The sequence below is a fragment of the Cryobacterium sp. N21 genome (genome assembly GCF_002929575.1).
Classification (GTDB): Bacteria; Actinomycetota; Actinomycetes; order Actinomycetales; family Microbacteriaceae; genus Cryobacterium; species Cryobacterium flavum.
The window spans coordinates 1-57671 of the sequence record NZ_PJJQ01000030.1; the positions used below are offsets into that span (position 1 = coordinate 1).

At 62.3% G+C, this 57671-nt stretch carries 54 protein-coding genes and 3 tRNA genes (1 of these 57 running past the window's edge); 34 read left to right on the forward strand and 23 right to left on the reverse strand.

All coding sequences use genetic code 11. From position 1 onward, the window contains the following. Positions 1–527: 527 nt before the first annotated feature. Positions 528–2198, reverse strand: coding sequence for a mycofactocin system GMC family oxidoreductase MftG (gene mftG / locus CXY77_RS05920; protein WP_104089943.1), 1671 nt, complete (start codon positions 2196–2198; stop codon positions 528–530). Next, on the reverse strand, positions 2195–2827 hold the full coding sequence (gene mftR, locus CXY77_RS05925) for a mycofactocin system transcriptional regulator (RefSeq protein ID WP_104089945.1): 633 nt from the start codon (positions 2825–2827) through the stop codon (positions 2195–2197). Before mftR ends, mftG begins: the two co-directional genes overlap by 4 nt. 99 nt (positions 2828–2926) lie before the next feature. Between mftR and mftA the strand changes: the two genes are divergently transcribed. The 11 genes from mftA (at position 2927) to mftF (ending at position 13013) form a co-directional block, all read left to right on the forward strand. Continuing rightward, positions 2927–3058: a mycofactocin precursor MftA gene (gene mftA / locus CXY77_RS05930; RefSeq protein WP_104090186.1), complete on the forward strand. Its 132-nt coding sequence runs from the start codon at positions 2927–2929 to the stop codon at positions 3056–3058. Between the two features lie 9 nt (positions 3059–3067). Continuing rightward, positions 3068–3343 carry a mycofactocin biosynthesis chaperone MftB gene (gene mftB, locus CXY77_RS20915; protein ID WP_104089947.1) on the forward strand — a complete coding sequence of 92 codons (276 nt, stop codon included), beginning with the start codon at positions 3068–3070 and terminating at the stop codon, positions 3341–3343. Continuing rightward, positions 3340–4740, forward strand: coding sequence for a mycofactocin radical SAM maturase (gene mftC / locus CXY77_RS05940; RefSeq protein ID WP_104089949.1), 1401 nt, complete (start codon positions 3340–3342; stop codon positions 4738–4740). Before mftB ends, mftC begins: the two co-directional genes overlap by 4 nt. 252 nt (positions 4741–4992) lie before the next feature. Further along, positions 4993–5826 (forward strand): mycofactocin-coupled SDR family oxidoreductase, encoded by an 834-nt coding sequence (locus CXY77_RS05945; protein ID WP_092338442.1) that lies wholly within the window; start codon positions 4993–4995, stop codon positions 5824–5826. A 38-nt stretch (positions 5827–5864) separates the two neighbouring features. Then, positions 5865–6698: a mycofactocin-coupled SDR family oxidoreductase gene (locus CXY77_RS05950; RefSeq protein WP_140424909.1), complete on the forward strand. Its 834-nt coding sequence runs from the start codon at positions 5865–5867 to the stop codon at positions 6696–6698. Between the two features lie 58 nt (positions 6699–6756). After that, entirely contained in the window at positions 6757–7596 is an 840-nt protein-coding gene (locus CXY77_RS05955; protein WP_092338437.1) for a mycofactocin-coupled SDR family oxidoreductase, read from the forward strand. A 30-nt stretch (positions 7597–7626) separates the two neighbouring features. After that, entirely contained in the window at positions 7627–8541 is a 915-nt protein-coding gene (locus CXY77_RS05960; RefSeq protein ID WP_092338435.1) for a MoxR family ATPase, read from the forward strand. A 231-nt stretch (positions 8542–8772) separates the two neighbouring features. Beyond that, positions 8773–9525 (forward strand): VWA domain-containing protein, encoded by a 753-nt coding sequence (locus tag CXY77_RS05965; RefSeq protein WP_198412763.1) that lies wholly within the window; start codon positions 8773–8775, stop codon positions 9523–9525. 27 nt (positions 9526–9552) lie between these two features. Next, complete coding sequence (gene mftD / locus CXY77_RS05970) at positions 9553–10761, forward strand: pre-mycofactocin synthase MftD (protein ID WP_092338431.1); 1209 nt, start codon at positions 9553–9555, stop codon at positions 10759–10761. A gap of 99 nt (positions 10762–10860) precedes the next feature. Continuing rightward, a complete protein-coding gene (gene mftE / locus CXY77_RS05975; protein WP_233197265.1) occupies positions 10861–11607 on the forward strand; it encodes a mycofactocin biosynthesis peptidyl-dipeptidase MftE in 747 nt (248 codons plus the stop codon). Then, positions 11604–13013 (forward strand): mycofactocin biosynthesis glycosyltransferase MftF, encoded by a 1410-nt coding sequence (mftF, locus tag CXY77_RS05980; protein WP_104089957.1) that lies wholly within the window; start codon positions 11604–11606, stop codon positions 13011–13013. The genes mftE and mftF overlap by 4 nt, the downstream gene beginning before the upstream one ends. A 142-nt stretch (positions 13014–13155) precedes the next feature. Here mftF and CXY77_RS21050 read toward each other — a convergent pair whose 3' ends face one another. Further along, positions 13156–13653, reverse strand: a complete 498-nt coding sequence (locus CXY77_RS21050) for a GMC oxidoreductase (protein ID WP_199181898.1) — start codon at positions 13651–13653, stop codon at positions 13156–13158. Between the two features lie 277 nt (positions 13654–13930). Between CXY77_RS21050 and CXY77_RS05990 the strand changes: the two genes are divergently transcribed. The 5 genes from CXY77_RS05990 (at position 13931) to CXY77_RS21055 (ending at position 18343) form a co-directional block, all read left to right on the forward strand. Beyond that, on the forward strand, positions 13931–14572 hold the full coding sequence (locus tag CXY77_RS05990) for an ABC transporter permease (RefSeq protein WP_104089959.1): 642 nt from the start codon (positions 13931–13933) through the stop codon (positions 14570–14572). A gap of 55 nt (positions 14573–14627) precedes the next feature. Beyond that, a complete protein-coding gene (locus CXY77_RS05995; RefSeq protein ID WP_167552408.1) occupies positions 14628–15875 on the forward strand; it encodes an ATP-binding cassette domain-containing protein in 1248 nt (415 codons plus the stop codon). Further along, positions 15872–16708, forward strand: coding sequence for an ABC transporter permease (locus CXY77_RS06000; RefSeq protein ID WP_104089961.1), 837 nt, complete (start codon positions 15872–15874; stop codon positions 16706–16708). The genes CXY77_RS05995 and CXY77_RS06000 overlap by 4 nt, the downstream gene beginning before the upstream one ends. Then, positions 16709–17734 carry a glycine betaine ABC transporter substrate-binding protein gene (locus CXY77_RS06005; RefSeq protein ID WP_104129813.1) on the forward strand — a complete coding sequence of 342 codons (1026 nt, stop codon included), beginning with the start codon at positions 16709–16711 and terminating at the stop codon, positions 17732–17734. Positions 17735–17902: 168 nt separating this feature from the next. Next, complete coding sequence (locus CXY77_RS21055) at positions 17903–18343, forward strand: recombinase family protein (protein WP_369831294.1); 441 nt, start codon at positions 17903–17905, stop codon at positions 18341–18343. Between the two features lie 25 nt (positions 18344–18368). On the opposite strand, the gene CXY77_RS06015 is transcribed toward CXY77_RS21055, so the two are convergent. From CXY77_RS06015 to CXY77_RS06025, 3 genes are all read right to left on the reverse strand, one after another. Next, the gene (locus CXY77_RS06015; RefSeq protein ID WP_104129814.1) at positions 18369–19235 is read right to left on the reverse strand and encodes a DNA/RNA non-specific endonuclease; all 867 of its coding nucleotides are present in this window, start codon (positions 19233–19235) and stop codon (positions 18369–18371) included. 144 nt (positions 19236–19379) lie between these two features. After that, positions 19380–19970, reverse strand: coding sequence for a hypothetical protein (locus CXY77_RS06020; RefSeq protein ID WP_104129815.1), 591 nt, complete (start codon positions 19968–19970; stop codon positions 19380–19382). Continuing rightward, entirely contained in the window at positions 19967–21505 is a 1539-nt protein-coding gene (locus CXY77_RS06025; RefSeq protein ID WP_104089968.1) for a sodium/proline symporter, read from the reverse strand. Before CXY77_RS06025 ends, CXY77_RS06020 begins: the two co-directional genes overlap by 4 nt. 826 nt (positions 21506–22331) lie before the next feature. Between CXY77_RS06025 and CXY77_RS06035 the strand changes: the two genes are divergently transcribed. Beyond that, positions 22332–24086, forward strand: a complete 1755-nt coding sequence (locus CXY77_RS06035) for a hypothetical protein (protein WP_104129817.1) — start codon at positions 22332–22334, stop codon at positions 24084–24086. 224 nt (positions 24087–24310) lie between these two features. On the opposite strand, the gene CXY77_RS06040 is transcribed toward CXY77_RS06035, so the two are convergent. Next, positions 24311–24394, reverse strand: a tRNA-Leu gene (locus CXY77_RS06040). A 441-nt stretch (positions 24395–24835) separates the two neighbouring features. Between CXY77_RS06040 and CXY77_RS06045 the strand changes: the two genes are divergently transcribed. The 7 genes from CXY77_RS06045 to pknB all read left to right on the forward strand — a co-directional run bounded on the left by CXY77_RS06045 (position 24836) and on the right by pknB (position 33725). Next, entirely contained in the window at positions 24836–25594 is a 759-nt protein-coding gene (locus tag CXY77_RS06045; RefSeq protein ID WP_092338403.1) for a DUF3662 and FHA domain-containing protein, read from the forward strand. Then, positions 25591–26178, forward strand: coding sequence for an FHA domain-containing protein (locus CXY77_RS06050; protein ID WP_104089975.1), 588 nt, complete (start codon positions 25591–25593; stop codon positions 26176–26178). The genes CXY77_RS06045 and CXY77_RS06050 overlap by 4 nt, the downstream gene beginning before the upstream one ends. A gap of 3 nt (positions 26179–26181) precedes the next feature. Further along, on the forward strand, positions 26182–27417 hold the full coding sequence (locus tag CXY77_RS06055; protein WP_092338400.1) for a PP2C family serine/threonine-protein phosphatase: 1236 nt from the start codon (positions 26182–26184) through the stop codon (positions 27415–27417). Further along, on the forward strand, positions 27410–28798 hold the full coding sequence (locus CXY77_RS06060; RefSeq protein ID WP_092338398.1) for an FtsW/RodA/SpoVE family cell cycle protein: 1389 nt from the start codon (positions 27410–27412) through the stop codon (positions 28796–28798). The genes CXY77_RS06055 and CXY77_RS06060 overlap by 8 nt, the downstream gene beginning before the upstream one ends. Beyond that, the gene (locus CXY77_RS06065; RefSeq protein WP_092338396.1) at positions 28799–30250 is read left to right on the forward strand and encodes a penicillin-binding protein 2; all 1452 of its coding nucleotides are present in this window, start codon (positions 28799–28801) and stop codon (positions 30248–30250) included. After that, the gene (locus tag CXY77_RS06070) at positions 30247–31953 is read left to right on the forward strand and encodes a protein kinase (RefSeq protein WP_104129818.1); all 1707 of its coding nucleotides are present in this window, start codon (positions 30247–30249) and stop codon (positions 31951–31953) included. Before CXY77_RS06065 ends, CXY77_RS06070 begins: the two co-directional genes overlap by 4 nt. Before the next feature lie 77 nt (positions 31954–32030). Continuing rightward, a complete protein-coding gene (gene pknB / locus CXY77_RS06075; protein WP_092338392.1) occupies positions 32031–33725 on the forward strand; it encodes a Stk1 family PASTA domain-containing Ser/Thr kinase in 1695 nt (564 codons plus the stop codon). A 51-nt stretch (positions 33726–33776) separates the two neighbouring features. Here the strand turns inward: pknB and CXY77_RS06080 are convergent, their stop codons facing one another. After that, the gene (locus CXY77_RS06080; protein ID WP_092338390.1) at positions 33777–34415 is read right to left on the reverse strand and encodes an aminodeoxychorismate/anthranilate synthase component II; all 639 of its coding nucleotides are present in this window, start codon (positions 34413–34415) and stop codon (positions 33777–33779) included. A gap of 167 nt (positions 34416–34582) precedes the next feature. After that, on the reverse strand, positions 34583–35401 hold the full coding sequence (locus CXY77_RS06085) for a class E sortase (RefSeq protein ID WP_233197266.1): 819 nt from the start codon (positions 35399–35401) through the stop codon (positions 34583–34585). Positions 35402–35481: 80 nt separating this feature from the next. On the opposite strand from CXY77_RS06085, the gene CXY77_RS06090 reads away from it, so the two are divergent. Then, the gene (locus CXY77_RS06090; protein WP_092338388.1) at positions 35482–35727 is read left to right on the forward strand and encodes a cell division protein CrgA; all 246 of its coding nucleotides are present in this window, start codon (positions 35482–35484) and stop codon (positions 35725–35727) included. A 152-nt stretch (positions 35728–35879) separates the two neighbouring features. On the opposite strand, the gene CXY77_RS06095 is transcribed toward CXY77_RS06090, so the two are convergent. Both CXY77_RS06095 and CXY77_RS06100 read right to left on the reverse strand, forming a co-directional pair. Further along, the gene (locus CXY77_RS06095) at positions 35880–36569 is read right to left on the reverse strand and encodes a rhomboid family intramembrane serine protease (RefSeq protein WP_233197267.1); all 690 of its coding nucleotides are present in this window, start codon (positions 36567–36569) and stop codon (positions 35880–35882) included. 164 nt (positions 36570–36733) lie between these two features. Then, positions 36734–37273 (reverse strand): peptidylprolyl isomerase, encoded by a 540-nt coding sequence (locus tag CXY77_RS06100; protein WP_092338384.1) that lies wholly within the window; start codon positions 37271–37273, stop codon positions 36734–36736. Positions 37274–37425: 152 nt separating this feature from the next. On the opposite strand from CXY77_RS06100, the gene CXY77_RS06105 reads away from it, so the two are divergent. Then, a complete protein-coding gene (locus CXY77_RS06105) occupies positions 37426–37953 on the forward strand; it encodes a hypothetical protein (protein ID WP_092338382.1) in 528 nt (175 codons plus the stop codon). 223 nt (positions 37954–38176) lie between these two features. On the opposite strand, the gene CXY77_RS06110 is transcribed toward CXY77_RS06105, so the two are convergent. From CXY77_RS06110 to dnaA, 9 genes are all read right to left on the reverse strand, one after another. After that, a tRNA-Ala gene (locus tag CXY77_RS06110) sits at positions 38177–38249 on the reverse strand. A 68-nt stretch (positions 38250–38317) separates the two neighbouring features. Next, positions 38318–38391: transfer RNA gene (locus CXY77_RS06115), tRNA-Ile, on the reverse strand. A gap of 135 nt (positions 38392–38526) precedes the next feature. Then, the gene (locus tag CXY77_RS06120) at positions 38527–38931 is read right to left on the reverse strand and encodes a DUF3566 domain-containing protein (RefSeq protein ID WP_104129820.1); all 405 of its coding nucleotides are present in this window, start codon (positions 38929–38931) and stop codon (positions 38527–38529) included. Next, the gene (gene gyrA / locus CXY77_RS06125; RefSeq protein WP_233197288.1) at positions 38924–41488 is read right to left on the reverse strand and encodes a DNA gyrase subunit A; all 2565 of its coding nucleotides are present in this window, start codon (positions 41486–41488) and stop codon (positions 38924–38926) included. Before gyrA ends, CXY77_RS06120 begins: the two co-directional genes overlap by 8 nt. 67 nt (positions 41489–41555) lie before the next feature. After that, positions 41556–43574 carry a DNA topoisomerase (ATP-hydrolyzing) subunit B gene (gene gyrB, locus CXY77_RS06130; protein WP_104089982.1) on the reverse strand — a complete coding sequence of 673 codons (2019 nt, stop codon included), beginning with the start codon at positions 43572–43574 and terminating at the stop codon, positions 41556–41558. Between the two features lie 122 nt (positions 43575–43696). Next, positions 43697–44236, reverse strand: a complete 540-nt coding sequence (locus CXY77_RS06135) for a DUF721 domain-containing protein (protein WP_092338374.1) — start codon at positions 44234–44236, stop codon at positions 43697–43699. Then, positions 44229–45395, reverse strand: coding sequence for a DNA replication/repair protein RecF (gene recF / locus CXY77_RS06140; protein ID WP_104129821.1), 1167 nt, complete (start codon positions 45393–45395; stop codon positions 44229–44231). The genes CXY77_RS06135 and recF overlap by 8 nt, the downstream gene beginning before the upstream one ends. A 5-nt stretch (positions 45396–45400) precedes the next feature. Further along, positions 45401–46558: a DNA polymerase III subunit beta gene (dnaN, locus tag CXY77_RS06145; RefSeq protein WP_092338370.1), complete on the reverse strand. Its 1158-nt coding sequence runs from the start codon at positions 46556–46558 to the stop codon at positions 45401–45403. A 492-nt stretch (positions 46559–47050) separates the two neighbouring features. After that, positions 47051–48469, reverse strand: a complete 1419-nt coding sequence (dnaA, locus tag CXY77_RS06150; protein ID WP_092338368.1) for a chromosomal replication initiator protein DnaA — start codon at positions 48467–48469, stop codon at positions 47051–47053. A 474-nt stretch (positions 48470–48943) separates the two neighbouring features. Between dnaA and rpmH the strand changes: the two genes are divergently transcribed. The 8 genes from rpmH to CXY77_RS06190 all read left to right on the forward strand — a co-directional run bounded on the left by rpmH (position 48944) and on the right by CXY77_RS06190 (position 54151). Continuing rightward, the gene (gene rpmH, locus CXY77_RS06155; protein ID WP_010204566.1) at positions 48944–49081 is read left to right on the forward strand and encodes a 50S ribosomal protein L34; all 138 of its coding nucleotides are present in this window, start codon (positions 48944–48946) and stop codon (positions 49079–49081) included. 40 nt (positions 49082–49121) lie between these two features. Further along, positions 49122–49499, forward strand: a complete 378-nt coding sequence (gene rnpA, locus CXY77_RS06160) for a ribonuclease P protein component (RefSeq protein WP_092338366.1) — start codon at positions 49122–49124, stop codon at positions 49497–49499. Then, positions 49496–49807, forward strand: coding sequence for a membrane protein insertion efficiency factor YidD (yidD, locus tag CXY77_RS06165; RefSeq protein WP_092338364.1), 312 nt, complete (start codon positions 49496–49498; stop codon positions 49805–49807). Before rnpA ends, yidD begins: the two co-directional genes overlap by 4 nt. An 8-nt stretch (positions 49808–49815) precedes the next feature. Next, complete coding sequence (gene yidC / locus CXY77_RS06170; RefSeq protein ID WP_104089985.1) at positions 49816–50799, forward strand: membrane protein insertase YidC; 984 nt, start codon at positions 49816–49818, stop codon at positions 50797–50799. Between the two features lie 11 nt (positions 50800–50810). Beyond that, positions 50811–51419 (forward strand): R3H domain-containing nucleic acid-binding protein, encoded by a 609-nt coding sequence (locus CXY77_RS06175; protein WP_104129888.1) that lies wholly within the window; start codon positions 50811–50813, stop codon positions 51417–51419. A 119-nt stretch (positions 51420–51538) separates the two neighbouring features. Next, positions 51539–52171, forward strand: coding sequence for a 16S rRNA (guanine(527)-N(7))-methyltransferase RsmG (rsmG, locus tag CXY77_RS06180; RefSeq protein ID WP_233197289.1), 633 nt, complete (start codon positions 51539–51541; stop codon positions 52169–52171). A gap of 76 nt (positions 52172–52247) precedes the next feature. Next, a complete protein-coding gene (locus CXY77_RS06185; protein WP_092338358.1) occupies positions 52248–53201 on the forward strand; it encodes a ParA family protein in 954 nt (317 codons plus the stop codon). Beyond that, complete coding sequence (locus CXY77_RS06190; RefSeq protein WP_104129822.1) at positions 53201–54151, forward strand: ParB/RepB/Spo0J family partition protein; 951 nt, start codon at positions 53201–53203, stop codon at positions 54149–54151. The genes CXY77_RS06185 and CXY77_RS06190 overlap by 1 nt, the downstream gene beginning before the upstream one ends. 751 nt (positions 54152–54902) lie before the next feature. On the opposite strand, the gene CXY77_RS06195 is transcribed toward CXY77_RS06190, so the two are convergent. From CXY77_RS06195 to trxA, 3 genes are all read right to left on the reverse strand, one after another. Next, positions 54903–55859 (reverse strand): D-alanine--D-alanine ligase, encoded by a 957-nt coding sequence (locus tag CXY77_RS06195; protein WP_104129823.1) that lies wholly within the window; start codon positions 55857–55859, stop codon positions 54903–54905. A 42-nt stretch (positions 55860–55901) separates the two neighbouring features. Then, positions 55902–57233 carry a PLP-dependent aminotransferase family protein gene (locus tag CXY77_RS06200; protein WP_233197268.1) on the reverse strand — a complete coding sequence of 444 codons (1332 nt, stop codon included), beginning with the start codon at positions 57231–57233 and terminating at the stop codon, positions 55902–55904. Positions 57234–57379: 146 nt separating this feature from the next. Next, positions 57380–57671: the 3' portion of a thioredoxin gene (gene trxA / locus CXY77_RS06205; RefSeq protein WP_092338350.1), read on the reverse strand. It continues 32 nt past the right edge of the window; only the last 292 of its 324 coding nucleotides appear in the window; its start codon lies off the right edge, out of view — the gene reads right to left on this strand; it ends in the stop codon at positions 57380–57382.

The window sequence follows — 57671 nt, forward strand, 5'->3', positions numbered from 1 at the left end:
GGCCATGACTGGGCAGTTTTCATGGCCACCAGCGGGCATTACTAGTGGCCGCCAGTGGGCCGTTCCTCATGGCCCTTGACAAGCACATGCAGCGCCAACCAATCGCCGTCATCGGGGACAGCGCTGCGCAAAGTCCGAACCGACTTCACGCAGACGGTGTGTCGGCGGCCATGACAGGCTGGGCGTTTTCCAGCCAACGTCGCAACACCTGAGTTTTAGGAGTAGCGATGACAGACGGTTCCCGAAGCCGCAAGAAGGTGACCGGCGCTGCCGATGGCCGAGACGCGCGTTGAATATGCTCGGCTAATGAGGCAAGGAATCAGTAACGCCTAGGCGTGCCGAATGTTGAAGATCAACCGGCGTACGGGGATGCGTTGGCGTCACGGCCGGACTGTGAAGAACGCCCAGGGGCGTTGATTGTGGGCGCTAGATCCTGTGCAGGGCTTGTGAACGATCTTCCCTTCTATCGGCGTTGGAATCGTCCTCCGGGCGATAATCATCGGGGTACAGGCCGTAAGAAGTACGCCTTACATTCCGCGGCGAATAAAGTCGGCCACGCGCTCCCCGACGAGAACGGCGGTCGCGGCCGGTCCGCGCACGGGCGTGGTCGGCAGGATCGAGGTGTCGGCGACGCGCAACCCCTCGACACCGTGCACGCGCCCGTATTGATCGACGACGGCCCCAGGATCATCTGCTGGCCCAAACCGTGCGCTGCCGCAGAGGTGAATGGCGGTGCCCAAGTGGGAGCGCAGCCAATCATCGAGCAGTTCATCGCTCTTGAGCACGGTGTCGGTCAGTTCGGTCAATCGCTTAAACAGGTGCCTGTAGGCATCTGTTCGCAGCAAATGTACCGCCACCCGCACAACTTCGCGCATGCGTTTGAGGTCGTGTTCGGTCGAGAGGTAGTTGTAGTCGATGCGCGGTTGCACGTCTGGATCGCCCGACTCGAGGCTGATACGTCCGCGCGAAGTCTCTGACTGCACGGCGACGAGCAGCGCGAGGTCCCCCCGATAGGCGATCTGGTTCGCGAAGCGCCGCATCGACACCCCGCGCATCGCCCGAAGTGATCGAAGCGGACGCCTCGCTGCGGCGCGTACCCCGACCATGATGCCGCGCGCGCTGCCGGTCAACAGATACCCCATCGGTTTAAGCATCGGGAGAATCTCCAGATCCCCGGGCGCAGTAGAACCGGTCGCCGTGAAGTTCAGGCACGCCGCCATCGACTGCGACGTGCGGTAGTCAACGATCTGTCGGCGCGGCTGCCACAGCACGGCGATATCCGGGTGATCACTGAAATTCGCCCCGACCCCGGGCAAGTCGCGCACGACTGGAATGTTGAATTGTTCCAGTTGCTCCCGGGGGCCCACCCCTGAGACCAGCAGCAGGTGAGGTGATTTGATCGCGCCTGCCGAGAGCACAATCTCTCGGCCTCGCAGCTGAACCATCCCGCCGCCCCGCGTGACCTCGACACCGATGGCTCTTGTTCCCTCGAACAGTACACGGCGCACGTAGCTGTCACCCGACACCGTGAGGTTTCTGCGGTGCCGCACCGGATTCAGGTAGGCGATCCCGGTGTTCTGACGCACGCCGTCGAGCGTGTTCATCGGGAGCGGTCCGTGTCCCGGAATACCCTGATCGTTCTTGTCAGGTTCGTCGGCGAAACCCAGCTCCAAGGCCGCCGCGCGAAAAGCGACGGTCACTGGATGGTCCTGCGGAGGCCGACCGACGACCATCGGCCCCGCACCACCGTGAACGGCGGACTCGCCATACTGCAGGTCGGTTTCGATCCGGCGATAGAACGGCAATACCTTTTCCCAGGCCCATTCGGGTGACCCGATAGACCAGGAATCGAAGTCGGCTTTTCTTGCACGAATGAAGTACGAGCCGTTGATCGTCGATGATCCACCGAGGACCCGGCCGCGCGCGATTGAGTAGGGCAGTTTCGGTGTGAGATTACCTGTGAACGACCAATTCTGCGGATGTCCCGGCGTCGCTCCCTGCACGGTTCCAGCATCGAGTAACTCGGGCGGGAATTCGGCGGCGGACCGCGGCACCGGTCCTGCCTCAAGGAGCAGCACCCGTCTCTCGGGATCTTCACTCAGTCGGGCTGCGAGTGGGGCTCCGGCTGCGCCGGCACCGACCACGATCACGTCATAGTTCACGTCCGTCAAGTTCGACACCGGTACCCGTGGGTTCATGCCTGTCCTCCGGGTCCAACTATTGATAATTCACCCGACGTGAAACCCTCCTTAAGCAGAAGCAAGGCCGAGTCGAGCAGCTCAATGAGGTTGGAGCCGTCAGTTCTGAGCCACTGCTCGTACGCGGCGAGCGATGCACCGAGGAATACCCAGCCGATCACTGTCGGTTCGATCGCGTCGACGGCGACTCCCAAGCGGCCAGCCGCGAAATCCGACACCACCAGGCGCCACTCGGCATATCGCAGCGTGGAGTGCGCCACGAGCGCAGGAACGTTCAGCAGCAGGTTCATCCGCTCGCGATGAAAGGGGACCTCTTCTGACGGAAATCGATTGAATTCGACGACCGCCCGGGCGAGCGCATCGACGAGAGACACGGTCGTGTCCGTAGCAGCGAGGAGCGCGCGCATACGCGCGAGTTCAGCGTCAAAGTCACCCCAGGGCAGATCGTTCTTGGAGGGAAAGTAGCGAAACAGGGTTCGACGCCCAATTCCGGCGGCGGTGGCAATGTCGTCGACGGTCGTCTGGTCGAAACCGTGCTCGAGAAAAAGCCGAAGTGCTACGTGGCTCAGGGCGGCGCGGGTCGTCAGCGGCTGTCGGCCCATCCGCGGTGCCACAGAGCATTCATTCATTTGTTTTCATCCCTGTACTTTCGGCACTGAGTGCCACTAGTCTGGTGCATGCACGAGATTTTCGCCACTGATGTCGATTTCTATCGCAAGGAGAACCGCATGGTTTCCGCAAAAAAGACCAGCCCCACCGAATCCGCAACCGCCGACGCTGAACATTCTGCGGCGTTGGATCTCGAATCCGATACCCTGGTCGAGGAGATCTCGATCGACGGCATGTGCGGCGTCTACTAAATCGCTGACATGGCCGGCCTGGATCTTGACCGGGGATGGGATCTCCATCCCCAGGTATCTGTTCGCCCGGAGCCGTTCGGTGCGCTGCTCTACCATTTCGGTACCCGCCAGCTCTCATTCCTAAAAGATACGACGCTTCTCGCCGTCGTGAGGACTCTCGCCGACGGACCTTCTGCCCGCGCAGCGTGCACGGCCGCGGGCATCGCTGAGAGTGATCTGCCCCGCTATCAGCGTGCTCTCGGCATCCTCGCGAAATCCTCCATGGTCGTTGAAAGGACCTCATGACGCTCCTCGATGCACCCCGAACGTCCCCGTTCGTTCTCGCCCCGAAAGATATTCCCCGAAAGACCGAGCGTCTCGTCGATCTCTTCGAATACGGCCTTGACGCCCCCATCTGTCTCACCTGGGAACTGACCTACGCCTGCAACCTGTCCTGTGTTCACTGCCTCTCGAGTTCCGGGCGCCGCGATCCTCGCGAGCTGACGACGGCAGAGGCGAAGGCCGTCATTGACGAGTTCGAGCGGATGCAGGTCTTCTACGTCAACATCGGCGGCGGCGAGCCGACCGTGCGTCCCGATTTCTGGGAACTCGTCGACTACGCATCAGAGCACCACGTCGGAGTCAAATTCTCCACCAACGGCGTGAAAATCTCCCCGGAGATTGCCCAGCGTCTCGTCAGAAGCGACTACGTCGACGTGCAGATCTCGCTCGACGGCGCAACAGCGGAAGTCAACGATCATGTGCGCGGCCCCGGCTCCTACGCCACGGCTATGAACGCCATGCAGAACATGTATGAGGCCGGCTTCAAGGGATTCAAGATCTCGGTCGTCTGTACGAGCCAGAACATCAGCCAGCTCGACGACTTCAAGGCCATCGCCGACAAGTTTGACGCCCAATTGCGGCTCACCCGCCTGCGCCCCTCCGGTCGCGGAGCGGACGTCTGGGACGAACTGCACCCGACCCAAACGCAGCAGCGCGAACTCTACGACTGGCTCGTCGCACACGGAGATGGTGTGCTCACCGGAGACTCGTTCTTCCATCTCTCTGCTTTTGGAGACGCACTGCCCGGCCTTAACCTGTGCGGCGCAGGTCGTGTTGTCTGCCTCATAGACCCCGTCGGGGACGTCTACGCGTGCCCCTTCGCCATTCACGAAGAGTTCCTCGCCGGCAATGTGCGCTCAGAGGGCGGCTTCCAGGAGGTCTGGCAGCACTCGGAACTCTTTCTCAAACTGCGCGAACCGCAGTCGGGTGGAGCGTGCACCTCATGCGCGTTTTTCGACACTTGCAAGGGCGGCTGCATGGCCGCCAAATTCTTCACTGGATTACCGCTGGATGGTCCCGACCCGGAATGCGTCCAGGGCTACGGCGAAGAGTTGCTAAAGAACCGCAAGGGCAAAGCGGTAGAGCTTCCAAAATCGTCAATCGTCGACCACTCCCACCGCACTACCCGAGCCGGACGCGAAGGAATGGGCTCGGTACAGCTCACACTGAGCCGTCGCGCCGGGATGGTTCCAGTGAACGCCAGCGACTGCGAAGTCAGTCCTCTCGTCGGGTTCACGCCCGAACAACCACCGGCAGGAGCTTGTGACGAGAGCCCACTGGCCGGGATGAACCTGCTCGCAACTTCGCAATCCAGCTGCGCCGGGGAGAGCTGCGGAGAAGGAACGTGCGGCTGTAGTTAGAGTTCGCAACCCAGAGAGACGTGACAAGCGCCCGGTGCGCTTGCGACAGAGAGTCGGTGGTCTCCAGCCAAAAAATGCGTTATCAAGGATCGGAACGCGCGACTGCTTCGGCGAACGGGGACTCTGAGCCGTGAGGTGCAGCACGACGCAGTCGCGGAGTACGCCTTCCGATCGGATGCCGCGCCGCCGCAACTACCGCGCCGGTCTCAGTCGACTGTATAGAACCTGAACATCAAAAATGAGGAGGAAACCATGGGAAGAGTAGAAGGCAAAGTCGCATTCATCACGGGTGCAGCCAGAGGCCAGGGGCGTAGTCACGCTATCCGACTGGCACAAGAAGGCGCAGATATCATCGCGATCGATGTCTGTGAGGACATTCCCGGAGCGCCGTACGCCGGGGCCACGGAAGAAGATCTGGCCGAGACCGTTCGTCAGGTCGAGGCACTCGATCGTCGCATCATCGCTACTAAGGCGGATGTGCGCGATTTTGACGCCCTGAAATCCGCAGTGGATGAGGGTGTAGCGCAGCTCGGACGCCTCGACATCGTGTCGGCCAACGCCGGCATCGTAACCGACATGGCACCCACCGAGGAGCTATCGGAGGAGATTTGGACAGACATGATCAACGTGAACCTGTCCGGTGTCTGGCGCACCACAAAAGCAGCAATCCCGCACATCAAGGCCGGCGGGCGCGGTGGATCCATCATCCTGACCAGTTCCAACGCCGCTCTGATGGTCTACCAGAACCTCGCCCACTACACCGCAGCTAAGCACGGTGTCGTGGGACTCATGCGAACGCTGGCCCTTGAACTGGCACCACACATGATCCGTGTGAACAGTATCCACCCGACGCAGGTTAACACCGACATGATCCAGAACGAGGCAATCTACAAGCTATTCCGCCCTGACCTGAAGAACCCCACCCGCGAAGACTTCAAGACTGCATCGGTTGCTATGCAGGCGCTGCCGATTCCGTGGCTGGAAGCAATTGATATTTCCAATGCGTTACTGTTCCTGGCCTCCGACGAGGCTAGATACATCACCGGCGTTACCCTGCCTGTCGACGCGGGCGGCAGCATCAAGTAAGAATATTCGTTTCACAACTCGACGAGGAGAAGAAGATCATGGGAAGAGTAGAAGGCAAGGTAGCGTTCATCACCGGTGCCGCTAGAAGTCAGGGGCGCAGTCATGCGCTGCGACTGGCCCAGGAGGGCGCGGACATCATTGCGGTCGACATCGTCGGTCCTGTTGAGTCGGTGCATGCATACCCAATGGCCACCGCAGAGGATCTGGCCGAGACCGTGCGTCAGGTGGAAGCATTGGATCGCCGCATCATCGCTACACAGGCCGATGTACGTGACTCAGCAGCGCTAAAAGCGGTGATGGACGATGGAGTCGCTCAGCTCGGACGGCTCGATATCGTGTCGGCCAACGCGGGAATCTTTCAGATGTCCCCGGCGCTCGAGCTTGACGATGCCGCATGGCAGGAAACCATCGACATTAATCTGACCGGCGTCTGGAACACCTGCAAGGCGGCCCTACCGCACCTCATCAAAGGCGGACGAGGCGGGTCGATCATTCTTACCAGTTCGACTGCGGGGCTCAAAGGACTCGCTAACACCGTCCACTACACAGCAGCCAAGCACGGGGTCGTCGGCATCATGCGGACGCTTGCCAACGAGTTCGCCCAATACTCAATTCGAGTGAACTCGGTGCATCCAACAACGGTCAACACAATCATGATCCAGAACGAAGACGTTTGGGGGTTGTTCGATCCGGCCAATGCGAACCCCACTCAGGATTCGGCAGTCGAGGCTTTCAAGAGTATCAACGCCCTGCCAGTGCCTTGGGTGGAGCCGGTCGATATCAGCAACGCGGTATTGTTCCTGGCCTCCGACGAGGCGAGATTCATCACCGGCGTTACCCTCCCCGTGGACGCGGGCAACCTCGTCAAGTAACCAATTGACGCGGGGCGACGCGAAGCGCACCGCCACATATGGAAGAAAAGAGACAGACATGGGAAACCTCGACGGCAAAGTCGCCTTCATCACCGGCGCAGCGAGAGGGCAGGGCAGAAGCCACGCCATTCGTCTGGCGCAGGAGGGCGCCGACATCATCGCGATCGACCTCTGCGAGGGCGTCGACAGCGTCACCACATTCTATGAGCCAGCAACCGCCGAGGACCTGGCGGAGACCGTACGGCAGGTCGAAGCTCTCGACCGGCGTATCGTGGCGAAACAGGCGGATGTGCGCGATATCGACGCGCTGACCAAGGCCGTGGATGAGGGCGTCGCAGAACTGGGACGGCTCGACATCATCGTCGCCAACGCCGGAATCTTCACCTTCGGATCGGACACCCAGAAGATCGAAGAGCAGTCCTGGAAAGACCTCATGGACATTAACCTGACCGGGGTATGGCACACCTACAAAGCCGCTGCCGACCATCTGATCGCATCCGGTGCCGGTGGATCGGTCATTATTATCTCCTCACTGGCGGGATTCAAGGGACTCGCCAACGTCGCCGCCTATACGACTACCAAGCACGGCATCGTCGGCCTGATGAAGGTACTCGCCAATGAACTCGGTCCTCACGGAATTCGGGTTAACACGATCCACCCGAACTCGATCGACACGAAGATGGTGAAGAACAGCAACACCTACAAGCTGTTCCGCCCAGACCTTGACGATCCTCAGGCCGAGGATGCCGAACCCGCCTTCGCCGGGCTGAACCCCATGGGCAAGGCTTGGATCGAGCCAATCCACGTATCGAACGCGGTCGCCTGGCTCGCCTCCGACCAGTCATACTACGTCAGCGGAGGCCAGATCCCGGTCGACGGTGGAGCATCCATCAAGTAAACCAGCCCTGTTCCAGATGAAGGAGAACACGTGGCACCCACCAGTACCATCGTCGACACCCAGAAACGGGTAGCCGCGCACCTTGTCGGCCGGGAGCGTGAGCTCGAACTGACGCTCGCGGCCATCGCAGCTAGCCGCGACATCCTGCTTGAGGGGCCACCGGGGACTAGCAAAACCACCATACTGAAAGCCATCACCGAAGAATGGGGTATCCCCTTGCACTTCGTCGAGGGCAATGCCGACCTCACCCCAGCCAAACTCGTTGGCCACCACAATCCCGCGCGGGTGCTGCGGGAGGACTACAGCGCCGACAACTTCGTGGCTGGGCCCCTCATCGAAGCGATGCAACGCGGCGGGTTCCTCTATATAGAGGAGTTCAACCGGGCACCGGAAGACACCCTCAACACACTGCTCACCGCAATGGCCGATCGCGCCATCGCGGTGCCCCGGGTCGGCACCATCATCGCGGCGCCGACCTTCCGAGTAGTTGCGTCGATGAACCCCTATGACAACGTCGGCACGACGCGGTTGTCGACGAGCGTGCACGACCGGTTGAACCGACTCGCGATCGGCTATCAGGACGAGCCAGCCGAACGCGGAATCGTCACGCTTCGCACCCAGGCCGACGGTGATCTCGCCAATCGCCTCGTTATCGACGCGGTATCCGTCACCCGGGCAACGAGGCGTCACCCGGATGTACGCCAGGGAAGCAGCGTGCGCGGCGCAATTGACTGCGTCCTCGTCGCGCTGCAACTCGCACTGCTTCGACACCTCAGGTCACCGCACGACGACGGCTACAAAGAACTCGTCTACGATGCCATGACCGTCTCCCTGTCCGGCCGCATCCACCTCGACGAGGCCGCGGAAAGCACGCCCGAGCGCGTGTTGCGACAGATCTGGGAAGACCATTTCATTCTGGAACCGGCCATTGCCGAGCCGGGTTGAAGGGAGATCGAAGCGGATACACCCCTTTCGAGGCCGGACCGCCAGAAACGGGCCAGAACCGCGTTGGGTCGCAAGCCGAAACAGCTCACGGAGGATCCGGTGGTCTTTGAGCCCGGCGGCGCGGGGAGCGCAGGCATGGTGTTGCGCGCGCAGACAATTGGGCGCGGTCCCGCGCCCAAATCGTCTCCGGGCACCACTGAAGCGGGAAACACCGACGAAATAGGTGAAATAGTGCTCGGTGGCACCGATGTGGTCGACATCGATCCCAGCGTGCGCGCCCGAGCCCGGCAGATAGCTGCGAGGCTGGCTATCCCCCAACCAAGAACAGACTCGCTGGCGCACCGCGGGTCGGGCAAGCTCACGAGTTTGCCCTATCGGGCCGGGTCGGACGAAATCGATCTCGATCGCACAATCGAGATGCTCGCCGAACACCCAATTCCGGAAGACGAAGACATCATCGTGCGGGAGCGCATTCGCACCCGCCGGTCGGTGGTGCTGCTCGTTGATGTGTCCGGATCAATGAAAGGCGAGCGAGTGCAGACCGCCGCCGCGACGGTCGGTGCCCTCGCGGGTGAACTCCAGCACGACTCCCTGGCCGTCATCGCGTTCTGGTCGGACGCAGCCATCCTGCTCGGTCTCGGCCGGGAGGTGAAGCCGATGGATCTGCTCGATTCCATCTTGCAGATGCCCGCCCGCGGACTCACGAACATCGCCTTCCCACTCGAACTCGCGGCGCGTCAGCTGGCGCAGGTACCAACACGGGAGGCGCGCGTGATCCTATTGTCGGACTGTGTGCATAATGCGGGTCCGGATCCACGGGAAAGCGCGGCCTGGCTGGGGCGACTCGACGTGCTCATCGACGTGAGCGGTGAGAAAGACATCGAACTCGGCCGGCAGCTCGCGACTGCCGGGCATGGAACCGCCCATCTCGTGCGCACCCACCGCGATGTCGCTCCGGCTATCAGTCGACTCTTTAGAACCTAAAACGACAACTAGAAAGCAGGAACTCCCATGGCAAAAAACGCATGGTTCGAAACCGTTGCCGAGGCACAGCGACGAGCCAAGAGTGCACTTCCCTCCTCCGTCTACGGTGCCCTCGTTGCGGGGTCTGAGCGCGGGCTGACCATCGACGACAACATGGCAGCGTTTGGCGAGCTCGGCTTCTCACCGCATGTCGCCGGGCACCATGCGGTGCGCGACCTAACGACAACCGTGATGGGCATCCCCATTTCTTTGCCAGTCATCATTTCCCCCACAGGTGTGCAGGCCGTGCACCCCGACGGTGAAGTGGCCGTTGCCCGGGCATCCGCTAACCGCGGCACCATCATGGGCCTGAGTTCGTTCGCCAGCAAACCCGTTGAAGACGTAATTGCTGCCAACCCAAACACGTTCTTCCAAATGTACTGGTCGGGATCGCGGGAATCGATGGTGCAGCGAATGGACCGGGCCCGGACCGCCGGCGCCAAGGGACTCATCGCCACCCTTGATTGGTCCTTCTCCAACGGTCGCGACTGGGGCAGCCCGCAGATTCCGGAAAAGATGAGCCTGAAGACAATGATCAACTTCGCGCCCAACGTGCTCCCCCACCCACAATGGCTCCTGCGCTTCGCGAAGTCCGGCCGTATCCCCGACCTCACCGCTCCCAATCTCACTCCGCCGGGCGGCACTGCACCGACATTCTTCGGCGCCTATTACGAGTGGATGCAGACGCCGCCACCCTCCTGGGAAGACGTCGCCTGGATGCGCGAAACCTGGGGAGGACCCTTCATGCTCAAGGGCGTCACCCGCATCGACGACGCCCACCGAGCCGTCGACACGGGTGTAACCGCCATCTCCGTGTCCAACCACGGCGGCAACAACCTCGACGGAACACCGGCGACAATTCGTATGCTCGCGTCGGTCGTCGAAGCCGTTGGCGGCGACGTGGAAATTGTGCTGGACGGCGGAATCCGTCGAGGCAGCGACGTCGCCAAGGCCCTCGCGCTCGGCGCACGCGCGGTCATGATCGGCCGCGCCTACCTGTGGGGCCTCGCCGCAAACGGCCAGGCCGGAGTCGAAAACGTACTCGACATTCTGCGTGGCGGACTCGACTCGGCCGTTCTCGGCCTTGGCCATGATTCAATCCACGAGCTCTCACCCGCAGACTTTTACATCCCGCCAACGTTCTCGCGCACCCTTGGAGCGACACTGAGCAACGTCGACGCTACGACCCGGCAATAATCACGTCACTATCAACCACGTCACCGCCATGGCGGCGGCGCACGGTACTTTTTGGGGCCAGACTTGAAGTCGAACGAGGGGGCACAAGTGGATGGTGAATTGGCGTATAGCACCTGGCCATCGCTGCCGCCGGCCCCAGTCGTGCTCGTACCCCTTGGCTCGACGGAGCAGCATGGACCACACCTGCCGTTCTCCACCGACACCATAATCGCCTCGGCGGTGGCAGAGCGAGTCGCCACGGATCTGACCATCAGGAGGCATTCGGTCGTCGTCGCCCCCGCCCTGCAGTACGGGGCGAGTGGTGAGCATCAGAATTTTCCGGGAACCGTGTCGATCGGCACCGAAGCGCTCACGATAGTCGTGATCGAGCTGGTGCGCTCGCTGTCGACCTGGGCTGGCCGCATTGTGCTCGTCAACGGCCATGGCGGAAACCTTGCTGCGCTCACCACATCCGTTTCTCTGCTCCGGGGCGAAGGTCACACTGTCGCCTGGGCTCCCTGCACGGTTGCCCGGGGAGATGCCCACGCCGGAATCACCGAGACATCGATTCTGCTGCATCTCGACGCCAAGTTGGTCGACCTGGCATCGGTTGTGCCTGGCGCGATGACGCCGATGTCTGCCCTTTTTAGCCGGCTCGCGTCGGAGGGCGTGCGAGCGGTGTCGCCGACCGGGATTTTGGGCGACCCGACCGGAGCCACCGCCACGACTGGCGCTGCCCTCATGGCTGAGATGTGCGACGGTGTGCAGCGCCGGATCCTCGGCGAGTCCATCGACCCCCGCGGTTGCCTCCGCGACCCCGCCCGGTGCACAGTCCCGGCACCCGTCGCCACGGAAGATCGAGCATGAAGCCGCCCGCTGCTCTGCTCCCACCCGGTTTCACGGTCGAACTCAACCGCACGGTCACGGTCCGTGACCAAGGCCGATCCTTGGTCGGAGGCTCCCCGACCCGCGCAATCTATCTCTCCCGGGCCGCCGTCAGAATGTTCGCCGGGCGCCTCCTGGCCGTCGACCGTGCCGGCTCGGGCGCCCTCGTTGACAAGCTGCTCGAAATTGGCATGGCCGATCCGGTACTCGACACGCTCCCGGCAGCGGATGAGAGCGACGTCACCTACGTGATTCCAACGTACGGTCGGCCGGAATCGCTCGACCGCCTCCTAACGAGTATTGGGCCACGCAAATCGGTCATCGTGGTCGATGATGCTTCGCCCGACCCCAGCGATGCGAAACGAATCGCCGCCGCAGCGGGAGCCCGTTTCATCGCTCTGCCCGAGAATCTGGGTCCGGCCGGCGCCCGCAATGCGGGGCTGCGATTGGTGCACACGACCTATGTAGTGTTCGTCGACAACGACATGGTCGTCACCGACGGTGCTGTAGCAATATTGCTCCGACACTTCGTTGATCCAAGGGTTGCCCTCGTCGCCCCGCGAGTGATCGGACTCCAGCTGTCGACCCGAGTCAACTGGATCTCTCGTTACGAAGATGCCCGGTCATCGCTCGACCTCGGACCGACTCCCGCCACGGTGCGGCCTCGCGCGCGGGTGTCGTGGGTGTCAACGGCTTTCGTCGTAGCCCGTGTCGAAGCCCTCGGCGCCGGGTTCAGCGACGGTATGCGAGTCGGCGAAGACGTCGACCTCGTTTGGACACTCGTCGAACAGGGCTGGAGGGTGCGCTACGAACCGGCCGCGACGAGCGCCCATGAACACCGAGTCACGTTTCCCGACTGGGCCAAGCGCAAAGCGTTCTATGGCACGGGCGGCCACGCACTGGCACTCCGACATCCAGGCAACATCGCCCCGGCGATCCTCGCGCCCTGGAGCGTCGGCGTCATCGTGGCGTTGCTCGCCCAGCGGGCCTGGTCGGTTCCTCTCGCCCTCGGAATTTCGGCCGTTGCCGCAGTGCGCATCTCGCGCAAGCTATCCCGCCACGAGCATCCGCTGCGTATCGGTATCGAGCTGACGGCCACCGGCGTCGCCGCATCGGTTTCGCAGACGATGGCCCTGCTCACGCGGCACTGGTGGCCGATCGCGGTGCTCGGCAGCATCATCTCCCGACGGGTACGCCGGGCAACGATCGCCGCAGCCATACTCGACGTCGTCCTCGACTACCGACGAACCAGACCGCAACTCGACATCGTGCGCTTCGGGATCGCACGCCGAGCCGACGACCTCGCCTACGGGGCAGGTCTCTGGCTCGGAGCGCTCCGCGGGCACTCAACGGCGGCGCTCCGCCCCGACATCCGCGGACGTCGCTAGTTATTCGATCATGCCGGAGCGCCGGAACTCGTCGACGAACGCCGTGGTCCTTTTCGACCCCGATCCTGCCTATACCGACCGCCTCGCACTGCTGCTTGAATAACTCGCTCGCAGAGCAGAGCTGCTGCCCTCTCTGTCAACCTTAGATAAGGCACCGGGATCGTCCCGAATAGTGTCGTAGAGGGCGGGGAAGGAGTTCCCCTTGACGAACGCAGTAATGACAGAACGTAGCTCGACCGGGCAGGCTGTAGGGATGGAAGATGTTCCCGATCCCCAGGTTCCCGAGCGTGCTCGGAGGCGAACCTATACCGCCAAGTACAAACGCGACATTCTGACCGAGTACGACAGCCTGAACCGGCAGGCCCGCGCACGAGCGTGGTTGGCAGTTCGAGGTGTCGGGGACGCGCAACCCTTCGATACCGTGCACGTGCCCGTATTGGTTGATGACGGCGCCCGGACCGTCCGCCGGCCCGAACCGCGCGTTGTCGCACAGATGAATCGCGGTGCTGCGGGAGTTCAGGAGTGCGGTTTTCTTTCTGCCAGGCCAGCCTGTCCGAGCAGGTACCGGGATTAGCGGGGTGATAGAGTCTGCGTGTCCTTTTCCGTGGCAGACCGCGCGGGCTGGCCAGGACAGCTGCAGGTCGGCTCAGGTCAAGGCCGTGGCTTCGGAGACGCGCAGCCCGGTGCTGATCAGCGTCATGCAAGTGTCCTCGTCCTCATTCGCGGGGGCGCAGGCGCACGTGATTAGACCGTAGCGTCTCGCTGCGTCCACAAGGCAGTAGCCGTGCAAGACTGGAGAATCATCTCTGCCTACGGCTCTCAGCCTGCGTCCCCATCCAGCTCCGCATCGGCGCCTCCAGTTGCCCCCGTGCCGGTGGCGGTGAATCCATGTGTGATCGAAGCGAAGGGGTTTTGATGTGTGGGATTTTGTAAGGAATCAGTATGAGCAGATCCTGTTCAGCAGTTGGCAGCACTTTAGCCTCGTCGTGCAATGCCTGATCCTGGCGACTGTCATCGCCGTCGTGCTGGCCGCCGTCGTCTACCGCAGTTCCGCGCTCACCGGGATCGTCAACTCCGTGTCTGCCATAGGCCTGACCATCCCATCGTTCGCGCTCATCGGGCTGCTCATCGCGCCACTCGGCTTCGGCGTCGTTCCTGCCGTCATCGTCGTAGCGTTCTTCGCTACCCTCCCCATTCTGCGCAACGCGGTCGTGGGCCTATCGGGTATCGCACCGTCGATCGTGGAATCCGCCCGCGGCATTGGCATGAGCCGGTTCCGCACGCTCCTGCAGGTAGAACTGCCCATGGCGTGGCCAATCATCCTCACAGGCATTCGGGTATCCGCTCAAATGGTCATGGGAATCGCCGCGATCGCCGCATATTCCCTCGGCCCAGGCCTGGGCGGATTCATCTTCTCCGGCCTGTCCCGCCTCGGCGGCGCCAACTCCCTCGAGTCGGTGATGACGGGCGTCATCGGCGTTGTCGTGCTCGCCCTTATTCTTGACCTCCTTCTCGTCGGCCTCGGCCGCCTGACCACACCCCGAGGTATCCGTGTCTGAACTCATTGCATCCAACAGCGCAGAATCCACCAGCACCGAAGATTCCCCGACAGGCATCACCGGTGCGAACATCCTGCTGGACCACGTCACTAAGCGTTTCCCCGGCCAGGCGCGCCCCGCGGTCGACGGTCTGACCATGGAGATCCCGGCCGGCAAGATCGTCATGCTCGTCGGCCCCTCGGGCTGCGGCAAGACCACCACCCTGAAAATGATCAACCGACTCATCGAACCGACCGAGGGCCGCATCGTCGTCGACGGTGACGACGTCACCAACATGAACGGCGATACCCTGCGCCGAGGCATCGGCTATGTCATTCAGGCCGGGGGGCTCTTTCCCCATATGACGGTGGCCACCAACATCGGCCTCGTGCCGAAAATGCTCGGCTGGGACAAGGCCCGTATCGCGGCGCGGGTCGACGAACTCCTCGAGCTCGTCTCCCTCGACCCGGTGCTCTACCGAAACCGGTACCCCAAGGAACTCTCTGGCGGCCAGCAGCAACGCGTCGGCGTGGCGCGCGCCCTCGCGGCCGACCCACCCGTGCTACTCATGGACGAGCCCTTCGGCGCCGTCGACCCGATCACCCGCCTACGCCTGCAAGACGAACTACTCAACATCCAAGAAGAACTGCAGAAGACCATCGTCTGCGTCACCCACGACTTCGACGAAGCCGTCAAGCTCGGCGACTGGATCGCCATCTTCAACGAGGGCGCCCAGCTCGAACAGTACGACACCCCGGAACGCATCCTCGGCGACCCGGCCAACGAATTCGTCGAAAACTTTATCGGGTCAGGCGCCGGCCTCAAACAGCTCACCCTCACCCGGGTGGCAGAGGTCGGGTTCGGCGACGCCGTCGTGGGAAGCCCCGGCGAACGGGCAGCGGATGTCCTAGCCCGCCTCATCGACGCCGGCCACGGCCACGCGGTCATCGTCGATGAGCGTCACCGTCCCATCCAGTGGCTCTCCCGCCGGAAGCTCGGCCGCCTCGAGCTCATTAGCAACGTTCCCGATCCGAAACTTCCGGTCGTCGGCTACCGTGCCACGCTCAATGACGCACTCGACACAATGCTCGTCTCCAGCGCCGGAGCCGCGCTCGTCACCGGCCGCCGCGACATGTTCAAGGGCGTCATCGACGTGCAGACCGTCATGGACGCCATTACCCGGTCACAGACCGCTGCCGTGCTCGAGTCGGACCAAGCGCCCGTCGGACTAAACACCGGCGTGTTCCAAGCGCAGGCGCCTGCCACCGACGCCGACCTGAACGAGACCGAGAGCAACGGCGCCGACGCGCGGGCCGGTCAATGAGCACCCGCCGCCGAACTACAGAAGCCGGCATTTCCGGCGGCGACTCCGCCGTCGAAACACCCGGCGACCCGGCCGCGCCGGCAGTACCGGTCAGTCGTGCCCGCGCGGTATGGCAATCCTGGCGGGGACTGGTCTACCAGCTGGCCGGTATTCTGCTCGCATTCCTCGCGCTCGTCATCTGGCTACTGACGGCCAACCTGTCGCCGATCGAACTGACCACACTCGCCCCGGACGCGCTCTGGGTTTACACCGTGCAGCATATCCAGCTCACCCTCCTCGCCGCGGTGATCGTGTTGGTCATCGCGATTCCCTTGGGAATCGCCCTGACCCGACGATCCCTGCGGTTTCTGACCGCTCCGGTGCTCGCGATCGCCAATGTTGGTCAAGCCGCCCCTGCGATCGGCGTCGTCGTCCTCCTCGCATTCTGGGTTGGTTTCGGCTTCTGGGCAGCGACGCTGAGCCTCGTGCTTTACGCGGTGCTCCCGGTGCTGCGCAACACCATGGTCGGCCTGCAGCAGGTCGACGCCCGCCTCATCGAAGCCGGACGTGGCATGGGCATGAGCTCCACAGCCGTGCTCTTTCGCGTGGAACTCCCTCTTGCCGTGCCGGTCATGCTGTCAGGCGTGCGTACCGCCCTCGTTCTGCTGGTCGGCACCGCCGCCCTGGCCACGTTCGTCAACGGCGGCGGACTCGGCATCCTCATCACCACCGGCGTCAATCTCAGCCTCACCCCCGTGCTCGTCACTGGAGCCCTATTGGTGGCTCTGCTGGCCCTCCTCATCGACTGGATCGGCCGCGTAGCAGAACACGTCGCCCGCCCGAAGGGACTCTAGATGCACCCCCCCTCTTTTCACACCCGCCGCGGACACGTCGGCCACTGGGCTCAAGCAACGAGCGTCCTCGCCCTGTCCGCCGTCGCCCTGACCGGCTGCGGCCTGCAACCGGCGACCTCATACGTTCCCGCGGTTGGACCCGGGTCGATCACCCCGCTCGACGGTGCCGACGGTGTCGACCTCACCGTCACGTCCAAGAACTTCACTGAGCAGCTACTGCTCGGCAAGATCGCGGTGCTCGCCGGGACCGCCGCTGGATTCGACGTCACTGACCTCAGTAACGTGCCCGGCAGCCAGCCGGCCCGCGAGCTGCTTCTCTCTGGCCAGGCCGACGTGCTCTGGGATTACACCGGAACCGCATGGTTGACCTACCTCGGTCAGGCCGAGGCGATCACTGACCAGAACGAAATGTGGCAGGCCGTGTACGACCTCGACCTCACCAACGGTGTCACCTGGGGCGCGCCGGCACCGATGAACAACACCTACGCCCTCGCTGTGCGCAGTGAGGCAGTCGCCGACCTCGGCGGCATCACGGCCATGTCCGAACTTGCCGCGTTGCCGGTCGAGGATCGCACCTTCTGCGTCGAGTCCGAATTCAACTCCCGGCCAGACGGCCTGAACCCCATGCTCGCCCATTACGGACTGGAACGTGGCACCGCCAACGGCGTGCCCGACAGCAACATCGGCATCTACGACACCGGTGCCATCTACAGCGCAACCGACACCGGCGCCTGCAACTTCGGCGAAGTCTTCACAACTGACGGTCGCCTCGACGCGCTCGACCTCACAGTCCTGACCGATGACCTCGCATTTTTCCCGGCATACAACGTGGCACCGATCTTCTTCACCGACACAATCAAGGCCCACCCCGGCCTGGAAAAGGTCTTCGCCAAGATATCACCGAAACTCACCGACGAGGTCCTGCGCGGCATGAACCGTCAAGTTGACGTCGACGGTGCCGAACCCGCCGATGTGGCCTATGAGTGGATGATCGAGGAGGGTTTCATCACCGACCCAGCCAGCTAACCAGACACGGGCGACGGATGCCGCGAACAGCACGATCGTCCGGGCCAGCATCGCAGAGGCAGGCCAGGCGTGCAGATGCTCGAACAGCTCCTCATCGAGCCCAGTACGGCCAGCTTCGACGCCCCGGAGTGCCGACCCGACACGGTGGTAAGTAGGCCGACAGCGATGATGATACGACGAACAGGCTCGTGGCGTGGGTCACGCCGTCCAACCAAACAGAAACGACTCGCATGCTTGCTCCGACGGGGCAGCACACGCGATACACGAATACCGCGACGACATACTCACCCCGCTGCGGGCCGACCTGGACCAGTCACGCACAAGTGCACGCGAGCAGCGCACCCGTTCCGACCGCGCCGAAGCACCCTTGTGAACGTCATGGGAGCTTTCGCTGAGTTCGAGCGGTCGCTGATTCGTGAGCGTCAGCGCGAGGGTATTGCTTTGGCTAAGACGCGTGGCCTATACCGCGGTCGCACCCCGTCACTGGACACGGCCCGTGCGGCCGAGCTGCGCGAGAAGGCTGCCGCTGGCGTGCCGAAATCTGTTCTTGCTCGACAGTTTGGGATCAGCCGCGAAACCGTCTATGTCTACCTCGGCGCCGGGGACTGAGCTGGCTATAGACGATTCGGTGTGGTTAGAGGTGGATTCCTGCGGTGTCGACCAGTTCGACCCAGCGCGTTCGACGGTCGATGTCTTCTCGGATAGCTGGGGCCGGGGCGTATACGTCTGCGTCAGATAGGGCGGCCAGGTTGAGGCCGGTGAGGTCGGTGATGTCCACGATGGGTACTTGGTAGGTGCGGTACGGCCCCAGCGGCGGGGGATTACCGTACATGAGGGCTGGAGCGAGGTCCGTGTCGAGGTCGATGTCTTCTAACTGTGGACTTTGGTCGAGGACGAATCCGGCAGCGTGAAGAGCGGTGGAGCCTCTTGTGGTCGTGGTCCATGCCGCGATCTTCCAGAACGCTTGTGGAATCTTCACGCCGCGGTATATCGGGTCCTGGGTTGAGAGCACGGGGGCGGTGAAGACGCTGATGCGATTACCGTTTGTGCGTGCGTAGGTGAGGACGTGGTCCTCGAGGCCAAGCCGGAGTTCTTTCGATTGGTTAAAGGCTCCGGCTTGCGGGGCGGCGTTGGTGTAGGCGAAGGTATCGTAATTCGCACGCCTGGCTGTCGTTGTGTCGCCCCAGACCGGGTCCTGTCGCCGGACGAGGTGTCCGCGGTCGAGATCGTTTCTGGCGTAGACGCCCTCCCCGGCCTGTTCGTAGACCGGGACACGCGAGTCGAGGTGCCAGTCGTCGCCCCGGTCAACAGTAATGAGCTGATCCCCGTCGATGTTGACGCCGATCGCGATCGCGAGGCGCCGCGCGGGGTCGAGGAGCACGGTGAAATGTGTGTAAAGCAGTTCACGAATCAGGGTGCCCGCAGGAGGGACGGGGAGCGGCAGAGGAATTTCAAGGAAATCGGCGTTGTATCCAGCAGGATAAAGTAAGGGGGCGTTCATGGTGATAGTCAAGCAGCCAGAGCCGACAGTTGGGGCCTTCGGATATACATGGCGGAGTTGATGGGGACGATCCTCTAACGTGGTGCCGTTTCTTACCGATGGATTCTGCGAAGCCAAGTAATCGAGAACAGGCGCAATTAGTCCTTACCCGGCGGCGGTTGGTTCGATCTGAACGACTCCACCGGGCACCAGATGATAGGCGCCGGTCAAGGCGTCGACCAAGACTTTCACTGTGCCGCCATCCGCGGGCAATTGCAAGTCGAGTAGCCAATTCGGCTTATACAACAACGGGTCTCTGCTGACGCTTGTGACCTCGATCGGGATCACGGCGCGACGTCGGTGCAGAGCGGTGCGTACCGCGCATTGCCGGGCATCGTTCTCGGCGTGTTCTTTACTGATCGTTGCGGGAGCAGCATCCAGTGTTTCGCACGGTTCAATCAGAACCGGATCGGGCCAAGGATCGCTCGTGCTCGTGCCGCCGCTGCACCGGTCGACCAAGATATGGGCGACTCCGTAGATGCTTCGGCCGAAAGCTCGCTGTTGAACGGCGTAGACATAGCCGGCATAGGGATGGTGCACTAAGCGGGCGTTCGTGCAGACGAGATCGGGAGCGCGGTTCAGCACGAGCCGGATAGCCCGATTGCGACTGATACCGGCGGGAATACGACGGGCCGGCTGGTCGGCAGTGGTGGGCGGAGCTGGTTGTGGCCCGACGACCGGTATCGCGGCGCTCAACGGACCGACGCTTCCGTCGCCATGATCACATCTTGGCCCTTAAGTAGTTGGGCTGGGATCGGGCCGAGACGCTCCGTTTCGCCGAGGGCCGCCTGAATGTGTGCCGGGACGGGGCAGCTCGTCTGCGTCAGCAGGCTGCCTACAATCATTGCCGTGACGGAGCTGACGATGCCTACGAGCATCGAATCCAATCCCGTGCGCGAAACCAGGCTGAAGATCTCCCAGACCACTGGGACGGCGGTTCCCACGATCATCGAGGAGATCGCCCCAACGGTGTTCGCCTTCTTCCACCACACGGCAGCCACGTAACAAGGCACAAAGGCGCTGCCCAGAATCGTCGTCGCGAAGATTACGAGAGCGAAGACCGCTGGAGGCTGAAAAACGGCGATGAAGAATCCGACGATGGCCAGGGCGAGCACCATACCGCGGGAAACCCACACCATGTTCTTCTCGTTCATCTTCTTATTGATGAAGCGATGGTAGATGTCCCGACTCGCAATGGTACCGGCTTGCAGCAGGATCGAATCCGCCGTGGACATGATGGCAGCCATAATGCCGGCCATGACGATGCCTACCACGGCGGGGGGAAGCAACAACTGAGCGGTGGCGAAGATGGCCATCTCCGGGTCCGTGCCGATCGGAACGATCAGGAGAGCAACGATGCCGACGAGGTACGGGGCCGGAACGAAAAGAATATTGAAGAGCATTGAGTAACCGCCGGCTTTGCGCGCGACACTCGGGCGCTTCATGGCCATGTGCCGGGTCACCACGTGCGGCCAGCCCAGGTAGCCGATCGAGAACACCAACAGCGCCCCGATAATCAGCCCCCACTGGCCGTAATTTGCGAGGTCTTTTCCCCACATCGTCAGCAGAGAGGAATCGATCTCACCGATTCGCGCATTGGCAGCACCAAGGCCGCCGAGGGTGGCCAGCGCTGCGAAGAGAACCCACAGAACCCCGATCAACATGATGATCGCCTGAAAGAAATCCGTGTATGCCACAGCGAGATAGCCGCCCAGGAACGTGTATAGAACGATGACACCGATGGCAATGCCGAGGGCGAGCGGATAGGAGAAGCCGGTAACCAGCGCCAAGCCCTTTCCGCCAGCAATGAACTGCGCCAGAACATAGAAGAACAGGCATATCAGTGCGAGCGGAGCGGCGATTATGCGAGTAAGCGCCGACGGATAGCGACGTTCCAGGTATTCGATTGAGGTGACGGCCCCGAGGATTTGGGACAGCTTGCGCATGCGCCGCCCCAGCACGGACATGTTGAGCACGCCGCCGCCGAGGTCGCCGAGCGCGTACCAGAGGCTCCAATAACCCTGGGTGTAGGCCAGCGAGCCAGCGCCAAGAAACATATACCCGCTCATGGATGTGCTTTGCAAGGTCAAGGCAGTGACAGCGGGCCCCATGCTTCGACCCCCGAGCAGGTAGTTATCCAGGCCCTTACCCGCGCCCCGGCGCATGGCCCAGATGCCAATGCCAATGAGAATCAAAAAGTAGAAAAGTAGGAAGTTGATCTCGGTAGTCATTCCGGACCCCCTTCGTCTTCGCGCGCCCAATGCCGGGACACCCACATAAACCCGACGGTATAGAGAATCCAGAACACGGGAACTCCGATCAACACTGATGAAGTAAAAATGGGCAGGTTTAACAACGGTTCTCCTGGCGGGTTGGCCGTCTAAGCATTCATTTGCTCGGGCGGGATTTAGCAGGGCTGCCCTGCCGCGTGCTCGGTTCGGCCGGCGAGGTCATCAAAGACTTTTGGCGTGGCTTCGAGCTGACAAGGGTACCTGGTTCGGTACGTTGTGGGCTGCAATCCCCCTCTCAAGCCGTAGCAATCGGCTACCCACAGTTGGGTCGAGAGCGATCAGAACGAAGGTATTCCTCCGGAAAGATTCGGCACAATCATGCACGTCTGCGCGATATTTTTGCACAAAAACAGCTATCCACCAGCTATTTAAAGAATATAATTTGGTCCGAGGGTGCTGCGTTGCGACCTCGGTCTATATGTGATCTAAGCTGTCACCCCGACTTTTGGAGCTTATAGGCATTGTCAGTCAGGCACAAGGCAGCGAGCCAGTATCACCGCCGCAAGTGTCTCCGATGCTGTGAGACACAGTGTCCACGATGCCGAATTTGTCAAGGCGAATGAGACCAGTGACAAATTCCGCCCCCGCAGTGACCGGCTGCGCGCGACCTGGATTGTTGCCCACCTTCGGGCCGGCACCCGCATCAAGGAGCTCACTCGCGCTCTCGGTGTGGAAAAGTTTGAAAACTTGCCGCGCTACCTGGAGCATGTCCAAGCCCTCGATGGCGCGTCCTATCGCGCACAGAGCTGCGCGGGACGGTCACCCCATGAGCGCGGTCTCCTCCGATGCCGCTCTGCTGGAAGAACGGATGCAGTCCAGGTTCGGCATGACCCGACTGGACTACAAACGCGAACGCGCCTGCGGCCCCGTCTCACGCGCCTACCTCAACAACGCCATCCGCATCGTCGACAACTCCGGCGTCGTGACCAAACTTATCGAGTGGCGATACGCGCGCTTGAAATCAAACGCCGGCGTCAAACCAACCATCCCTTTTCGCGCTGTACTCGTGCTCTTTCTCCTGCACGTGCAACTGGGGTACGGCATCAACTATCACCGCATCGCGGAAACCCTCGACGTGCACTTCCACGACGAAGAATTCGCCCTGCTCGGAATACAAAACCACGCCGGCGACCACGATGACTGGTACCAACGTCTGTGGCGCTCAGCGAATCGTATGATGGCTCTCATCGACCCCTACCCCGGTCCCCGCAATAAGCGGTTGAAGCCGAAGGCCTATGCGAAATTGCTCACGAAGCAAGCAACGCCGAAGGCCACACGAAAGTCTGCGCGCAATCTTGAGCGCCTGGACTGGCTCTGCGAACAACTCCTCCACACCAGCGTGCGCATGCTCCCCGCAGACATCTGGGCCAAGTACCACGGCAACATCGCCATTGACGCAACCCTGATTCCGGGAACCGGGCGGCCCAACCCGACAGACCCAACCATGCGACGAGGCAATGCAGACTCGCACTCCGGCCGTTACCGCCGCGAAGGCAGCCACGGCGGCCTCGGAGCCAAAACCGACAAGGCCGGCTACGAACTCGAAATCAGCGTCATGGTGTGGGACAAACCCGGCCAGAACATGGTGTTCCCCTCGCTCATTACCTCTGTTGGTTTCCACCGCCCGGGAGAAATTATCGGCCACGGCGCCAAACTCCTCGACTCCCACCAACGGCTGGGCTTCGCCGGCGGCCTCGTCATCGCGGACCGCGCCTACAACGGCGAAAAAGCCCGCAACTTTCAGATTCCCGTGCGGCTTCGCGGCTGCGAACTCGTCATCGACTACAAGAAGAACGACCTCGGCCTCCAAAACCAATGGAAGGACCTCATCCTCGTCGACGGCAACTGGTACGTCACCTATATGCCGCAGAACCTCATCGACGCCACCAAGAACTACAACACCCGCGAGACCAACCCCCTCGACCCAAAGAAGCCCCGGCGCCTCGTCGACAAGAAGACCTACAAGACCTACCTCGAGAACCGCACGGCCTACCGGATGAAGCCCAAAGGCCTCCCCGACAAGGACGGCTTTCAACGTTTTCTCTACCCGGCCCCCGGCAGCTATATGGCCATCGACCGGGCCAGCGGCAAACGCGTCGCCAAACCGTCAACACCGGTCAGTGTCACCATTCCGCTCGACGCGGGAGCCCCCGCCGAACGCAACCGCGACCCCCGCCTCGCCGTCAAGCACCTGCAGAAGTTCGCCTACAAGTCCGAAGAGCACCAAAAACACTTTGGCATGCGCAGCCTGGTCGAATCCGCCAACAAGACCCTTAAGGCCAAGAACTTCGAAGACCTCGCCAACGTCAGCAAACGCTCCGGCCGCGGCTTCGCCTTTAACTACCTCGCCGCGACCCTCGCCGCCGTCTCAGCGAACCTCCGCAAAACCTACGACTTCTTCGTAAAGGCCGCCGAACTCGACCTCGGCGAGAAGCTTTCCCGCGAACGACGCCGCAAAGAAGCCACCGGAACACCACTGAGCGCCCACAGCGCCTTACCGGCCCTGGCCCCACCGCAGTAACAACGGCCACAACCCACTCCAGCACCAACCACCCGCGCACCGAAAGCTTCAGCCTGCCCACCCGCAGGCCTTTTCCTATTTATAAGGTCAACTCCGCCTCAACAGGCCAGATCGGCCCCGTCAAAACCCTTAAAAACCGAAGGCCGGTCGAGTATTTCTACTCAACCGGCCTGTTCGCTTGGATTTCATGAAAACGTAACGTCAATTTCCTGAAACACCCAGAGTGCGCGAGAGGGGACTTGAACCCCTACGTCCTTTCGAACACTGGCACCTGAAGCCAGCGCGTCTGCCAATTCCGCCACTCGCGCGAACTTAGGAATGCTAACACTGCGAGGGGGGTCAGCGCCATTCGACGGCGCGCCGCGCGGGTCCGGGGGCTGAATCGGCCCAATCTCGGCCCCCGCAGCCATGACTGCGCCCGAAATTGGTAGCCGCGCCGGTAATTACTGCAGCGCCCACCGGTATCGGGCGCGACCATCAGGAGAGCCCGCCTATCGGGCGCGGGCACAACGGATGCCCGCCTCGGCCAGCCTCGGAGAGAACGGATGCCACCGCCCGAAACGGCCGCGCAGCATCCGCTCCCCGCCACCTATCGAAAAATACCCACGGAATGCCCATAATGGGCCCCGAATTCGGTCCGGGACCCTCCGCGGGTAGTATGGCTGTTCGTGCCGTTTGCGCCCTGAAGGTGGGTTGTCGCCCGAGACAAGTAACATGCTCATAGCCAAACGGACCGGATCGGGAGACCTGTGGGCATACTGGATAACTTTGAAAAAGGCTTGGAGCGCGCCGTCAACGGAGCGTTCGCCAAGACCTTTCGATCGGGCTTGCAGCCGGTGGAAATAACCTCCGCGCTGCGTCGTGAGCTCGACACCAAGGCCGCTGTCGTCGCGCGGGATCGCATCCTCGCGCCCAATCGCTTTACCGTGCGCATGTCCCACGCCGACTACACCCGCATGAGCGCGCTCGGCGTCACCCTCATTGACGAGCTCACCGCCCTCATGCAAAAGCACGGCACCGAGCAGCGCTACCAGTTCACCGGCGGCATCGATATCACCCTGCAAGACGACCGCAGCCTCAGCGAGGGCATGGTGCAGATCGACTCCAGCTCGGTCAAGAGCAACGTCGCCTGGAGCCCGGTGCTCGACATCAACGGCACCCGGCACCCCCTGGTCAAGGCCCGCACCGTGATCGGCCGTGGCTCCGACGCCGACATCACCGTCGACGACACCGGCACCTCGCGTCGCCACGTCGAAATCCTCTGGGACGGCTCGCGCGCCCAGGTGCGTGACCTCGGCTCCACCAACGGCTCCCAGCTCAATGGCGCCCCGGTCAGCCAGGCCATCCTCGAGCCCGACTCGGTCGTCACCATCGGTCGCACCCGCATCGTGTTCCGCGTGCTCGCCCAGGCCTCACCAGACTCCCGCGAGTACCCGCGCGCCGCGCCGCCGGCCGACCCGCCCACCGAACGCCACGATATGGGCGGATTCTGGGGGCCGAACACATGAACGTCAGCGAACTGACCCTGCTGGTGCTGCGCATCGGCTTTCTGCTCTTGCTTTGGATGTTCATCTTCGGCATCGTCTACGCCCTGCGCAGTGACCTGTTCGGCCAGCGCGTGCGCAAGATGAAAACGGATGCCGCCGCCCCCGCCGCCGCATTCCCGGCATCCGCTGTTCCCGCCGTCGTCCCCGGCCCCGTCGCTGCCCCCGCTGCCGCTGACGCCTTCACGCCGCCGGTCGCGCGCGCCAGCCCGGCGGGCGGGAATTCAGGGGCAGACGGGGGAAGGGCGACTGCCCAGAACACCACCCGCCTGGTCATCACGAGCGGCCCGAAGGCCGGCACGGAGTTTCCGCTCGGCGCCGAAACCATCACCATCGGTCGTTCGAGCGACTCCAGCCTGGTCATCCGCGACGATTACACCTCCACGCACCACGCGCGTCTCATGCTCTGGAACGACGAGTGGATGCTGCAAGACCTGGATTCCACTAACGGCACCTTCCTGGCCGGCTCCCGCGTCACCGTGCCGACCAAAATTCCCCTGAACGCCACCGTGAAGATCGGCGCCACCAGCTTCGAGCTTCGGCGGTAGGTCATGGCGACGGTCAGTCATAGCGCAGCCGCGTCTCACGTCGGCAAGATTCGCTCCAACAACCAGGACTCCGGGTACGCCGGTCGCAGCCTGTTTGTGGTCGCCGACGGCATGGGTGGCCACGCCGGCGGCGACGTCGCGTCGTCGATCGCCACCAAACGCATCATCGAGGCCGACAAGCACTATGCGAGCGCGCAGGACGCCGAATTCGCTCTGCAGGCCGCCCTGATCGGTGCCAACGCCCAGCTGGCCGAGACGGTCTTCGAACACGCCGAACTCACCGGCATGGGCACGACGGTCAGTGCCATCGTGGTGCTCGAGAACGAGGTGGCAATCGCCCACATCGGCGACTCGCGCATCTACCTGCTGCGCGAGCGTGAACTCTCCCAGATCACCATCGACCACACCTTCGTGCAGCGCCTCGTTGACAGCGGGCGCATCACCGAGGCCGAGGCCATGGTGCATCCGCGCCGCTCTGTGCTCATGCGCGTACTCGGCGATGTCGAGGCGAGTCCCGAAATCGACACTTCGATTCTGGCCACGATCGACGGCGACCGCTGGCTGCTTTGCTCCGACGGCCTCACCGGCGTCGTCTCGCACACCGCCATAGCCTCCGCTCTGGCGAGCGGTGCCAGCGCGCAGGATGTCGCCGACCTGCTGGTCAAGGAGAGCCTCGACGGCGGCGCCCCCGACAACGTCACCGTGGTCATCGTCGACATCGGCGCGGGCGACGGCTCCGCGCGCACAGACAGCCCGGTCATCGTCGGTTCCGCCGCGAATCCGCTCGCCTTCGGTGAGGAACCGGGCCGCAACCGTGCCCTGCGCATCCCGGCCCTGCGCCTGCACCCGGTGCGGGAAACCCACTTCGAGCCCGATTCGCAGGATTACCTGTCCGAACTGATCGAAGAGGATGCCCGCCGCGCGCGCCGCCGCAAGGTCACCTGGCTGGTCGGTGTCATTCTGCTGGTGCTCAGCATCGTCACGACCACGATCATCGGCTACCAGTGGACCCAGACCCGCTACTACGTGGGCGTCGACGGTTCGAACGTCGCCATCTATCAGGGCGTGCAGCAGGACATTGGTCCGATCAAACTGTCCAGCGTCTACGAAGACACCGAGCTGAGCCTGTCCGACCTGCGCGTCTATGACCGCCAGCAGGTGGAGCAGACCATCAATGCCGGTTCACTGGACGACGCCCTGGCCATCATCGAGCGACTGAAGGGGGCCATCGTTGAGTAAGGCATCCGCTCAAACGGCGCGTCCGACGGCAACCGAGCCGGTGCGTCGCCTGCGCCTCCCGCAGAAACTGCGCAACCTCGAACTGTTCCTGCTGCTGATCGCGTGCTTCATCAACGCCAGCGCGGTCGTGCTCGTACAACTCGGTGCCCTCGGCGAGCTGGACCCGACCCTCGTGCTGCTCGGCGCCGGCCTGTCGGCCCTGGTGATCACCCTGCACATTGTGCTGCGCTTTGTCGCCCGCGATGCCGACCCGTTCATCCTGCCGATCGCCACGGTGCTCAATGGCATCGGTATCGCCATGATCTACCGCATCGATATCGCCGACAAACAGGGCGGTTGGGAGAGCGCGGCCGTGCGCCAGACGGTCTGGAGTGCCCTGGCTATTTTCAGTGCCATCGTCGTGCTGCTGGTCATCCGCAACCACCGTGTGCTGTTTCGGTACACCTACATTGCCGGTCTCGTCGGTGTGCTCCTGCTCTTTCTTCCGCTCGTTCCGGGCCTCGGCAAGGAGATCAGCGGCGCCAGGGTGTGGATCAGCTTCGGCAATTTCGGCACCTTCCAGCCCGGTGAGATCGCCAAGATCGCCCTCGCCGTGTTCTTCGCCGGCTATCTCGTGCGCAACCGAGACAGTCTCTCCATGGTCGGCAAAAAGTTTCTCGGCGCCCGGTTTCCCCGCTTTCGCGACCTCGGACCGATTCTCATCGTCTGGGCCCTGTCGATGTCAGTCATCATCTTTCAGCGCGACCTCGGCACCGCCCTGCTCTACTTCGGCCTGTTCCTGGTCATGCTCTACCTCGCCACCGGTCGACTGAGCTGGGTCATCCTGGGCATGGGTCTCTTTCTCGGCGGCGCGCTACTGGCCAGCCAGACCCTGGACTACGTCAACGGCCGGTTCACCAACTGGCTGGATGCTCTGAATCCAGACGTCTACGAGGCGAAGGGGGGCAGCTTTCAGCTGGTGCAGGGCCTGTTCGGCCTCGCCAAGGGTGGGCTGCTCGGCACCGGCTGGGGCCAGGGCCGCCCGGAAATCACTCCGGTACCGCAGAGTGACTACATCATCGCGAGCCTCGGCGAGGAACTCGGGCTCGCCGGGCTGTTCGGCATCCTCGCCCTCTACCTACTGTTCGTGGCTCGGGGCTTCCGCATCGGCTTCGCCGGACAGGATGACTTCGGCAAGCTCCTCGCTGTCGGCCTCGCCTTTGTCGTTGCACTGCAGTGCTTCATCGTCATCGGCGGTGTCACCCGGGTCATTCCGCTGACCGGTCTGACCACGCCGTTCCTGGCCGCCGGCGGCTCATCGCTCGTGGCCAACTGGATCATCGCGGCCCTGCTGCTGCGGCTCTCCGACACCGTGCGCAACCAACCCAGGCTGGTGGTCTAAGTGAACCGCGAACTCAAGCGCGTCAGCATCGTCGTGATGCTGATGTTCGTCGCCCTGCTCAGCTCGACCTCGGTCGTGCAGGCCTTCCAGGCCGACAATCTGTCGGCCGACCCGCGCAATACCCGCACGCTCTACGACAGCTACCAGGTTGAGCGCGGCGCCATCCTCGTCGCCGGGGAACCGATCGCGCAGTCGATGCCGGCCGACGACGACTACAAATTCTTGCGCACCTATACCAATCCAGAGCTGTACGCACCGATCACCGGGTATATCCCGATCAACGGCGAACCGACCGGCCTCGAGTTCGCCCTCAACGCCGAACTCACCGGGACCTCCAACTCGCAGTTCTTTGACAAGATCAGCGCCCTGGTCACCGGCCAGGACCCGAAGGGCGCAGCCGTCGAGGTCACAATCGATCCGATAGCCCAGCAGGCCGCCTGGGATGCCCTCGGCGATTACACCGGATCGGTCGTCGTCACCGAGCCGGCCACCGGCCGTATCCTGGCCATGGTGTCCAAGCCGAGTTTCAACCCGAACCTGCTCACCGTGCACAACAATGCCGAGGTCACGGCCAGCTACGAAGCGTTGCTGGCCGATCCGAGCGACCCACTGATCGACCGGGCGATCAATTCGCTCAACCCTCCCGGGTCGGTGTTCAAGCTCGTCGTCACCACAGCGGCCCTGGAATCGGGCGACTACACCCCGGAAAGCACCTTTCCCAACGTGGCCGTCTACACGGCGCCCGGCACCACGAGCAAGATCGAAAACTCCAGCGGGGGCACCTGCGGCGCAGGTGACACGGTCACCCTGGCCACAGCGCTCCGGTTGTCCTGCAATATTCCGTTCGCCGAACTCGGCGTCGAACTCGGTGACACCGCTATTCGTGAGACAGCCGAGAAATTCGGCTTCAACAGCAGCTACAGCATTCCCATGAACGTCGCCGGGAGCGTGTATCCGCGTGGGCTCGACGATCCGCAGACCGCGCAGTCGGCGTTCGGCCAGTTCGACGTGCAGGTAACGCCGCTGCAGATGGCCATGGTCAGCGGCGCCATCGCCAACGGCGGCGTCGTAATGGCCCCTAACCTCGTGCAGGAAATTCTCGCGCCCAACCTCAGCGCCATCGAAACCTTCAAACCGGTCGAACTCGGACGGGTGATGAGCGAAGAAACTGCCGCGACGATCACCGCGATGATGATCAACGGCGTTCAGGATGGCGCTGCAAGCAATGCAAGAATAGACGGGGTCGACGTGGCGGGAAAAACAGGCACGGCTCAGAACGGATCAACCGATCCATTCACGTTGTGGTTCACCGGTTTCGCACCGGCGAACGACCCGCAGTATGCCATCACCGTTCTCGTCGAGAACGGCGGGGGAGAAGGACAAACCGGGTTCGGCAACAAACTTGCCGCACCTGTCGCACAGAAAGTACTAGAGGCGGTGCTTAACAAATGAGACCCACAGCAGGCCTCACCTTCGGGGGACGATACGAGCTGCAATCGCGCATTGCGATTGGCGGCATGGGCGAGGTGTGGAAGTCCACCGACCTCGTCATCGGACGCAGCGTCGCCATCAAGATTTTGAAGGACGAGTACCTCGGCGACCCGGGCTTTCTCGAGCGCTTCCGCGCCGAAGCCCGCCACGCCGCTCTCGTCAACCACGAAGGCATCGCGAATGTCTTCGACTACGGCGAAGAAGACGGCAGTGCTTTCCTGGTCATGGAACTCGTGCCCGGCGAAGCCCTGTCCACCATCCTCGAGCGCGAGCACGTGCTGCCGACCGACAAGGTGCTCGACATCGTCGCGCAGACTTCGGCCGCGCTGCACGCTGCCCACGCCGCCGGTCTCGTACACCGCGACATCAAGCCCGGTAACCTGCTGATCACGCCGGAGGGCCGGGTCAAGATCACCGACTTCGGTATCGCCCGCATCGCCGACCAGGTTCCGCTCACCGCGACCGGCCAGGTCATGGGCACCGTGCAGTACCTCTCACCCGAGCAGGCCAGCGGACACCCGGCGTCACCGACCACCGACATCTACTCCATCGGCATCGTCGCGTACGAGTCCCTCGCCGGCCGACGTCCTTTCACGGGCGAGTCGCAGGTCGCCATCGCCATGGCACAGATCAATGAGATCGCTCCTGACCTCCCGGTGACCGTCTCCGAGCCGGTGCGCAACCTGGTGTTCGCCTGCCTGGCCAAGAACCCGGCCGACCGGCCGGCGTCGGCTGCCCACCTGGCGCGCGCTGCATCCGCTCTGCGTCGTGGTGACGTGGCCGCGGCTGCCGTGGCCGTGCCATCCGTTCTGGGCGGGCTCAGTGCCACCAGCGCCACGATGCTCATGCCCGGCGCCGGAAACGACCAAGCCACGACCATCCTTCCGGCCACCGGTTCCCCCATCACCCGGGCATCCGCTGCAGCAGCCGCCGAAGCGGAGAAGAAGAAACGCAGCAAGTGGACCTGGCCACTCATCGCCCTCGTCGCCCTGCTCGTAATCGTACTCACCGGCACGCTCATCGCGCTGTTCACCCAGAACAACGAGACGCCGGTGCCGGCAGCGACGTCGGCGACACCCTCGACCACGCCCAAGCCGTCTCCCACACCGACTCCGAGCCCGACACCCACTCCGACCCCCACCAACACCTCGGTCAATCCCGACGACTTCGTCGGCAAGCCAAGCGCCGAAGCCGCAGCTTTGCTCGTCGACATGGGCTTCGTGGCTGACATCGCCACGGGCAATGCCGCCGAGACCAGTGACAACGTCGACAAGGTCTACCGGGTGAACCCCACCGGTCCGGTTCCGGCTGGTACCACCGTGGTCCTCACCGTTTATGGCCCGGTGGCAACGCCGAGCACGCCGACGTCGGCCCCGACGGCGACTCCCTCGCCCGCGGCCCCCGCCGGTACGGTCACGGTCAGCTGGAACGTGCAGACCTGCCCGGCCGGCCAGACCCTGGCCGGTTACGAAATCGCCACCGAGGGCGGTGCCGCCGTCATCACGTCGGCGAACCCGACCAACGCGGAAACGACGACGGGCACCATCACCGCTGGAACCGAGAATTTCAAGGTCAAGTTCCGCTACTTCTGTGGTCAGGTCAGCTCCGAGTTCTCGCCCACGGTCGATGTGAAAGTCACGGGCGACCCAGCTGTCACGGAGTAACTCCCTCATGCCGTGCGGTAAAGTAGCGCTCACTGTGTCCGTCCCGAATACAGTGTCTGATTGTGGGGAGTGCTGTAGTGCCTGACTCTGGTCGTTTGATCGCGGGTCGCTATCGCGTCGGCGCCCTGCTCGGCCGTGGCGGTATGTCCGACGTGCACATCGGCACCGATTCCCGGCTCGGCCGCACGGTGGCGATCAAGCTGCTGAAGTCGACCCTTGCGGCTGACCCGGCCTTTCGCACCCGCTTCCGTCAGGAGGCCCAGGCCGCAGCCCGCATGGCTCACCCGACGATCGTGCGCGTGTTCGACGCCGGCGAAGAGACCGTCACCGATGAGTCCGGCCACGACTCGCAGATTCCGTTCATCGTCATGGAACACGTCGACGGTCGGCTGCTCAAGGACATCATTGGGGAAGGTCCGATCGATTCCATCGAGGCCGTGCGCATCATCGACGGGGTACTGACCGCCCTAGAGTACTCACACCGGGCTGGAGTCGTACACCGCGACATCAAGCCGGGCAACATCATGATCACCAAGTCCGGCCAGGTGAAGGTGATGGACTTCGGTATCGCCCGAGCTATCTCCGACTCCGCCACGACCGTGGCCCAAACCACCGCGATCCTCGGAACCGCCGCCTATTTCTCCCCCGAGCAGGCCAAGGGCGAGTCCGTCGATGCACGCACCGACCTGTACTCGACCGGTGTGGTGCTGTTCGAAATGCTCACCGGCCGCCCGCCGTTCCGCGGTGATACGCCCGTGGCCGTCGCCTACCAGCACGTCAGTGAGACGCCGGTCAAGCCGTCCGCGATCAACCCCCGCGTGTCTCCGGCCCTCGATTCGGTCGTGCTGCACGCCCTGGCCAAGGACCGTTTTGCTCGCTACCAGAGCGCCGTCGAGTTCCGCAACGATGTCGAGACCGCCGGGTCCGGCCAGATCCCCATCCATCATGCCGGCGAAGAGGTCGGCGCCGGACTGTTCGGCGCAGCACCCACCGCCATCACCGGCTCGGCCCTGGCCCTCAAACAGCTCTCCGAAGACCAGACCATGGTGCGCACGCAGCGTCGCCCTCCCGTGATCTGGGTCTGGGCCGGAATCGTCTGCGTCGTCGTTATTGTCGTGGCTGTCATGATCTGGGTGGCGAATCTGCAACCCTCGGTGGAACTGCCCGACAGCTCACGCGAGGTGCCCTCGCTCACCGGCGAGACCTACGATGATGCCCAGAACACCCTCCTCGACCTGGATCTCGCGGCCACCCGTGCCGAAGAGTCGAGCACCACGGTACCCGCCGATCAGGTCATTCGCACAGACCCGCCAGCCGGCACCATCGTCAACCCGTCCGACGTGATCAAGGTCTTCGTTTCGACCGGTCCGGTGCCCGTCGTCGTCCCCGATGTCACCAACCAGACGATAACGGATGCCCAGGCCGCGATCGAAGCGCTCGGTTTCGTCTCCGGGTCGGTTACCGCTGAGAACTCGCCGACCGTGGCCACCGACGTCGTCCTGCGCACCGACCCGGCAGCGGCATCCGCGCAATTCGCCGGGGACACGATCAACTACATCGTGTCGAGCGGACTGGTCACGTTGACGGATCTCACCGGTCAGTCACTCGTCGCCGCGATCGATCTGGTCAGCAGCAATGGCCTCGCGCCCGTCTCCAAGCCCGATCCCACCTGCGCCCAAGAGTCCGGTTCCCCGATCAAGGCGCAGTCCCTGGCGCCGGGCGATGTCCCCCAGCGCTCGGACATCACGCTCACCTATTGCTCCGGCTCCTAGCCCCTTCCCGCTCCTGCTGGACGGGGCCTGGGCCCCGTGCAGAAGGAGACGTCAGGTGAGGCGCAGCAGGGGATGCAGGGACTTTGCGGTCTCCTGGGCGCCCGCGAGGCCGGTCAGGGCCAGCCAGTTGCCGAGCATGCGGTATCCGCCCTCGGTCAGCACCGATTCCGGGTGAAATTGCACACCGAGAATGGGAGCGGATGCGTGGCGTAACCCCATGATGACGCCGCCCTGCGTGCGTGACGTCACCACGAGGTCGCTCGGAACGGTCGACGCGACGACGGCGAGCGAGTGGTACCGGGTGGCCGTGAACGGCTGGGGCACACCCTCATAGAAGTCGCTGCCGTCGTGCGTGATGAGCGACGTCTTGCCGTGCATGAGCTCTTCAGCGTTGGTCACCGTAGCTCCGAAGGCCTCAGCGATGGCCTGGTGCCCGAGGCACACGCCAAAAAGCGGAAGTTCGGCCTCGAGTGCCGCCTCGACCACGGCAATGGACACACCAGCATCTGACGGCTTACCCGGACCAGGTGAGATCAGAACGCCGTCGTAGTCGGAAATGCGGGAGGCGGCATCCGCTTTGTCGAAAGAGTCGTTGCGCACGACATCGGTCTCAGCGCCGAGCTCCATGAGGTACCCATTGAGGGTGTACACAAAGCTGTCGTAGTTGTCGATCACGAGAATACGGGTCATGGGCCGCCCACCGTCGCTTCCTGGTTGTTGAGAATGCCGTCGATCCAGGGATACACCCAGGTGGCCAGCACGGCGAGTACCGCCAGTAACAGGATCAGAACCAAAATGATGCGCACCCAGATTGGCCCGGGAAGAATGCGCCACAGTGCTGCGTAGATGGGAGCCTCCTAGCCCTGGGCTGCGATGATCGGTGCGAGTTCGGCCGGTGCGCCGGCCGAAAGCGGCTGCCACGACTCGAACACGCCGTAGGCGATGATGCGTTCCGCGGTGGAATACAACGGATTACAGCTGGTCAGGGTGATGATCCGGTCGACAGCAGTGGCGTCGGGATTATTCGGAACGGATGCCAGCACCTGCACCTGAGAGGGCGCCACGTACTCGGTATCGCGATACCGGTAGGTGTAATAGCCGTCGGCGGTCTGCACATAGATGGCGTCACCGAGCTGAAGTTCGTTGATCAGGTGCATGCCGCCGCCGAAGGCGCTGCGGTGGGCGGCGATGGCGAAATTGCCCACCCCACCGGGCATCTGAGTGCCGTCGTAGTGCCCGATTCCCAGGCGGTTGCTGTTTAGAACGTCGTGGCCAGTGCCCTCAGCAATGGTGCGGTGATAGTCAGCGCCGAACCGTGGCACATACAACACGGCGAATGCCTGGGCATTGGCCGGAGCGGTAGCCACCATTGGTGCTCCGTAGTCAACCGGTGCAGGTTCTGCACTCGGTTCTGCCGGGTCAGTCGTTGGCACCGGTTCGGGCGTCGACGTGTCCTGTTGGATCCAGTCCTGGCTGATCTGACTGGCAGCATCGGACTGCGAGTTGGCCATGATCATGTCATTCCACCAAAGCTGCCAGCCCAAAAACAGCAACACGAGTGCGCCCGCAGTGATGAGCAGTTCGCCGAGCACGCCGATCACGCTAATTTTGCCTGATTTCGCCCGGCGCGGGCGCTTGGTGACGATCTCGGTGGGATCGTCGGCCTGGGGACACATAGTGCGAGTCTACCGACCTGAACGTGTACCAGACCTCGCGTCAAATCCACTCAAACAGGCGAAGACGCTAGGATCGCAGAATGGCACGTAAGAATCCCCGCACCCGGCCCGCCCGCACCGACGTTGCCCGCTCGAACGAGGACGCGCCCAATGCCGTCTGGTTCAAGCCGGTCATGTTCGGTTTCATGCTCCTCGGCCTGGCCTGGATCATCGTGTTCTACGTCAGCGGCAGCCAGCTTCCCATTGCGGGGCTTGGCGCCATGAACATTCTGGTCGGCTTCGGGATCGCCTTCATCGGCTTCCTGATGACCACGCGCTGGCGTTAGTCTGGCGGCCCTGCACCAACTGTTCGGCCAATGAACGTTGATCCGTTACCGCTGCGTCACCACGGCGTAATAACAAGGGTAATGACACGGGTGTAATTATCCCCATGTGGATAGACCTGTGGATAACTCGCCCTCGCGCAGCGCTCGGTCGGTTAACTCACGAAGAAGCGCGCGAAGCTCAGCAGCACCAACAGGGCGGCGAACGCGCCGATCAGCCCCACCTGCAGGGGCTTCTGACGGATGCGCCGGGTCTGCACGAAGATGAGGCCGAGCACCGCACCGCCGATGATTCCGCCGACGTGCGCCTGCCAGGCAATATTCAGGCCTGGAATGAACCCGATCACGAGGTTGATACCGACCAGCACGAGCAACTGGGTGGCATTGCCGCCGAGTCGGCGTTGAATCACCAGGAACGCGCCCATCAGGCCGAAGATCGCACCGGATGCCCCCACCACGGGAGTGAATGGATCCGCCAAAAACAGCACCCCGAGTGAACCGGCCAGCGCACTCAGCAGATACAGCGCCAAGTAGCGGCCCCGGCCGAGCAGAGGTTCCAGGAGCTGCCCGAAGATCCACAGCGTGTACATATTCAGCAGCACGTGGAAGATAGAGCCGTGTGCGAGGGCGGTGGTGAGCATGCGCCAGGGTTCAAAACTGCCGGGCTGGGAGAAGAAGCCTGCGTAGATCAGCAGGTTGGTGATCTGATTGCCGAAAACGAACTGCAGAAGGTACACGACGAGCGTTATTCCAATTATGGAATACGTCACGGCAGGCTTCCCGGCGGTCAGTCGGGTGAGCACCGCCGGTTTGGTGCGGGGTGCGTTCTTGCGCTGTTCCTTCATGCACTCGGGGCAGATGACCCCGACAGCGGCCTGGGTTTGGCATTCGGCGCAGATGGTGCGGCCGCAACGCTGGCACAGAATGAAGCTCTGCCGCCCCGGATGGCGGTAACAAAAATTCGCCGCCGAGGCCGGCAGAGCACTCATTTTCTGTGCAGAGGTACTGGTTAGACGTTCTCGACGGAGACGGTCAGAATCTTGACGTCTTCGAGGGGCCGGTCCCGACCGTCGGTAGCGACCGTGGCAAGCTTGGCGACGATCGCGCGGCTGTCTTCGTCTTCAACGGCACCAAAGATGGTGTGCTTGCCCTGCAGCCAGGTGGTCGGAACGACGGTGATGAAGAACTGTGACCCGTTCGTGCCGTGGCCGCCCTGGATTCCCGCGTTGGCCATGGCGAGCACGTACGGCTGGGTGAAGTCGAGGTCGGGGCTGATTTCGTCATCGAACTGGTAGCCGGGGCCACCGGTGCCCTGGCCGAGCGGGTCGCCGGCCTGAATCATGAAGTCTTTGATGATGCGGTGAAAGATCGTGCCGTCGTAGAGCGGCGTGGTGGAGGCGACGCCGGTGGCGGGGTGCTTCCACTCGAGTTCGCCGGTCGCGAGGCCGACGAAGTTCTTGACCGTCTTCGGCGCGTGATTGCCGAAGAGGTTGACCTTGATCGGTCCGAGGGTGGTGTTCAGGGTGGCGACAGCAGTGTGCTTAGACATACACCGATTCTTGCACAGCTACCTCGACCGAATCTGATTGCCGCCGTGCGCTCCCAGTGCATTCGCTGGCAACTCCGCGATTGAGTGGCAAGATGGGCACTCAGTGGCAAGATAGAGACACATTCGCCACACGACATCGATGGAGGGTCCAGATGAGCCTGTCACGCAAGCGCCGCAAGGAACTCACTCGGCTGCGCAAAAGCGCAGACGAACTATGGAGCCACCAGCAAGAAGTACTGGAGCGAGCAAACGTTCTCGCTCGTCAGGCCGGTCACCAGGCCGGTATTCTTGCTCGCGAAGAAGTAGCTCCGCGCGTACGCGAGAGCTATGACCACTACGTTCGCCCGAGCGTGAACGCCACCCAGGAAGCCGCCGACGGCGTGCGCCGGCGCGTCGTCAACGACGTTCTCCCCGGAATCGGTACCGCCATCGGCACGGTCATGTCCGTCGGTGACGTCGCCCGCGACGCCCGAGTGCGCGCTGCATTAGGTCGCCTCCGCCTGCAGAAGCCGGTTGTGGTCGAACCCAAGGGCCCCGGAGCCGGAACCTACTTCGCCCTCGGCCTGGCCGTGGTCGCCGCCGTAGGCGTCGCCTACGCCGTCTGGCAGACCTTCCGTGCCGACGACGAGCTCTGGGTCGCCGACGACGAGGTTGAACCAGCCGCTAGGCAGGAAGACTAGAGCAGACGCTCGTCCGCTCGTGCAGGGCCCGCATCCACCGGATGCGGGCCCTGCCTCGTTAACGGCGGCTGCGGCCGACACGGCCCTGCTGGGAGCCGTACACACGACATCCCAGCGGATGCCCGGCGCCGGCCGATCACGCAGGCAACAGATTCGCGAGCTAAGACATCACGCTCGGGCAAAAAAGAAGGGCCCGTCCAAAGACGGGCCCTTCACCTGCGTGTGGAGCCACGGGGAATCGAACCCCGGACCTCCTGCTTGCAAAGCAGGCGCTCTACCAATTGAGCTATGGCCCCAATTACCCGACCGGCACGGATGGATAAGCCAGCAGAAGCGGGTGAGAAGTGGTGAATCTGGTGCTGCGTGGGGATACCGGGATTTGAACCTGGGACCTCTTCATTATCAGTGAAGCGCTCTAACCAACTGAGCTATATCCCCCTCTTGGGCAGATTAGAGACTACCGGAATCTGGCCGGAACCTGAAATCGAGCCACCCTTCCAGGCGGAAGAATTACCCAAATCGGGCTGCGAGGGCTGTTTTTGGGGAGAAACAGCCCTCGATTGTGCGGAAAAACTAGTTATTCGTGAAGCCGACGAGCAAGCCGCCGGTTATTTTAACGCTCAGGTTGTAGAGCACCGCGTAGATGGCACCGAGGGCGGTGATCACAACCATGTTCAGAATCGCCACGACGACCGCGAAGCCCATGACGTTGCCGATGGAAAGGATGGCGGCCAGGTCGGCCGATTCTCCCGCGACGGTCGCGTACAGCTCGTCCACCTTGGTCAGCACCTCGGTCTGCACCAGCACGGTGTAGGTGAAGAAGGTGGCCACGATCGTGACGATAGCCAGGCAGACCGCCACCAGGAATGACAGCTTCACGCTCGACCAGAAGTCGACGTAGACCAGTTTGAGGCGAACCTGCTTGCTCGCGGTCTTGCGAGTGGATTTCTTGGCGAGCTTTTCGGCGACGCTACTCATTCGGTGTCTCTACTTTCCCTGAATCCGCGTTCGGAGCAGTGCCCTCTGCAGCACTGGTGTCGACGGTACCAGCCGTGGCATCGGCATCCGCTGCGCCCTCTTCGTCCGTGGCGACCAGATTACGTTCGATGTTTTTCGCGATGGAAATGATTCGATCTTCATCCGCGAATTTCGCGAACACAACGCCCATCGTGTCCCGGCCCTTGGCTGGAACCTCGGCGACGAACGAGCGTACCACCTTGCCGCTGGCAAGAACCACGAGGACCTCGTCCTCGGGGTTCACAATCAACGAGCCAACCAGATCACCGCGGTCGTCGTTGAGCTTGGCCACCTTGATGCCGAGGCCCCCACGATTCTGCAGGCGGTACTGGTCAGCGGCGGTGCGCTTGGCGTAACCGCCCTCGGTCACCACGAAGACGTAGCCGTCGTCATTGATAACGGATGCGTCCAGCAGGGTGTCCTCGCCGCGAAAGTGCATTCCGATCACGCCCGACGTGCTGCGGCCCATCGGGCGCAGCGCCTCATCGGTGGCGGTGAAGCGAATCGACATGCCCTTGCGAGAGACCAGCAGCAGGTCGGAATCATCTTCGACCAGCAGCGCGGAGACGAGCTCGTCGCCCTCACGTAGTTTGATCGCAATAATGCCACCGGTGCGGTTGGTGTCGTACTCACTGAGCGCGGTCTTTTTGATCAGGCCGTCGCGGGTGGCGAGGGTCAGATACTGGGCCACCTCGTAGTCGCGAATGTCGAGGATCTGCGCGATTTCTTCACCCGGCTGCAGGGCGAGCAGGTTGGCGACGTGCTGGCCCTTGGCGTCCCGTCCCGATTCCTGCGCCTCATAGGCCTTGGCCCGATAGACCCGGCCGGTGTTGGTGAAGAACAGCAGCCAGTGATGCGTCGTGGTGACGAAGAAGTGTTCGACCACGTCGTCGGCGCGCAGCTGGGCACCCTTGACACCCTTGCCACCACGGTGCTGGTTGCGGTAGTTGTCGCTGCGGGTGCGCTTGATGTAGCCGCCGCGGGTGACGGTGACCACCATCTCCTCTTCGGGAATGAGGTCTTCGATCGACATGTCGCCGTCGAAACCGAACATGATCTCGGTGCGGCGGTCGTCACCGAACTTGGCGGTGATCTCGGCGAGTTCTTCGCTGATGATCGTGCGCTGGCGCTCGGGGCTGGCCAGGATCGACTTGAACTCAGCGATCTGCAGTTCGAGTTCGGCGGCCTGGTCGATGATCTTCTGACGTTCCAGAGCGGCGAGACGGCGCAGCTGCATGGTGAGAATCGCGTCGGCCTGCAGCTTGTCCACGTCGAGCAGGGCCATCAGGCCTTCGCGGGCGTCGTCGACAGTGTTGGACCGACGGATAAGCGCGATCACCTCGTCGAGTGCGTCCAGCGCCTTGAGGTAGCCGCGCAGGATGTGGGCATCCGCTTCAGCCTTATTCAGGCGGAACTGGGTGCGCCGAACGATGACCTCGATCTGGTGCGCAACCCAGGCCGAGATGAAGCCATCGAGGGAGAGGGTGCGCGGCACGCCGTCGACGATGGCGAGCATGTTGGCGCCGAAGTTCTCCTGCAGCTGGGTGTGCTTGTACAGGTTGTTCAGAACTACCTTGGCAACGGCATCGCGCTTGAGCACGATCACGAGGCGCTGGCCGGTGCGACCACTAGTCTCATCGCGAATGTCCGCGATGCCGGTGATCTTGGCGTCCTTGACCAGGTCGGCGATCTTGATCGCCAGGTTGTCCGGGTTCACCTGGTAGGGCAGCTCGGTGATCACCAGGCAGGTGCGCCCCTGAATCTCTTCGATGCTCACCACGGCCCGCATCGTGATCGAGCCGCGACCGGTGCGGTAGGCATCCTGAATTCCCTTGACGCCGAGGATCTGCGCGCCGGTGGGAAAGTCGGGGCCCTTGATGCGCGCAATTAGCGCTTCGAGCAGTTCTTCGCGGCCGGCGTCGGGGTTGTCGAGGTACCACTGGGCACCAGCAGCAACCTCGCGCAGGTTGTGCGGGGGAATGTTGGTGGCCATACCGACGGCGATACCCACCGAACCGTTGACCAGCAGGTTCGGAAAACGGGCCGGCAACACGGTCGGCTCAAGCGTGCGGCCGTCGTAGTTGTCTTGAAAATCGACGGTGTCTTCGTCGATGTCGCGCACCATCTCGAGGGCGAGCGGGGCCATCTTCGTTTCGGTGTATCGCGGGGCAGCGGCACCATCGTTGCCGGGGGAACCAAAGTTTCCCTGGCCCAGGGCGAGCGGATACCGCAGGCTCCACGGCTGAACGAGGCGCACCAGGGCGTCATAAATGGAAGAGTCACCGTGCGGGTGGAACTGGCCCATCACGTCGCCGACGACGCGGGCGCACTTGGAGAACGCCTTGTCGGGCCGGTAGCCGCCGTCGAACATGGCGTAGATCACACGGCGGTGAACCGGCTTCATGCCGTCACGCACGTCGGGAAGTGCGCGCCCGACGATGACGCTCATCGCGTAGTCGAGGTAGGAGCGCTGCATTTCCAGCTGCAGGTCGACCTGGTCGATCTTGCCGTGCTGCACGAGGTGGGCGGCCTTAGCGGCCGCGGTTGCCGCCGTCTCTTCGGCGTCGGGCTGGCCCGTGGTGTCGTCAGATGTCAAGGAAACGCACGTCCTTCGCGTTTTTCTGGATGAAGTTGCGTCGTGATTCGACGTCTTCACCCATCAGGGTGGAGAAGATTTCGTCGGCGGATGCCGCGTCGTCCAGGGTGACCTGCAGCAGGGTACGGGATTCGGGGGCCATGGTGGTTTCCCACAGCTCCTTGTAATCCATCTCGCCGAGGCCCTTGTACCGCTGGATTCCGTTGTCCTTCGGGATGCGCTTGCCGGCCGCGGCACCGTCGGCGAGGAGTGCGTCGCGCTCGACGTCGGAGTACACGTACTGGTGCGGCGAGTTGCTCCACTTGAGCCGGTACAGCGGCGGCTGGGCCAGGTACACGTAGCCGAGATCGATCAACGGGCGCATGTAGCGGAACAGCAGGGTCAGCAGCAGGGTGGTGATGTGCTGCCCATCGACGTCGGCGTCGGCCATCAAAACAATCTTGTGGTAACGAACCTTGTCTGGGTTGAACTCTTCACCGATGCCAGCGCCGAACGCGGTGATCATGGCCTGCACCTCGTTGTTGCCGAGGGCACGGTCGAGTCGGGCCTTCTCCACGTTGAGGATCTTGCCGCGCAGCGGCAGAATCGCCTGCGTCTCGGGGTTACGGCCCTGCACGGCTGAACCGCCAGCCGAGTCGCCCTCCACAATGAAAATCTCAGAAATCGACGGGTCTTTGCTCTGGCAGTCCTTGAGCTTGCCCGGCATACCGCCACCCTCGAGCAGTCCCTTGCGGCGCGCGGTTTCACGGGCCTTGCGGGCTGCCATGCGGGCGTTCGAGGCCTGCAGGGATTTGCGGATGATCTCGCGTGCCGGGTTCGGGTTGCGGTTGAACCAGTCGGTGAGCTGGTCGTTGGCGACCTTCTGCACGAACGACTTCGCCTCGGTGTTGCCGAGTTTGGTCTTGGTCTGGCCCTCGAACTGCGGTTCGGCGAGCTTGATCGATACGACCGCGGTCAGTCCCTCACGCACGTCATCGCCGGTGAGGTTGTCATCCTTCTCTTTCAGGATGCCTTTCTCCCGGGCGTACTTGTTCACGAGCGTGGTCAGCGCGGCGCGGAACCCCTCTTCGTGCGTGCCACCCTCGTGGGTGTTGATGGTGTTCGCGTAGGTATGCACACTCTCGGTGTACGCCGTGGTCCACTGCATGGCCACTTCGAGGGCCATCTTGCGCTCGTGATCTTCCCACTCGAACGAGATGATCTCGTCGTTGACCAGGTCGGCCTTCTTGGCACGGTTCAAGTACTCGACGTAGTCGACGAGACCCTGGTCATATTTGAAGGTGTTGCTGATGACTTTGCCGTCGTCGGTGCGGTGGGCTTCACGCTCGTCAGTGAGGGTGAGGCGCAGTCCCTTATTGAGAAAGCCCATCTGCTGAAACCGTGCGCGCAGGGTTTCATAGTCGAACTCGATCGTCTCGAAGGTTTCCGCACTCGGCCAGAAGGTGATGGTCGTGCCGGTTTCGTCGTTGGCCTCGCCCTGCTCGAGGGGAGCATTCGGAACACCGTTGGCGAAACTCTGGCGCCAGATAAACCCCTGGCGACGAACCTCGACTTCGAGGCGGCTCGACAGGGCGTTGACGACGGAGCTTCCGACGCCGTGCAGGCCACCGGAGACGGAGTAGCCGCCTCCGCCGAACTTGCCGCCGGCGTGCAGCACGGTCAGCACGACCTCAACGGTCGACCGACCCTCTGCCTTGTGAATATCGACCGGAATTCCACGGCCGTTGTCTTCGACGCGGATCGCGCCGTCGGCGAGAATGCGAATGTCAATGGTGTCGCAGTGTCCGGCGAGAGCCTCATCGACGGAGTTGTCGACGATCTCATAGACCAGGTGGTGCAGTCCGCGCGGTCCGGTGGATCCGATGTACATTCCGGGTCGCTTGCGAACGGCTTCCAGGCCTTCGAGCACCTGGATATCATCGGCACCGTATTCGTGCTCCGGCTCCCGCTCCGCCACGGCTGGGGATATATCTGGGGACGTGCGTTCGGGCGTCGGTTCAACTGTCATCTGAAATTAGGCTCCTGACCATCGCACGGGCGACCATTCAGTCTACCAAACGGGGGGGAGACGAACCGGCCATAATCGCCGTTTGACGCGTTTTGTTCAAGGGGGTGACCTTAATTGTTGGGTCACCCGTAGGTATCGCGCGGACCACGCCCTGGAATTGATCTGGGACCCTTTTTCCAGGACGGAGCGTTGGGCCCTTGGAAACGAATTGATTGAATGCCCGCGTCTGGGTACCGATGCGCAATGTGTTCCATGATCACATTGCGCATCAGTCGCAATTGGGTGGCCCAGGCCGTGGATTCACAGTGCACCGTGAGCACACCGTCATCGATACCGGCCGGGGTCGAATGGTTGGCGGTTTCTTCACCGGCCAGCTCGGTCCAGGACGCCAGAAGTTCGGACTGGGCCAGCGGTGAATTCCAGCCCAACTGCATGGTCAGCGAATTGATCGTGTCACCCAGACCTCGCGGGTCGCGGCCGATCCCGAAGGGAACACTCGAGCCGACTACCGGCGCAATTCGCTTACGGCCGCGTGAGCGTCTGGCGTTGGGATCACCGAAAACACTCTTGAAGCGCAGATAGACCTGCGCTGCTTCACTGGTACCCGATTCCACCGAATCGACGGTCTCAGTTGTTTCACGTGGAACATTTTCTTCAGCCATCGATGACCGCTCCGGCATGAATGTGAATAGTGTGCGCAACGAGGGCGGGCGGAACATCCTCGAGTACCGCGGCGGTAATCAAAACCTGTTCGAACGACCCGATCGCGGCGGCCAACCGGGCCCGACGCTGCAGGTCGAGCTCGGCAAAGACGTCATCGAGAATCAGGACCGGGTCACCGCTGGCTGACTCCTGCCGCAACAGCTGAGCGGATGCGAGTTTCAAGGACAGTGCGAACGACCACGACTCCCCGTGGCTGGCGTAACCCTTGGCCGGCAAGGCATTGAGCATGAAGACCAGATCGTCGCGGTGGGGTCCGGCAAGGGTGATACCCCGCTCCAATTCGCGTTTTCGCAGTCCGACCAGCGCCGTTCGAAAGATCTCATTGGTAGACGACTCCACCGAAGCCGCAGATTGCGGGACGCTGGCCGGGAGAACGCCGAGATCGGCATCTTCGTCGGCGCCCAGGATGCTGAGGCTCGCCACCAACGCCGGACCATGATCTTCATTCACGACAGCACGATAGGCCGCCCGCAACGGTTCACCAAGCTGTTGCACGAGTTTGGCGCGCTCGTCGATGATTTCCGAGCCGAACTCCACCAGCCGTTCGTCCCAGATATCGAGTGTGGAGAGTTGGTTGCCGCGCACTCCCGAGGCCCGGGCCGACTTGAGCAGGGTATTGCGTTGTTTGAGCACCCGGTCGTAATCACTGAGCACTGCGGCCAGCCGCGGGCTGCGCAGCACCAACAGCTGATCGAGAAACTTACGACGCCCCGAAGGGTCGCCACGCACCAGGGCCAGGTCTTCCGGAGCAAACACCACACTCGAAAAATAGCGGGGCAGATCGCGGGTCTTGATGACTGACCGGTTGACCTGCGCCCGGTTTTGCCCGGAACGGTTCAGCTGCACTTCGGCGAGGATATCCCGGCCGTTGTATTCGAGTCGGGCCCGAATAATGCCGGCATCCTGCCCGGAGCGAATCATGGCCTTGTCGGTGGAGACTCGGTGCGATCCGAGCGTGCTGAGAAAGCCGAGCGCTTCGACCAGGTTGGTTTTGCCCTGGCCGTTCCGGCCGACGATGAGGTTCGGGCCCGGAACGAAACCAACCTCGGCGTTCGCATAGTTGCGAAAGTCGGTCAGCGAGAGGTGAGTAACTCGCACCGCTGTTAGCGCAGGAGCAGGTTGGGCTGCAGCAGGTATTTGTAGCTGTCCACTCCGGCCTGCTCGCGCGAGGTCTGGCTGGTGATCAATACCGGCCCGGGCTTATTCGGGTTTTCCGTTTTCGTGAACGAGATGCGCACGAATTCGGAGTGCACGGCGCTGAGCCCGTCCAGGAGAAACTGTGGCTTGAGTGAGACGACGGTCTCGGTGCCGGAGAGAATGGCATCGATGGTTTCCGAAGCCTGGGCCTGCTCGGATCCTACGGCTTCGAGGGTGACGCCGGAGGCGTCGAACGTGAAGCGCAGCGCGGCTTCACGTTCCAACACGAGCTGCACACGGCGGGTGGCTTCGATCAGGTCCGCCGTGTTCATCACCGCGTAGTTGTCAACGGTGGCCGGGAACAGGCGACGAACGGGAGGAAAATTACCCTTGATCAGCAGCGACGTGACGGTCTTCTTGTTCGCGGTGAACGCGATCAGTTCGCGGTCGTCGCTGTTGGTGATAGAAACCGAAATGGTTCCGCTGTGACCGAAAGTCTTACCGACCTCCTGCAGGGTACGGGCCGGCACGAGTGCGGTGATTGTTCCTGCTTCATTGGGGGCGGTGTTGCTGCCCGGATCCCAGTCGATTTCCCGAACCGCGACACGGTACCGGTCGGTGGCTACGAGGCTGAGGCTATTTTCGGTGACCTCGAGTTGCACCCCGGTGATGACTGGGGTGACGTCGTCTCGCGAGGCAGCGACGGCAACCTGAGCGACAGCCGCAGCAAATTCCTCAGCCGGTACGAGGCCGGACTGGGTGGTGACCACGGGAATGCTCGGATATTCCTCAACCGGCATGGACAGCAGGGTGAAGCTGGCCGATCCACAGCTGACCTTGATGCGCGAATTTTCCGTGGAAAACCGCACAGGAGCGTTGGGGAGACGGCTGGCGATTTCGGCGAGGAGCCGGCCGGAGACGAGAACTTTTCCGGTCTCTTCAACTTCGGCGACGATCTCGGTCTGGGCAGAGACCTCGTAGTCGAACGACGACAGAATCAAGCCCGTTGCTGTCGCCTCGATGAGTACACCACTCAGAATCGGCAGGGTCGTGCGTTGGGGCAGAAGTTTGACCGCGAAGGAAACTGCTTCGCTGAAGACATCCCGATTGGCCTGAAATCTCACGAAACATTCCTTGCGTTCGACGGGCGGATGGGTGGGCCTCAATGCTAGCTGTTGTCACAGGTCTATTCAGTACCGTGCTGCTCTGAGGGCCCTGGCTCTCAAGGTTGTCGGCTGGATGAAGGTTAAAGAATTCTTGTTAATCTTCTTAACCGTTGTGGAAACTGTGGATAACTCTGTGAAAACCGCTCAGGCATTGGGAACTACACGCTTGTAAGTTGTGGGCGAGCTGTGGAAGTTTGTCATTCGTTTGAGCAAGCGCAACTCGTGGTAATTACAAGTTTCTACAGGCAGGCCTCGAGTTTCTACAGGCGACGACCGGTTGTGTGAGTTAATTCCACAGGGTTATCCACAGGTGTGAAAACTAAAAAAATTTGGGCCCCTCCGGGTCAGAACTCGTACGAGCTTCCGGTGGGGCCGAAATTTTGCTTTGGACAGGCCTACTTGTATCTGTGATCTCGCTTCCGCGAGGGGTCGGTATTTTGCTGCTAGGACCTACTTGTATCGGTGGTCCTGCTTGATGCGATTGGTGAGCTCGGTCACTTGGTTATAGATCGACCGACGCTCCTTCATGAGTTCGCTGATCTTCTTATTCGCGTACATCACCGTGGTGTGGTCCCGGTTACCGAAAAGCTGACCGATCTTGGGGAGGGAGAGGTTGGTGAGCTCACGACACAGGTACATGGCGATTTGGCGAGCAGTGGCAATCGCTTGCGAGCGGCTCGACCCGTATAGGTCGTCGACGGATAGTTTGAAGTAGTTGGCCGTGTTCGTAATGATGTCGACCGGGGCGATGACGTTGTCCTCATCCAGAGTGATGAGGTCTTTCAACACCGTCTGCACCAGGTCCATGTCCACCGGCGTGCGATTGAGGCTCGCAAAGGCGGTGACCCGAATCAATGTTCCTTCCAACTCGCGAATATTGGAGGAAACCTTTGACGCCATGAACTCGAGAATGTCGTGGGGAACCTGCAGCTTCTCGCTCTGGGCCTTCTTGCGCAGAATAGCGATGCGGGTTTCGAGGTCGGGTGCCTGGACATCCGTGATCAGGCCCCACTCAAATCGACTGCGCATGCGGTCTTCGAAGCCGGTCAGATGCTTCGGCGGCAGGTCGCTCGTGATCACCACCTGCTTGTTATGGTCGTGGAGCGTGTTGAAGGTGTGAAAAAAGGCTTCCTGGGTTTCAGCTTTGTTCTGCAGAAACTGAATGTCATCGATCATGAGGATGTCGATGTTGCGATATCGGGCCTGAAATGCCGAGCCTCGGTTGTTCGCGATCGAATTAATGAAGTCGTTGGTGAACTCTTCGGAGCTGACATAACGTACGCGGATGCCCGGGTACAGACTCATGGCGTAGTGACCGATCGCGTGCAGCAGGTGAGTTTTGCCGAGCCCCGATGATCCATAGATGAAGAGAGGGTTGTAGGCCTTCGCCGGAGCTTCGGCCACGGCCACGGCAGCCGCGTGCGCGAATCGGTTGGACTGGCCGATCACAAAGTTGTCGAAACTGTATTTGGGGTTGAGTCGAGTCTCGTGCGGCTGCGCCGGAACGGCACCTTCGAATACTGATTGCGGCGGGGCGGGGGTGATGACATCGGGTGGGGTCAGTGTCTGTTGCACCGGGCGCAGGGATTCCTGCTCGAGCTCCGGGTTGACGACCACATAGAAGGTCGACACCGCAGTGGCTTCGTCGAGCTGACCCATCGCGGTCAGCAGGGGAACCCGCATCCGCTGATTGAGCATGCTGGCCGTGAACTCGTTCGGCACTTCGAGATAGAAGGTACCGGCGGCGATGCCCTTCGGCTCGACCAGACTGAGGAACCCGTAGAGCATGGGGGTGATCGTGGCGTCGGATTCCAACGTGGTCAGAACGGACCGCCAGGTTTCAGCTATCGGCGCTTCTACGTCTGCCATTGTTCCTACAATCTGTGTATTTCGGGTGTTTCACTACTGGACCGCGGCGGACGGGTGCGGGGCCGCTGTTGAACACCGGCAAGCCGCCGTCAGTTGGCCCGCACTGCGGGCGTTTTGGGGCCTGGTTCGAAATCTGGGTTCGAGTTCATCATTAAAGTTATCCACCGCTTGTGTATAAAACCGACCTAATTCTCAGGTTGATGCCACCAACCTGTGGATAACTTGTCTTTACGGTAGTCAATCCCGCTCAGCGAGGCGAATTCAGCGGTGAATCGGCTTCTCCGGTTGGTATCTGTGTTGGAGTCATTATTGTGGAGAATGGGCCGATTCGGGGCCTGAGTTTGACCAGACGTGGCCGAGGCCGTAGTTTTAATCAGTTGACCCCATCCCGCGGGCTTCTAACTTCTGTGCGCGCTGCTGTTCTGGCCGAGGGGAATTTGGCCAGCGGTGATTCAAATACGTGGAGATTGAACTATGAGCAAGAGAACCTTCCAGCCGAACAACCGTCGTCGCGCCAAGGTGCACGGCTTCCGTCTGCGCATGCGCACCCGTGCGGGCCGCGCCATCCTTGGTGCTCGCCGTCGCAAGGGTCGCACCGAACTCTCCGCGTAGGCCAGAGTCTGCCTAGGTTCGTTGTGGTCGCCGGGTTCTCGTGCTCGCTCACGTAAATCGCATCACGAGCGGCAGCGACTATCAAGGCGTCGTTCGGCGCGGTGTGCGGATCGTTGGTGCGCACACCGTTCTCTATGTACGAAAGAGCGCTGAGGTTGCTTCGGGTGCCGCCGGCGTTCCGGTACGGTTCGGCTTCATTGTCGCAAGGAATGTGGGTGACGCCGTGAGGCGCAATCTCGTTCGCCGCCGCCTCAAGGCGGTTACGTACGAACTGCTCTCCCTGGTTCCGCCAGGAACGGATGTCGTCATCCGCGCTTTGCCGACGGCGCAAGGTGCGGCGTGGCAGACGCTGTACGAAGAAGTCCAACGCTCGCTTGCTCGCCCGCTCCCGGCGCGGAAGGGCAGTCCGGGGCGATGAACTCGATACGCGGGACGATCATCCTGATACCCCGCAATGTGGGTGTCGTCATTCTTCGCGTATATCGCGCTGTAATCTCTCCGCTGTATGGAGATGTGTGCCGGTTTTACCCGTCTTGTTCGGCCTACGCACTGGGAGCCGTTCAGGAACACGGACTAGCGTGGGGTTCGGCTCTCACTGCGCGCAGACTGAGCCATTGTCATCCGTGGTCAGAAGGCGGCATTGATGATGTACCGCTCAAGAGCAAACGTCGCTACCGCGTGACGAAGTTCGGTTTTGTTGTCGCACCTAGCCACGGAAAGGGCTAACCCACAGTATGGACCTCATAGGTACGATCCTCTGGCCTCTGAAATGGGTGGTCGAGCTGCTGCTCGTGGCCTTCCACTGGCTCTTTTCGCAGATGGGAATTGCGGGACTGGGCTACGACGACGGTCTCACTTGGGTGCTGTCCATCGTCGGCCTCGTTCTGGTCGTGCGGGCCGCCCTCATTCCCATCTTCGTGCGGCAGATCAAGAGCCAACGCAAGATGCTCGAGGTTGCCCCACAGCTCAAGAAGATCCAGGACAAGTACAAGGGCAAGAAGGACCAGTTCTCGCGTGAGGCAATGTCCCGCGAGACCATGGCCATGTACAAGAAGACGGGTACCAACCCGCTGAGTTCCTGCCTGCCGCTGCTGCTGCAGATGCCGATTTTCTTCGCCCTGTTCTCGGTGCTGAACGACGCCCAGCGCTCCAACGCCGGTGTCGGGCCGCTCAATCAGAGCCTCGCCGAGAGCTTCGGTAGCGCGACGCTGTTCGGAAACGCCCCGCTGCACGACACATTCGCCTCACAGTGGACGCGATGGATCGCCGGCAACGAGTTCAACCTCACCGTCATGATCATCGCCGCCACCATGGTTGTGCTGATGACCGCGTCGCAATTCATCACGCAGCTGCAGATCGTCTCCAAGAACATGTCGCCGGAGACCAAGGCGAGCCCCATGTTCAAGCAGCAGCGCATCATGCTCTACCTGCTCCCCCTCGTCTTCGCCTTTTCCGGTGTGGCTTTTCCGCTCGGCGTCATGTTTTACTGGCTTACCTCCAACTTCTGGACGATGATTCAGCAGTTCCTGGTGATTCGAAACATGCCGACTCCCGGCAGTGAGGCCGCCAAGGCCCGCGAAGAGCGCCTCGCCCGCAAGGGTAAACTCATCGCGACCGACGGTGACATCATTGTGGTCGAGGAGCCCGCCAAGCCCGTGCAGCGTCAGCAGCCGGTTGGTAAGGCCCGCGCCAAGAAGCAAACCGGCCCGAAGAAGTAGTGGAGATCACCGTGACGGACAAGACCGGCCTCACCGAGGTCAGCACCGAGACCAGTACCGTCTCTGCTGACAGCGCAGTTCCCACTGCCCCCGCCACAACGGATGCCTCCTCCCCCACCGCTCCAGAGACGGGCAGTGTCGCCGAGGTTCCCCTCACGACCGACCAGCTCGAACGTGAAGGCGACATCGCCGCCGACTACATCGAAGAATTTCTCGACATCTGCGACCTGGACGGCGACATCGACATCGATGCCCGAAACGGCCGCGCGTACCTCTCGGTCAAGGCCTCCGACGCCGACAACCTGCGCGTGCTGTCCAAGCCGGAAACCGTCAACGCCCTGCAGGAGCTGACGCGCCTCGCCGTGCAGAACAAGACGGGCTCGTTTTCACGCTTGATCCTCGATATCGGCGGGTCCCGCGAGGCGCGCGAAGCTGAGCTTGCCACCCTTGTGGCGCGGGCCATAGAGCGGATCGTTGCCGGCTCGAGGGAAGCTGACCTGCCGGCCATGTCTTCCTACGAGCGCAAGCTCGTGCACGATATCGTCGCCGCGAGCGGTGGCTACCGGTCCGAGTCCTCCGGCGAGGGTCGAGACCGCCACACCGTCATCACCGCAGCCTAGTCTCGCTGGTCATGTCGGAATCTGCCACGCCGGAACCAACCCGTTCAGTCTTGAATAAATTTGAACAGGCGACCCCTGAACAGGTCGCGTCCGACTCGGTTGCCATCGACGCGGTTCCAATCGATTCGGTGGAGCTGGAGACCGAACCGGCCGGCGCCGCCGGCCTCTTCGGTTCCCAGCTCGACGTCATTCGCGCTTTTACGAATAATTTGGCTGATCAGGGCGAAATTCTGGGGTTGATTGGCCCGCTGGAACTCCCCCGGCTGTGGTCTCGCCATATTCTCAATTGCGCCATTGTTGCACCACTGCTGCGTCCGGGCCTCGTCGGTGATGTGGGTTCCGGTGCCGGCCTTCCCGGCCTGGTCCTGGCCATTGCTCGGCCGGATGTGAACTTCGTCCTGATTGAGCCGATGGAGCGTCGGGTGGCCTGGCTGAATGATCAGGTTGCTGCACTTCACCTCGCCAATGTGACCGTGGTGCGGGCGCGAGCGGAGGAGGCGAGGCTGGCGCATCCGCTCGACCAGGTCACGGCCCGTGCGGTGAGTGCGTTCAGCAAGCTCATCCCGTTGACGGCGCCCCTGCTGCGTGCCGGCGGCGAGCTCATTCTCATGAAGGGTGAGGGTGCCCAGCGTGAAGTCGACGCCGCAGCAAAGGCTATTCGCAAGCACCGCCTGCGTGATGTCGAGGTTATTACCCTCGGCGCGGGCGTGCTGCCCGAGGTAACCCGGGTCATCCGGGCTACAGTGGACTAGTCCCGAATGTCACCAGATTTGGTGTTCGGGGGTCCCTTTCGGGTGGCTCATCAATCGTCGAACGCAAAGGTTTCACGTGAAACATCCTGCTGAAGATCAGCGCACGGGCAAGGCGGGAGGGTTCGACGGCACAACGCCGCTCGCCCGCGAAATCGCTGAACTCACGCGGCGCCGCCAGGTTATCGCGGCCGGCGAACTGCCCAAACCCGACAAGACCCGGGTGCTGACGATCTCCAACCAGAAGGGTGGCGTCGGCAAGACAACGACCGCCGTCAACCTTGCCGCCGCCCTCGCGCGGCAGGGAGCCCGCGTGCTGGTCATCGACCTGGACCCGCAGGGTAACGCTTCCACCGCCCTGGGAGTGGAGCACCGCGCCGAGACGCCGAGCGTCTACGACGTCATCATCAACGACATGCCCATGTCTGAAGTCGTGCAGAAGAGCCCGGAATTCGGTGCACTGTTCTGCGTTCCCGCTACCATCCACCTCGCTGGTGCTGAGATTGAACTGGTGTCGCTTGTCGCACGCGAGCAACGCCTGCGCCGGGCACTGGACCTCTACCTGGCCGAGATGGCCGAGCCCTACGACTACGTCTTCATTGACTGCCCGCCATCTTTGGGGCTGCTCACCATCAATGCCTTCGTCGCGGCCCGCGAGGTGCTCATTCCAATTCAGTGTGAGTACTACGCCCTCGAAGGACTGAGCCAGCTGCTCAAGAACATTGCCCTGATCGAGAAACACCTGAACCCCGACCTCGTGGTATCAACGATTCTGTTGACCATGTACGACAGCCGTACCAATCTGGCGACCCAGGTAGCCAAGGAAGTACGCGATCACTTCCCCAAAGAGGTGCTGAATACCGCTATTCCGCGCTCTGTGCGCGTTTCTGAGGCCCCGAGCTACGGTCAGAGCGTCGTCAGTTACGACCTCAACTCCGCAGGATCGCTCTCCTACCTCGAAGCAGCAGCAGAAATGGCCCATCGAGGTGCTCCCCGAACCGAAGATAAGCCCCAAATGAAAGATAAGCACTAATGGCGAAAAGAACCGGCCTCGGCCGCGGTATCGGCGCACTCATCCCGGTGCAGGACGACGCGTCGGCTCCCCGGCCGGTTGATGTCTTTTTTCCGCGTAGTGTTTCACGTGAAACGGATGACTCCCCCGAGCTCGTTCCCGTGCCCGGAGCGCGTCTGGCCCACCTGAACCCGCAGGACATCGTGCCCAACCGCGCCCAGCCGCGCACTATTTTCGACGAGGATGACCTCGCTGAACTCGTGCACAGCATTCGCGAAGTCGGAGTTCTGCAACCGATCGTCGTGCGGCCATTAGCGGATGCGCCGGGCAAGTACGAACTCGTCATGGGCGAGCGTCGTCTTCGCGCGACCAAAGAGGTCGGGCTCGACAGCATTCCAGCTGTCGTTCGAGAGACCGCCGATGTCGATATGCTGCGCGACGCGCTGCTGGAAAACCTACACCGCGCCCAGCTGAATCCGCTCGAAGAGGCATCCGCTTACCAGCAGCTGCTCGCTGACTTCGATATCACACAGGAAGAATTGGCGACCAGAATTGGTCGATCGCGGCCGCAGATCACCAACACCCTGCGTCTGCTGAAATTGCCGGTACCGGTGCAGCTACGAGTTGCGGCCGGCGTGCTCTCGGCTGGCCATGCGCGGGCGATTTTGTCAGTGGGTGACCTGGCTGGCATGCTTCGCTTGGCTGACAAGATCGTCGAAGAGGATCTCTCGGTGCGGGCGGCCGAGGCTGCGGCGACATCCGTTCCAAGACTGATTAAGGCTAAACCACTTCCTGGTCGACGCCAGGGGCACCTCGATGAAATCGCTGAGCACCTCGGAGAACGACTCGACACGCGCGTCAAAATCAATCTTGGGGCTAGAAAAGGCCAGATCACAGTTGATTTCGCCACAATTGGCGATCTTAACCGCATTCTTACCGTTCTCGGCGAACCGGCCTTTAGCGCGAGCTAGTTCATCCCCCCGTGGGCCGTTTCACGTGAAACATGGCGCGCGGCGGGGCATTTTTTTCTGTGAACCGCCCCACGGTTCACGGCTCACGGCGAACTATTTACTGCGGTCCATGGCTTGGTCGATCTTGATGGCGCTTGTACGGGCGCGGCGGGCGTTGACGGGTCATTCGCTCCCCGCTTAGACATCGAGGTCTTTCAGGGGCTTCTCGCGAAAAGCGTGCGCGAGTCCGCTGAAAGACGTTCAAAACTCGCAACTTGCGCGAAAAACCCGCCGCCGCCCCTATGTTGCTGAATTCACTCTGCCCACACCGTTGGCAGAGCTTGTCTAGACGTCCATCGCCCTACCGATGGGCTGGTTTGCGGGGATCTTGTCGCGATGTTTCACGTGAAACAGTATCCCGCGGCCACGTGAATTGCCCACCCAGCGGCCGCTGAGCTCGTCGAGACCGTAATCGCCGTCCCGTTGGCTGGTTTGCGGGACGCCTGTCGCGATGTTTCACGTGAAACGGCCACGGTCCGTCGGTCGGCCTCGTCGAGACCGTAATTGCCGTCCCGCGAGCAATTCGCGGGAGCTGCAACGGAGTGTTTCACGTGAAACAGTATCCCGTGGCCGTATGAATTGCCCACAGACCGCCGGTCGAGCTCGTCGAGACCGCAGTCGCCCTCCCGCTGGCTGGCCTGAGGGAGTCCTGTCGTGGTGTTTCACGTGAAACAACGCTGAGGCCGCGCAGGTTTCACGTGAAACGTAAGGCCTACTGGCCCGTCAGGGCGTTCGCGGCCAGGGCGGAGTAGGTGGAACCCAGGGTCTGGTTGGTGGCCTCGATCGCCTGCGGCACCAGTGACGTTTCCGTCAGGCCAGGAAGCACGTTGGCCTCCAGGAACCAGGCGGTACCTGCGGCATCGACAATGAGGTCGATACGGCTCAGGTGGCGGAGGCCCAGCAGTGTGTGAATGGCGACTGCGGTTGCGGAAACCGCCGCTGAGGCCTCGTCGGAAAGGCGAGCCGGCGTGTAGAAGTCTGTCTCGCCGGCGTTGTACCGTGCCTCGAAACTGTAGACGCCGTCAACGGGCACGATTTCAACGATCGGCAGAGCTGTGGGGCCGGTCCCGGTGTCAATTACCGCCACCGTAACCTCAACGCCGTCAATATAGGCCTCAACGAGGGCGGTGTTGGCGTAGGTGTACGCGTCGACCATGGCACGGGGCAGGTCCGCTGCGGTGCGCACGATCGTGACACCCTGAGAGGAACCGCCCTGAGCTGGTTTAACGACCAGGGGCAGGCCGATTGCGCCGATCAGGTGCTCAAGTACGCTCGTGGCCCCTAGGTCCCGAAATGTCTCGGTGGAGAGGGCGATAGCCGGGGGAGTGGCAAAACCAGCTCGGCGCACGAGCTCCTTGGCCGTGCCCTTGTTCCAGGCCAGGGCGGCGGCGGGCCCAGTTGAGCCGAGAAACGGGATGCCGGTGGTCTCCAGCAGGGAGAGCAGGGCGCCATCCTCTCCGGTAGCTCCGTGCAGGGTTGGCCAGATCACGTCGGGGGCTTGTTCGGTGAGAGTGGTCAGGAGGTTGGCCCCGGGATCGATCACGGTGACCGTGTGGCCCCCGCCCGTGAGGGCATCCGCTACCCGTCGCCCCGAGCGCAGCGAAACATCACGTTCGTGGGAGATTCCGCCGGCCAGAATAACGATAGTAAGGGAGTTGAATTCGCTCATGATCAGGTTTTTCCCTAGCTTGGTGTGGGTGAACGTGGATATCTAGGAGATGTTGGCCGGTGGACCGGCATAGCGCTGATTTCTGGCGCCGGGCCGGTCGGGCGCGGCGCCCAGTGTACCGGTGCCGGCGAAGGTGTCGAGCAGATCAAGCTCGCCGCGAATGACCGTGGCCAGGCGACGGATGCCGACTCTGATACTCTCCGGCGTTGGATAGCAGAAGGCCAAGCGCATGTTTTGGCGCCCGTCACCGTCGGCATAGAACGCGGTCCCGGGCGTGTACGCTACCAGTTCCTTGACCGCGCGGGGCAGCATGGCCTTGGAATCGAGCTGTTCGGGCAGGGTGACCCAGACGTAGAATCCGCCGGTGGGGTTGGTCCAGGTCAAATCGGGGAGGTACTCCTCGAGGGCGGCCAGCATAGCGTTCTTGCGCTCGTGATAGACACCGCGGAAGGTGTTGATCTGCCCCTTCCAGTCGGCGGTGGAGAGGTATTCCGAGATCACCATCTGGGTGAAGGAGCTGGGGGAGAGCACGGCAGCTTCGTTGGCGAGCACGAGTTTCTCGCGGATCGCGTGCGGGGCGAGAGCCCAGCCAACCCGAAAGCCGGGAGCCAGGGTCTTGGAGAAGGTTCCCAGGTAGACGACACCGTCGCGCTCGAGTGAGCGAATGGCATCCGGTGCTTGCTTGTCAAAGTAGAGCAGTCCGTAGGGGTTGTCCTCGAGCACGAGAATATTGTTCGAACGGCAGATCTCGAGAATCTCCATGCGGCGTGTCCAGCTGAGGGTGACGCCGGCCGGATTGTGAAAACTGGGGATCGTGTAAAGGAATTTGATGGTGCGACCGGCTGCCTTGAGGGCGGCGATGTGCTCGATCAGCGCGGCCGGGATCAGGCCGTTCTCGTCCATCGGTACATGGTCGACCTCGGCCTGGTACGACTTGAAGATCACCATGGCGGTGACATAGCTGGGGCCTTCGGAGATGACGACATCTCCGGGGTTGAGGAACAACTTACTGACCAGTTCCAGGGCGTGCTGCGAACCGGTGGTAACAACCACGTCATCGGCATTGGCCTTGATGCCCTCGAGTGCCATGACATCGAGAATTTGCTCGCGCAGCAAGGGAACTCCCTGACCAGAGCCATATTGCAGTGCGGTAGCGCCCTTCTCACGCATGACGCGCTCCATGGCATTGATCACGAGGTCCTGGGGCAGGGCCGCAACGTAGGGCATACCGCCGGCGAGGGAGACGACTTCGGGGCGGGAGGCCACGGCGAAGAGCGCGCGTACCTCGGAGGCTTTAAGGCCGGCGGCGCGATCGGCGTAGTGGTGGTACCACGGGTCGAGGTTGTTGCCGCCCTGCACAGTACTTGTCTGCACAGGCCCGGACTGCTTGTTATCGGCAGTGGAGCCTTGAATTGTCACGTCACCTATCCGTTCTGCTGTCGTCTTCATCGTATGGGGTGACCCCGGGCACCAAAAAACCCGCCCGGTTGAAGCCGGGCGGGTTTTCTAGGTTGAGTCGGTTAGACGAGGTAGTCGGCCAGGTCCTTCTCGAGCTGCGGCTTCGGCTTGGCGCCGATGACGGTCTTGACGACCTCGCCCTTCTGGAAGACCTTCATCGCAGGGATGGAGGTGATCTGGTACTTGGCGGCCAGAGCGGGGTGCTCATCGACGTTGAGCTTGACGATGTCGAGCTTGTCGGCGTTTTCGGCCGCGATCTGGTCGAGAATGGGGCTGACGGCGCGGCAGGGGCCACACCACTCGGCCCAGAAGTCCACCAGAACGGTCTTCTCGTTGTTGATGACTTCCTGTTCG

Bases quoted from the DNA above. Each gene is read 5' to 3' on its own strand.
- mftF (WP_104089957.1), top strand. From the start codon at position 11,604: ATGAAGCCGCCCGCTGCTCTGCTCCCACCCGGTTTCACGGTCGAACTC.
- CXY77_RS06055 (WP_092338400.1), top strand. From the start codon at position 26,182: ATGGCGACGGTCAGTCATAGCGCAGCCGCGTCTCACGTCGGCAAGATT.
- CXY77_RS06090 (WP_092338388.1), top strand. From the start codon at position 35,482: ATGGCACGTAAGAATCCCCGCACCCGGCCCGCCCGCACCGACGTTGCC.
- CXY77_RS06035 (WP_104129817.1), top strand. From the start codon at position 22,332: ATGAGCGCGGTCTCCTCCGATGCCGCTCTGCTGGAAGAACGGATGCAG.
- CXY77_RS06070 (WP_104129818.1), top strand. From the start codon at position 30,247: ATGAGACCCACAGCAGGCCTCACCTTCGGGGGACGATACGAGCTGCAA.
- CXY77_RS06100 (WP_092338384.1), bottom strand. From the start codon at position 37,273: ATGTCTAAGCACACTGCTGTCGCCACCCTGAACACCACCCTCGGACCG.
- CXY77_RS06005 (WP_104129813.1), top strand. From the start codon at position 16,709: ATGCACCCCCCCTCTTTTCACACCCGCCGCGGACACGTCGGCCACTGG.
- CXY77_RS05950 (WP_140424909.1), top strand. From the start codon at position 5,865: ATGGGAAGAGTAGAAGGCAAGGTAGCGTTCATCACCGGTGCCGCTAGA.
- mftR (WP_104089945.1), bottom strand. From the start codon at position 2,827: ATGAATGAATGCTCTGTGGCACCGCGGATGGGCCGACAGCCGCTGACG.
- CXY77_RS06095 (WP_233197267.1), bottom strand. From the start codon at position 36,569: ATGAAGGAACAGCGCAAGAACGCACCCCGCACCAAACCGGCGGTGCTC.
- CXY77_RS06120 (WP_104129820.1), bottom strand. From the start codon at position 38,931: ATGAGTAGCGTCGCCGAAAAGCTCGCCAAGAAATCCACTCGCAAGACC.
- mftD (WP_092338431.1), top strand. From the start codon at position 9,553: ATGGCAAAAAACGCATGGTTCGAAACCGTTGCCGAGGCACAGCGACGA.
- CXY77_RS06050 (WP_104089975.1), top strand. From the start codon at position 25,591: ATGAACGTCAGCGAACTGACCCTGCTGGTGCTGCGCATCGGCTTTCTG.
- CXY77_RS06080 (WP_092338390.1), bottom strand. From the start codon at position 34,415: ATGACCCGTATTCTCGTGATCGACAACTACGACAGCTTTGTGTACACC.
- CXY77_RS06105 (WP_092338382.1), top strand. From the start codon at position 37,426: ATGAGCCTGTCACGCAAGCGCCGCAAGGAACTCACTCGGCTGCGCAAA.
- CXY77_RS05945 (WP_092338442.1), top strand. From the start codon at position 4,993: ATGGGAAGAGTAGAAGGCAAAGTCGCATTCATCACGGGTGCAGCCAGA.
- CXY77_RS06195 (WP_104129823.1), bottom strand. From the start codon at position 55,859: ATGAGCGAATTCAACTCCCTTACTATCGTTATTCTGGCCGGCGGAATC.
- dnaA (WP_092338368.1), bottom strand. From the start codon at position 48,469: ATGGCAGACGTAGAAGCGCCGATAGCTGAAACCTGGCGGTCCGTTCTG.
- yidD (WP_092338364.1), top strand. From the start codon at position 49,496: ATGAACTCGATACGCGGGACGATCATCCTGATACCCCGCAATGTGGGT.
- CXY77_RS06190 (WP_104129822.1), top strand. From the start codon at position 53,201: ATGGCGAAAAGAACCGGCCTCGGCCGCGGTATCGGCGCACTCATCCCG.
- mftG (WP_104089943.1), bottom strand. From the start codon at position 2,198: ATGAACCCACGGGTACCGGTGTCGAACTTGACGGACGTGAACTATGAC.
- CXY77_RS05955 (WP_092338437.1), top strand. From the start codon at position 6,757: ATGGGAAACCTCGACGGCAAAGTCGCCTTCATCACCGGCGCAGCGAGA.
- rpmH (WP_010204566.1), top strand. From the start codon at position 48,944: ATGAGCAAGAGAACCTTCCAGCCGAACAACCGTCGTCGCGCCAAGGTG.
- CXY77_RS06000 (WP_104089961.1), top strand. From the start codon at position 15,872: ATGAGCACCCGCCGCCGAACTACAGAAGCCGGCATTTCCGGCGGCGAC.
- mftA (WP_104090186.1), top strand. From the start codon at position 2,927: ATGGTTTCCGCAAAAAAGACCAGCCCCACCGAATCCGCAACCGCCGAC.
- mftC (WP_104089949.1), top strand. From the start codon at position 3,340: ATGACGCTCCTCGATGCACCCCGAACGTCCCCGTTCGTTCTCGCCCCG.
- CXY77_RS06015 (WP_104129814.1), bottom strand. From the start codon at position 19,235: ATGAACGCCCCCTTACTTTATCCTGCTGGATACAACGCCGATTTCCTT.
- yidC (WP_104089985.1), top strand. From the start codon at position 49,816: ATGGACCTCATAGGTACGATCCTCTGGCCTCTGAAATGGGTGGTCGAG.
- gyrB (WP_104089982.1), bottom strand. From the start codon at position 43,574: ATGACAGTTGAACCGACGCCCGAACGCACGTCCCCAGATATATCCCCA.
- CXY77_RS06135 (WP_092338374.1), bottom strand. From the start codon at position 44,236: ATGGCTGAAGAAAATGTTCCACGTGAAACAACTGAGACCGTCGATTCG.
- CXY77_RS06025 (WP_104089968.1), bottom strand. From the start codon at position 21,505: ATGACTACCGAGATCAACTTCCTACTTTTCTACTTTTTGATTCTCATT.
- CXY77_RS06085 (WP_233197266.1), bottom strand. From the start codon at position 35,401: ATGTGTCCCCAGGCCGACGATCCCACCGAGATCGTCACCAAGCGCCCG.
- mftB (WP_104089947.1), top strand. From the start codon at position 3,068: ATGGCCGGCCTGGATCTTGACCGGGGATGGGATCTCCATCCCCAGGTA.
- CXY77_RS21055 (WP_369831294.1), top strand. From the start codon at position 17,903: ATGATACGACGAACAGGCTCGTGGCGTGGGTCACGCCGTCCAACCAAA.